This is a genomic window from Methylobacterium sp. P5_C11 (genome assembly GCF_054049775.1).
On the sequence record NZ_JBFULS010000028.1, the window covers coordinates 1 to 56696 of the forward strand.

At 69.2% G+C, this 56696-nt stretch carries 49 protein-coding genes and 1 riboswitch (1 of these 50 running past the window's edge); of the genes, 20 read left to right on the forward strand and 29 right to left on the reverse strand.

What is annotated here, in order from left to right; translation table 11 throughout:
* Both groEL and groES read right to left on the reverse strand, forming a co-directional pair.
* Positions 1 to 684 (reverse strand): chaperonin GroEL (gene groEL / locus ACXJKQ_RS15870; RefSeq protein ID WP_457106695.1); only part of this gene is annotated, 684 nt, incomplete at its 3' end.
* Positions 685 to 758: 74 nt separating this feature from the next.
* Positions 759 to 1049 carry a co-chaperone GroES gene (gene groES, locus ACXJKQ_RS15875; protein WP_457106696.1) on the reverse strand — a complete coding sequence of 97 codons (291 nt, stop codon included), beginning with the start codon at positions 1047 to 1049 and terminating at the stop codon, positions 759 to 761.
* 208 nt (positions 1050 to 1257) lie between these two features.
* Here groES and ACXJKQ_RS15880 point away from each other — a divergent pair, with 208 nt between their 5' ends.
* Both ACXJKQ_RS15880 and ACXJKQ_RS15885 read left to right on the forward strand, forming a co-directional pair.
* Entirely contained in the window at positions 1258 to 2244 is a 987-nt protein-coding gene (locus ACXJKQ_RS15880; RefSeq protein WP_457106697.1) for a CorA family divalent cation transporter, read from the forward strand.
* A 209-nt stretch (positions 2245 to 2453) separates the two neighbouring features.
* Positions 2454 to 3914, forward strand: coding sequence for a methyl-accepting chemotaxis protein (locus ACXJKQ_RS15885; protein ID WP_457106698.1), 1461 nt, complete (start codon positions 2454 to 2456; stop codon positions 3912 to 3914).
* 48 nt (positions 3915 to 3962) lie between these two features.
* On the opposite strand, the gene ACXJKQ_RS15890 is transcribed toward ACXJKQ_RS15885, so the two are convergent.
* The 4 genes from ACXJKQ_RS15890 to ACXJKQ_RS15905 all read right to left on the reverse strand — a co-directional run bounded on the left by ACXJKQ_RS15890 (position 3963) and on the right by ACXJKQ_RS15905 (position 8273).
* A complete protein-coding gene (locus ACXJKQ_RS15890; protein ID WP_457106699.1) occupies positions 3963 to 4229 on the reverse strand; it encodes a hypothetical protein in 267 nt (88 codons plus the stop codon).
* Complete coding sequence (locus tag ACXJKQ_RS15895; RefSeq protein ID WP_457106700.1) at positions 4226 to 6523, reverse strand: FdhF/YdeP family oxidoreductase; 2298 nt, start codon at positions 6521 to 6523, stop codon at positions 4226 to 4228. The genes ACXJKQ_RS15890 and ACXJKQ_RS15895 overlap by 4 nt, the downstream gene beginning before the upstream one ends.
* Positions 6524 to 6849: 326 nt before the next feature.
* A complete protein-coding gene (locus ACXJKQ_RS15900) occupies positions 6850 to 7926 on the reverse strand; it encodes a quinone-dependent dihydroorotate dehydrogenase (RefSeq protein WP_457106701.1) in 1077 nt (358 codons plus the stop codon).
* Positions 7923 to 8273 carry a DUF952 domain-containing protein gene (locus ACXJKQ_RS15905; RefSeq protein WP_457106702.1) on the reverse strand — a complete coding sequence of 117 codons (351 nt, stop codon included), beginning with the start codon at positions 8271 to 8273 and terminating at the stop codon, positions 7923 to 7925. The genes ACXJKQ_RS15900 and ACXJKQ_RS15905 overlap by 4 nt, the downstream gene beginning before the upstream one ends.
* A gap of 315 nt (positions 8274 to 8588) precedes the next feature.
* On the opposite strand from ACXJKQ_RS15905, the gene ACXJKQ_RS15910 reads away from it, so the two are divergent.
* The 3 genes from ACXJKQ_RS15910 (at position 8589) to ACXJKQ_RS15920 (ending at position 11518) form a co-directional block, all read left to right on the forward strand.
* Entirely contained in the window at positions 8589 to 9221 is a 633-nt protein-coding gene (locus tag ACXJKQ_RS15910; RefSeq protein ID WP_457106703.1) for a S24 family peptidase, read from the forward strand.
* Between the two features lie 112 nt (positions 9222 to 9333).
* On the forward strand, positions 9334 to 10431 hold the full coding sequence (locus ACXJKQ_RS15915; RefSeq protein ID WP_457106704.1) for a two-component system sensor histidine kinase NtrB: 1098 nt from the start codon (positions 9334 to 9336) through the stop codon (positions 10429 to 10431).
* 115 nt (positions 10432 to 10546) lie between these two features.
* The gene (locus ACXJKQ_RS15920; RefSeq protein WP_457106705.1) at positions 10547 to 11518 is read left to right on the forward strand and encodes a TIM44-like domain-containing protein; all 972 of its coding nucleotides are present in this window, start codon (positions 10547 to 10549) and stop codon (positions 11516 to 11518) included.
* A gap of 46 nt (positions 11519 to 11564) precedes the next feature.
* Here ACXJKQ_RS15920 and rsmA read toward each other — a convergent pair whose 3' ends face one another.
* The 5 genes from rsmA to lptF all read right to left on the reverse strand — a co-directional run bounded on the left by rsmA (position 11565) and on the right by lptF (position 18599).
* Positions 11565 to 12443, reverse strand: a complete 879-nt coding sequence (rsmA, locus tag ACXJKQ_RS15925; protein ID WP_457106706.1) for a 16S rRNA (adenine(1518)-N(6)/adenine(1519)-N(6))-dimethyltransferase RsmA — start codon at positions 12441 to 12443, stop codon at positions 11565 to 11567.
* Positions 12444 to 12453: 10 nt separating this feature from the next.
* Positions 12454 to 13569, reverse strand: a complete 1116-nt coding sequence (gene pdxA, locus ACXJKQ_RS15930; protein WP_457106707.1) for a 4-hydroxythreonine-4-phosphate dehydrogenase PdxA — start codon at positions 13567 to 13569, stop codon at positions 12454 to 12456.
* A 116-nt stretch (positions 13570 to 13685) separates the two neighbouring features.
* Positions 13686 to 16265 (reverse strand): LPS-assembly protein LptD, encoded by a 2580-nt coding sequence (locus ACXJKQ_RS15935; protein ID WP_457106708.1) that lies wholly within the window; start codon positions 16263 to 16265, stop codon positions 13686 to 13688.
* A gap of 77 nt (positions 16266 to 16342) precedes the next feature.
* Positions 16343 to 17431, reverse strand: coding sequence for an LPS export ABC transporter permease LptG (gene lptG / locus ACXJKQ_RS15940; RefSeq protein ID WP_457106744.1), 1089 nt, complete (start codon positions 17429 to 17431; stop codon positions 16343 to 16345).
* Positions 17432 to 17438: 7 nt separating this feature from the next.
* Positions 17439 to 18599, reverse strand: a complete 1161-nt coding sequence (lptF, locus tag ACXJKQ_RS15945) for an LPS export ABC transporter permease LptF (protein WP_457106709.1) — start codon at positions 18597 to 18599, stop codon at positions 17439 to 17441.
* 184 nt (positions 18600 to 18783) lie between these two features.
* On the opposite strand from lptF, the gene ACXJKQ_RS15950 reads away from it, so the two are divergent.
* The 4 genes from ACXJKQ_RS15950 to msrP all read left to right on the forward strand — a co-directional run bounded on the left by ACXJKQ_RS15950 (position 18784) and on the right by msrP (position 24040).
* Positions 18784 to 20295 carry a leucyl aminopeptidase gene (locus ACXJKQ_RS15950; protein ID WP_457106710.1) on the forward strand — a complete coding sequence of 504 codons (1512 nt, stop codon included), beginning with the start codon at positions 18784 to 18786 and terminating at the stop codon, positions 20293 to 20295.
* A 49-nt stretch (positions 20296 to 20344) separates the two neighbouring features.
* Positions 20345 to 21073, forward strand: a complete 729-nt coding sequence (locus ACXJKQ_RS15955) for a hypothetical protein (RefSeq protein ID WP_457106711.1) — start codon at positions 20345 to 20347, stop codon at positions 21071 to 21073.
* 102 nt (positions 21074 to 21175) lie between these two features.
* The gene (locus tag ACXJKQ_RS15960) at positions 21176 to 22924 is read left to right on the forward strand and encodes an AMP-binding protein (protein ID WP_457106712.1); all 1749 of its coding nucleotides are present in this window, start codon (positions 21176 to 21178) and stop codon (positions 22922 to 22924) included.
* Between the two features lie 162 nt (positions 22925 to 23086).
* Complete coding sequence (gene msrP, locus ACXJKQ_RS15965; protein WP_457106713.1) at positions 23087 to 24040, forward strand: protein-methionine-sulfoxide reductase catalytic subunit MsrP; 954 nt, start codon at positions 23087 to 23089, stop codon at positions 24038 to 24040.
* Between the two features lie 39 nt (positions 24041 to 24079).
* Here the strand turns inward: msrP and ACXJKQ_RS15970 are convergent, their stop codons facing one another.
* The 8 genes from ACXJKQ_RS15970 to carA all read right to left on the reverse strand — a co-directional run bounded on the left by ACXJKQ_RS15970 (position 24080) and on the right by carA (position 33971).
* The gene (locus tag ACXJKQ_RS15970) at positions 24080 to 24970 is read right to left on the reverse strand and encodes a LysR family transcriptional regulator (protein WP_091779385.1); all 891 of its coding nucleotides are present in this window, start codon (positions 24968 to 24970) and stop codon (positions 24080 to 24082) included.
* 259 nt (positions 24971 to 25229) lie between these two features.
* On the reverse strand, positions 25230 to 26210 hold the full coding sequence (trxB, locus tag ACXJKQ_RS15975; RefSeq protein WP_457106714.1) for a thioredoxin-disulfide reductase: 981 nt from the start codon (positions 26208 to 26210) through the stop codon (positions 25230 to 25232).
* Positions 26211 to 26224: 14 nt separating this feature from the next.
* Complete coding sequence (locus tag ACXJKQ_RS15980) at positions 26225 to 27274, reverse strand: mitochondrial fission ELM1 family protein (protein WP_457106715.1); 1050 nt, start codon at positions 27272 to 27274, stop codon at positions 26225 to 26227.
* 221 nt (positions 27275 to 27495) lie between these two features.
* Positions 27496 to 27996: a hypothetical protein gene (locus tag ACXJKQ_RS15985; protein ID WP_457106716.1), complete on the reverse strand. Its 501-nt coding sequence runs from the start codon at positions 27994 to 27996 to the stop codon at positions 27496 to 27498.
* A 5-nt stretch (positions 27997 to 28001) separates the two neighbouring features.
* Positions 28002 to 28478 carry a transcription elongation factor GreA gene (gene greA / locus ACXJKQ_RS15990; protein WP_457106745.1) on the reverse strand — a complete coding sequence of 159 codons (477 nt, stop codon included), beginning with the start codon at positions 28476 to 28478 and terminating at the stop codon, positions 28002 to 28004.
* Positions 28479 to 28568: 90 nt separating this feature from the next.
* A complete protein-coding gene (gene carB, locus ACXJKQ_RS15995) occupies positions 28569 to 32042 on the reverse strand; it encodes a carbamoyl-phosphate synthase large subunit (protein WP_457106717.1) in 3474 nt (1157 codons plus the stop codon).
* Between the two features lie 173 nt (positions 32043 to 32215).
* The gene (locus ACXJKQ_RS16000; protein ID WP_457106718.1) at positions 32216 to 32593 is read right to left on the reverse strand and encodes a hypothetical protein; all 378 of its coding nucleotides are present in this window, start codon (positions 32591 to 32593) and stop codon (positions 32216 to 32218) included.
* A gap of 145 nt (positions 32594 to 32738) precedes the next feature.
* On the reverse strand, positions 32739 to 33971 hold the full coding sequence (carA, locus tag ACXJKQ_RS16005; protein WP_457106719.1) for a glutamine-hydrolyzing carbamoyl-phosphate synthase small subunit: 1233 nt from the start codon (positions 33969 to 33971) through the stop codon (positions 32739 to 32741).
* A 192-nt stretch (positions 33972 to 34163) separates the two neighbouring features.
* Between carA and ACXJKQ_RS16010 the strand changes: the two genes are divergently transcribed.
* The 4 genes from ACXJKQ_RS16010 (at position 34164) to ACXJKQ_RS16025 (ending at position 40140) form a co-directional block, all read left to right on the forward strand.
* A complete protein-coding gene (locus ACXJKQ_RS16010; RefSeq protein ID WP_457106720.1) occupies positions 34164 to 34625 on the forward strand; it encodes a GatB/YqeY domain-containing protein in 462 nt (153 codons plus the stop codon).
* A gap of 99 nt (positions 34626 to 34724) precedes the next feature.
* On the forward strand, positions 34725 to 36620 hold the full coding sequence (gene dnaG / locus ACXJKQ_RS16015) for a DNA primase (protein WP_457106721.1): 1896 nt from the start codon (positions 34725 to 34727) through the stop codon (positions 36618 to 36620).
* A 198-nt stretch (positions 36621 to 36818) separates the two neighbouring features.
* The gene (gene rpoD, locus ACXJKQ_RS16020) at positions 36819 to 38801 is read left to right on the forward strand and encodes an RNA polymerase sigma factor RpoD (RefSeq protein WP_457106722.1); all 1983 of its coding nucleotides are present in this window, start codon (positions 36819 to 36821) and stop codon (positions 38799 to 38801) included.
* A gap of 79 nt (positions 38802 to 38880) precedes the next feature.
* Complete coding sequence (locus ACXJKQ_RS16025; protein WP_457106723.1) at positions 38881 to 40140, forward strand: adenylate/guanylate cyclase domain-containing protein; 1260 nt, start codon at positions 38881 to 38883, stop codon at positions 40138 to 40140.
* Positions 40141 to 40197: 57 nt separating this feature from the next.
* Here ACXJKQ_RS16025 and ACXJKQ_RS16030 read toward each other — a convergent pair whose 3' ends face one another.
* Both ACXJKQ_RS16030 and ACXJKQ_RS16035 read right to left on the reverse strand, forming a co-directional pair.
* Positions 40198 to 41406 (reverse strand): tetratricopeptide repeat-containing glycosyltransferase, encoded by a 1209-nt coding sequence (locus ACXJKQ_RS16030; RefSeq protein ID WP_457106724.1) that lies wholly within the window; start codon positions 41404 to 41406, stop codon positions 40198 to 40200.
* 371 nt (positions 41407 to 41777) lie between these two features.
* Positions 41778 to 42284: a retropepsin-like aspartic protease family protein gene (locus tag ACXJKQ_RS16035; RefSeq protein WP_457106725.1), complete on the reverse strand. Its 507-nt coding sequence runs from the start codon at positions 42282 to 42284 to the stop codon at positions 41778 to 41780.
* Between the two features lie 207 nt (positions 42285 to 42491).
* Positions 42492 to 42620: riboswitch (TPP riboswitch) on the forward strand.
* A gap of 65 nt (positions 42621 to 42685) precedes the next feature.
* Between ACXJKQ_RS16035 and thiO the strand changes: the two genes are divergently transcribed.
* From thiO to ACXJKQ_RS16055, 4 genes are read left to right on the forward strand one after another with little or no spacing between them, the layout of a single operon-like run.
* Positions 42686 to 43909, forward strand: a complete 1224-nt coding sequence (gene thiO / locus ACXJKQ_RS16040) for a glycine oxidase ThiO (RefSeq protein WP_457106726.1) — start codon at positions 42686 to 42688, stop codon at positions 43907 to 43909.
* A complete protein-coding gene (gene thiS / locus ACXJKQ_RS16045; RefSeq protein WP_457106727.1) occupies positions 43906 to 44118 on the forward strand; it encodes a sulfur carrier protein ThiS in 213 nt (70 codons plus the stop codon). The genes thiO and thiS overlap by 4 nt, the downstream gene beginning before the upstream one ends.
* Positions 44119 to 44120: 2 nt before the next feature.
* Positions 44121 to 44924: a thiazole synthase gene (gene thiG / locus ACXJKQ_RS16050; RefSeq protein ID WP_457106728.1), complete on the forward strand. Its 804-nt coding sequence runs from the start codon at positions 44121 to 44123 to the stop codon at positions 44922 to 44924.
* On the forward strand, positions 44921 to 45562 hold the full coding sequence (locus ACXJKQ_RS16055; protein WP_457106729.1) for a thiamine phosphate synthase: 642 nt from the start codon (positions 44921 to 44923) through the stop codon (positions 45560 to 45562). Before thiG ends, ACXJKQ_RS16055 begins: the two co-directional genes overlap by 4 nt.
* Positions 45563 to 45683: 121 nt before the next feature.
* On the opposite strand, the gene pdeM is transcribed toward ACXJKQ_RS16055, so the two are convergent.
* The 3 genes from pdeM to ACXJKQ_RS16070 are packed head-to-tail and all read right to left on the reverse strand — an operon-like array spanning position 45684 to position 49929.
* Entirely contained in the window at positions 45684 to 46397 is a 714-nt protein-coding gene (gene pdeM / locus ACXJKQ_RS16060; protein ID WP_457106730.1) for a ligase-associated DNA damage response endonuclease PdeM, read from the reverse strand.
* Between the two features lie 41 nt (positions 46398 to 46438).
* On the reverse strand, positions 46439 to 48976 hold the full coding sequence (locus tag ACXJKQ_RS16065; protein ID WP_457106746.1) for a ligase-associated DNA damage response DEXH box helicase: 2538 nt from the start codon (positions 48974 to 48976) through the stop codon (positions 46439 to 46441).
* Positions 48973 to 49929: an alpha/beta hydrolase gene (locus ACXJKQ_RS16070; protein ID WP_457106731.1), complete on the reverse strand. Its 957-nt coding sequence runs from the start codon at positions 49927 to 49929 to the stop codon at positions 48973 to 48975. Before ACXJKQ_RS16070 ends, ACXJKQ_RS16065 begins: the two co-directional genes overlap by 4 nt.
* A gap of 274 nt (positions 49930 to 50203) precedes the next feature.
* Between ACXJKQ_RS16070 and ACXJKQ_RS16075 the strand changes: the two genes are divergently transcribed.
* Both ACXJKQ_RS16075 and ACXJKQ_RS16080 read left to right on the forward strand, forming a co-directional pair.
* Positions 50204 to 50560, forward strand: a complete 357-nt coding sequence (locus ACXJKQ_RS16075) for a DUF6460 domain-containing protein (RefSeq protein WP_457106732.1) — start codon at positions 50204 to 50206, stop codon at positions 50558 to 50560.
* A 41-nt stretch (positions 50561 to 50601) separates the two neighbouring features.
* A complete protein-coding gene (locus ACXJKQ_RS16080) occupies positions 50602 to 51966 on the forward strand; it encodes an MATE family efflux transporter (protein ID WP_457106733.1) in 1365 nt (454 codons plus the stop codon).
* 8 nt (positions 51967 to 51974) lie between these two features.
* Here the strand turns inward: ACXJKQ_RS16080 and ACXJKQ_RS16085 are convergent, their stop codons facing one another.
* On the reverse strand, positions 51975 to 52313 hold the full coding sequence (locus ACXJKQ_RS16085) for a hypothetical protein (RefSeq protein ID WP_457106734.1): 339 nt from the start codon (positions 52311 to 52313) through the stop codon (positions 51975 to 51977).
* Positions 52314 to 52528: 215 nt separating this feature from the next.
* Between ACXJKQ_RS16085 and ACXJKQ_RS16090 the strand changes: the two genes are divergently transcribed.
* Positions 52529 to 53422: an HpcH/HpaI aldolase/citrate lyase family protein gene (locus ACXJKQ_RS16090; protein ID WP_457106735.1), complete on the forward strand. Its 894-nt coding sequence runs from the start codon at positions 52529 to 52531 to the stop codon at positions 53420 to 53422.
* Positions 53423 to 53654: 232 nt separating this feature from the next.
* Here ACXJKQ_RS16090 and ACXJKQ_RS16095 read toward each other — a convergent pair whose 3' ends face one another.
* The 4 genes from ACXJKQ_RS16095 to ACXJKQ_RS16110 all read right to left on the reverse strand — a co-directional run.
* A complete protein-coding gene (locus tag ACXJKQ_RS16095; RefSeq protein WP_457106736.1) occupies positions 53655 to 54404 on the reverse strand; it encodes a peptidase in 750 nt (249 codons plus the stop codon).
* 45 nt (positions 54405 to 54449) lie between these two features.
* Positions 54450 to 55277: a transglutaminase family protein gene (locus ACXJKQ_RS16100; protein ID WP_457106737.1), complete on the reverse strand. Its 828-nt coding sequence runs from the start codon at positions 55275 to 55277 to the stop codon at positions 54450 to 54452.
* Positions 55278 to 55299: 22 nt separating this feature from the next.
* Positions 55300 to 56247, reverse strand: a complete 948-nt coding sequence (locus ACXJKQ_RS16105) for an alpha-E domain-containing protein (protein WP_457106738.1) — start codon at positions 56245 to 56247, stop codon at positions 55300 to 55302.
* A gap of 67 nt (positions 56248 to 56314) precedes the next feature.
* A protein-coding gene (locus ACXJKQ_RS16110) for a circularly permuted type 2 ATP-grasp protein (protein WP_457106739.1) crosses the window boundary here: on the reverse strand, positions 56315 to 56696 show its end. The gene runs 1058 nt beyond the window's last position; the window shows 382 of its 1440 coding nt (coding positions 1059–1440); its start codon lies off the right edge, out of view; the stop codon is at positions 56315 to 56317.

Here is a 56696-nt window from a genome sequence, read left to right on the forward strand (position 1 = left end):
GGACAGCTTCTTCTCGTGGATGAGGATGTAGGGGTCCTCAAGCTCGGCGACCATCTTCTCCGCGTTCGTGATGAAGTACGGGGACAGGTAGCCGCGGTCGAACTGCATGCCCTCGACGACGTCGAGTTCGGTCTCGGCCGTCTTGGCCTCCTCGACCGTGATCACGCCCTCGTTGCCCACCTTCTGCATGGCGTGGGCGATCATCTCGCCGATCTCCTTGTCGCCATTGGCGGAGATCGTGCCGACCTGAGCGACCTCGTCGGAGGTCGAGACCTTCTTGGCACGGGCGATGATGTCCTTCACGGCGGCCTGGGTGGCGAGGTCGATGCCGCGCTTCAGGTCCATCGGGTTGATGCCGGCGGCGACGTACTTGGCGCCCTCGCGGACGATGGCCTGGGCCAGCACGGTCGCGGTGGTGGTGCCGTCACCCGCGATGTCGTTGGTCTTCGAGGCCACTTCGCGCACCATCTGGGCGCCCATGTTCTCGAACTTGTCGGCGAGCTCGATCTCCTTGGCGACGGTGACGCCGTCCTTGGTGATGCGCGGGGCGCCGAAGCTCTTCTCGATCACGACGTTGCGACCCTTCGGGCCGAGCGTCACCTTCACCGCATCCGCGAGGATGTCGACGCCGCGCAGCATCTTATCGCGGGCGTCGGCGGAGAAACGAACGTCTTTCGCTGCCATGGTTTGCCTCTTGTCTGGTTGGGTTCGACCCCAAGACCCCGCGGGGCCTCAAAGGGTGGAGACGGGCGATCCGATCAGAGGGCGACGACGCCCATGATGTCGGATTCCTTCATGATCAGGAGGTCCTGACCGTCGATCTTGACCTCGGTGCCGGACCACTTGCCGAACAGGACGCGGTCACCGGCCTTCACGTCGAGCGCGTTGACGCGGCCGGACTCGTCGCGGGCGCCGGGACCGACGGCGATGACCTCGCCCTCCTGCGGCTTTTCCTTGGCGGTGTCCGGGATGATGATGCCGCCCTTGGTCTTCTCTTCGCCTTCGATGCGACGGACGACCACGCGGTCGTGCAGCGGACGGAACTTCATGAGCTGCCCTCTTGCTTCAGGTCTGGAGTTGGCGTTGATGCGGCCGGCGGGACCGCTTGCGAACTCGACTGTTAGCACTCTGTCTCGGCGAGTGCCAAAGACGTCGGCGAGATAGGCTCGCCACGCTTGGGTGTCAAGGCTGTCGCACCCTCGCGCGACGGCTTGATGACCTGCCCTTACCCTTTTCCCCGGCGGATGACGTGACCCCATGCTGAGCCTGCACGGACCCGAGGGCTCGCTGGCGCCGGATCTCGGCGGGGCCATCCCGGCGGACGCCGTCTGGCTCGATCTCAAGGATCCGAGTTCCGAGGAGGCGGCCGCCGTCGAGGCAGCCACGGGCCTGCGCATTCCCTCCCGGGAGGCACTGGCAGAGGTTGAAACCTCCAGTCGCCTGCGCCGAGTGAAGGCCGGTTTCTCGGTGTCGACCCCGATGATCACCTTCGAGCGCAGCGACTCGCAGTTGAAGCCCCTGGGCTTCCTGCTGTCGAAGGACCGGCTGGTGACCGTGCGCTTTCACGATCTGCGCGCATTCGACTCGGCCGGGAAGCGGATCGCCGATGGCGACGGCAGCGTCACCCCGAGCGAGGTCTTCCTGGTGATCCTGGAAGAGCTCGTGGACAGCCTCGCCGATGCCCTGGAGGATATGGGATCGGACCTCGACAGCCTGTCGACGCGGATCTTCGACTTCGATGTTCGCGGCGCCGAGCGGCGGCGCCTGGAGAGCCCGCCGCCCCGGCGCCGGGACCTCGCCCTGCGTCGGATCCTGCGGGGGATCAGCAACCGCGGAAAGGTCCTGGGAAAGATCCGCGCCAGCCTGCTGGGACTCGAGCGGATCATCCCGTTCGTGGCGGCGGCATGCGACGGCATCGGCCTGCCGGACGATACCCGGTTCGAGACCATCAAGCGGGACATCGAATCGCTCGACGAGTTCGAGACGCGCCTCGCGGAGAACGTTCAATTCCTCCTCGACGCGGCCCTGGGGCTCATCACCATCGAGCAGAACAACGTCTTCCGCGTGCTCACCGTCGTCTCGGTCGTCGGCGTTCCGCCGACGTTGATCGCCTCGATCTACGGCATGAATTTCAAGCACATGCCGGAGCTGGACTGGACCCTCGGATACCCCTACGCCCTCGGCCTGATCCTCTTCAGCGCCGTAGCGCCGATGATCTATTTTCGTATTCGCGGATGGTTCTGACCTTTTCGCATTTAATATAGTCTTCTAGTCCAATCATTGCGCATTCCGATCGTATCGCCGCCCGAGAAATCGATGTCTTTTATCCGTCCGGCGAGAAAGGCAAGGTCTCGCGCACTACCTAGCCGGGCACGACTGATCTGTCACTCCAACGAAATCGTTCATTAAGGATGTCCGCGCTATCAGGGCCGCCGAGAAACGCGAGCCTAGCCATGTTCAACCGCAGCACCTTCAACGAAGCCCAGGCCAAGATCGATGCCCTCGATCGCTCGCTCGCGATCATCGAATTCTCCATGGACGGAAACGTCCTGCACGCGAACCAGAATTTTCTGGCGCTGATGAAATACAGTCTCGCCGACATCAAGGATCGGCACCATCGCGTCTTCGTCGACAAGCACTTTGCCGAGACGGCGGATTATGCGGCGTTCTGGGACACGCTGAAGAAGGGTGAATACGTTACCGGCGAGTTCCTGCGTCTCGACAAGGACGGCGCCTCGGTGTGGCTGGAGGCAACCTACAACCCCGTCCTCGACGCCCGCGGTCGGCCCGTGAAGGTCGTCAAGTTCGCGTCGGACATTTCCGCGAAGAAGAAGGAGGTCAACCGGCTCCTGACGATGATCGACAACGTCCCGGTCGCGGTGATGACCGCGGACCTGACGAACGATTTCAAGATCGACTACATGAACGCCACGTCGCGCCGGACCCTCGGGACGATCGAGCAGCACCTGCCCGTGACGGTCGACGAGATGATGGGCTGCTCCTTCGACGTCTTCCACAAGAACCCGCATCATCAGCGGACCATGCTGGCGGATGCGAGCCGGCTGCCCCATACCACCAAGATCAAGGTCGGGCCGGAGACCCTTAATCTCCGGGTCACGGCCGTGAACGACGAGACGGGCCGGTACATCGGCCCGATGCTGACCTGGGCGGTGGTCACCGCACAGGTGAACATGGAGACCGACGTCAAGCGGGTCGTCGAGGCCGTGGGTTCCGCGATCCAGGAGATGCAGAACTCGGCCCAGGGGCTGATGCAATCGGCCGAAGCCGCGCGGGACAAGGCCTCCTCGGTCGCGGCCAGCTCCGAGCAGATGAACGGTGCGATCCAGGAGATCTCCGGTCAGGTCGGACGGGTCTCGGAGCGCGCGCAGCAGATCGCCGTCCAGGCCGGAACCACCGACGCGACGATGCGCCAGCTCGCCGAGAACGCCCGCAAGGTCGACGCGGTGGTCGGCATGATCAAGTCGATCGCCGACCAGACCAACCTCCTGGCCCTGAACGCCACCATCGAGGCGGCCCGGGCCGGCGCCGCCGGTCGCGGCTTCGCGGTGGTGGCGAGCGAGGTGAAGGCGCTCGCCGAACAGACCGCCAAGGCGACCGGCGAGATCACCCAGCAGGTGTCGGCGATCCAGAGCGCCACGGGCGAGGCGGTCGGCGCCATCGAGATGATCACCGCGGCGGTGGGGGAACTCTCCAAGCTGACCCTGTCCATGGCGGGCGCCGTCGAGGAGCAGGCGGTCTCGACCCATGAGATGGCGGGCAATATCGGCGGCGTGTCCGAGGCCGCCAGTGCCACCGGTCAGTTCGCCCAGGCGGTCCAGGGCATCGCCGAGAGCCTCGCCGGCCATTCGGCCGGGCTTTCGGAGAGCGTGACCCGGTTCATGAAGACGGCCTGATCGGGCATGGGCCGCCCGCGATCCGCGGCACCGCACTGACAGAGCCGTTCAGGCGGGCGCCGCGTACCGCGTCCGCTGTGTGCGCGGATCGCGCGCGGTCACGGCGAGGCGACCGGCCTCCTCCAGGCCGGAGACGGCCCGCAGCACCAGGGCGTGTTCCACACCGAAGGTGCGGGCGAAGGCGCGGCTGTCGCCGGGCAGGCCCAGCTCAAGGGCCGCCAGGAGGCCGGCCGCCAACGGGTCGAGGGCGGGATCGGCAGCCGTGATCCGGTCGAGGGCGGCGACGAACGCCGCCTCGTCGGGCGCCCCACTCACGCCGCCGCGCGCGCCTGCAGCGTCACTAGCACCGACTTGGAGGTCGGCGTGTCGCTCTTCTCACCGAAGGTCGAGAGCGGCACCAGGACGTTGAGTTCCGGGTAGTAGCCCGCGAGCGAACCCCGCGGCATGTCGAAGGGTACCAAGCGGAAGTCCTCGGCCCGCCGAGGGGTGCCGTCCGCGTGGAGGCCGACGATGTCGACGCGCTCCCCGAGCCGGTCGCGGATCTCCGCGAGGTCGTCCGGATGGGCGAAGACCACCCGGCGCTCGCCGTACACACCCCGGTAGCGGTCATCCAGGCCGTAGATCGTCGTGTTGTACTGATCGTGGCTCCGGAAGGTCTGGAGCACGAACGTGTCCGGCGCCTTCTGCGCGGCCTGGTGTTCGGTCTCGGCCGGCAGCGCCTCCGCCGAGAAATTGGCGCGGCCCGTTCCGGTCTCGAACACACGCTCGGCGGCGAGGTTGCGCAGCATGAAGCCACGCGGCTTGCGCACCCGGGTGTTGTAGCCGGTGAAGCCCGGGATCGTGGCGGCGATCGCCTCGCGGATCCGGTCGTAATCGGCGGCGAAGCCGGCCCAGTCGATGGCGGCCGAGCCGACCGTCGCCTGCGCCATCCCGGCGATGATGGCGATCTCGGAGCGCAGCTCTGCCGAGGCCGGCTTGTTGATGCCGCCCGACCCGTGGACCATGCTCATCGAGTCCTCGACGGTCACGATCTGGACCTTGCCCTCGGCGTTCCGGTCGATCTCGGTGCGGCCCAGGCAGGGCAGCAGGTAGCCGACCGCGCCGGGCACCAGGTGGGCGTGGTTGAGCTTCGTGGCGATGTGCACGGTGAGCCGGCACGAGGCCAGCGCCCGCGCGACGACCGGCGTGTCGGGCGTCGCGCGCAGGAAGTTGCCTCCGAGCCCGATGAAGGCCTTGGACGTGCCGTCGCGCATGGCGCGGATCGCCGCGAGCACGTTGTGGCCGTGCCGGCGCGGCATGGCGAGGCCGAAATGCTGCTCCAGGGCATCCAGGAAGGCGGCGGCGGGGCGCTCGTTGATGCCGACCGTGCGATCGCCCTGCACGTTGGAATGGCCGCGGACCGGGCAAAGGCCCGCGCCGGGCCGACCGATATGGCCCCGCAGGAACAGGAGGTTGGCGATCTCCCGGATCGTCGCCACGGAGTGGCGGTGCTGGGTTACGCCCATGGCCCAGGTGGCGATGACGCGCTGCGCCCCGAGATAGACGTCCGCCATGGCGGCGATTTCGTCCATCGTGAGGCCGGACTGGTCGAGGATCGCCTCCCAGGAGGTCGCCTCGACGGCCGTCCGGTAGGCCTCGAGCCCGTCGGTATGGTGCTCCAGGAAGGCGCGGTCGAGGAGCGAGGGGCGGCCGGCCGCCAACGCCTCGGCGTCGCGAGCGAACACGATCTTGGCGATGCCGCGGAAGGCCGCCATGTCGCCGCCGGAGCGCGGCTGGAGGTAATGACTCGCGATGGGGCGGCTCGCCCCGCGCAGCATCTCGACGGTGTTCTGCGGGTCGGCGAACCGCTCCAGGCCGCGCTCGCGCACAGGGTTCAGCACGACGACCTGCGTCCCGCGCTCGGCCGCCCGACGCAGGTCGCCGAGCATGCGCGGATGGTTGGTCCCGGGATTCTGGCCGACGCAGAAGATCGCGTCCGCCTTCTCGAAATCCTCCAGCAGGACCGTGCCCTTGCCGATGCCGATCGCGTCGATCAGCGCGACGCCGCTGGCCTCGTGGCACATGTTCGAGCAGTCGGGGAAATTGTTGGTCCCGTAGGCCCGCGCGAAGAGCTGGTAGATATAGGCCGCCTCGTTCGAGGCGCGGCCCGAGGTGTAGAACTCCGCCTGATCCGGATGGTCGAGGCCGCGGAGCGTCGCGCCGATCTCCGCGAAGGCCACGTCCCAGCTCACCGGCAGGTAGCGGTCGCTCGCTGCGTCGTAGCGCATCGGATGCGTGAGGCGGCCCTGCCCCTCGAGGGCGTAGTCGCTCCAGCCCCGCAGCTCGGTCAGCGTGTGCTTGGCGAAGAAGGACGGCTTCGTGCGCTTGTCGGTGGCCTCCCAGGAGACTGCCTTCACGCCGTTTTCGCAGAACTCGAAGGACGAGCCGTGCTCCGGGTCGCCCCAGGCGCAGCCGGGGCAGTCGAACCCGTCGGGCTGGTTGGCCTTCAGCAGCGCGCGGGCGCCGGTGAGGGGCGCGCGGCTGCCGAGCAGGTGCTTGCCGCAGCTCTTCAGAGCGCCCCAGCCGCCGGCGGCGGATGAGCGCTTGGAAGACCCTTCAGACTGGGCCATGAACCGTCCTGGAATTGGTGGCGCGAAGGCTCTCGCAACCGCGAGATAAGCGTCTCCGCAGCACCCTCACAATGGCGTGTCCGCGCAGGCCCCTCATGCACGGGACACAGGCTAACCTCCCGCTCCGTAAAGCCTTTCCAAACCGTCAAGGCGCGGATCGGCGGCCTGGGCGCCGGCTTCGCCGACGGAGYGCCGCGCTCGCGGCGTTCGCGTGCGGCGAAGCGACCTCAGGCGCCGCCGGAGGGAGGGACGCGGCGCGGCGCGGCTCGATGGCTCCGCCTCGCTCGCATTCACCAAGGCGCCGAGGCGGTCGTCCTGATGTCGGGTCAGTCCCCGCGGGCGAGATCGGCGGCGCCACGTCCGACGGCCTGCCGGAGCGACGCGATCCCATCCCGCTTCATGCGCTCCAGGAGTCCCGCCTTGATGCGCCCGACCAGCCCCGGGCCTTCGTAGACGAGGGCCGAGTAGAGTTGCACCAAGCTCGCCCCGGCTAGGATCTTGGTCCAGGCGGCCTCCGCCGAATCGACGCCGCCCACGCCGATTAGCGGCAGGTCGTCCCCGACGCGCAGGCGGGTCTGGGCCAGCATCCGGGTCGCCGGACCGAAGAGGGGGCGACCGGAGAGGCCGCCTGTTTCCCTGGCGAGCCCACGTTCGCGGAGGCTCGCCGGCCGTGCCACCGTGGTGTTGGACACGACCAGGGCCTGGACACCGCGCCGCCGGGCGGTGTCGCAGACCGCGTCGAGGGCATCGAGCGCCATGTCGGGGGCGATCTTCAGGAGGATCGCCGCCTTGGCGCCGGCCGCGTCGCGGGCCTCGATCGTCCGGGCGAGCAGCTCGTCGAGGAAGGCCTCGCCCTGGAGGTCGCGCAGGCCCGGCGTGTTGGGCGAGGATACGTTGACGGTGACGAAGTCCACCAGGGGCGCGAGCGCGGCCGTGCAGGCGGCGTAGTCGGCGAGGCGGTCGGTCGAGTCCTTGTTGGCGCCGATATTGACGCCGACGAGGCCCGGACGCCCCCTCCGGGCGCGCAGCCGGTCGGCCACCACCTCCAGCCCCTCGCTGTTGAGCCCGAAGCGGTTGATCACCGCCCGGTCGGCGGCGAGGCGGAACACCCGGGGCCGGGGATTGCCGGGCTGCGGCCGCGGAACGACCCCGCCGACCTCGACGAAGCCGAAGCCGAGACCGAGCAGCGCGTCCGGCACCCGCGCGCCCTTGTCGAAGCCGGCCGCGAGACCGACCGGGTTCGGGAAGCGGCGGCCGAGGAGGTCGACGGCGAGCCGCGGATCATCTGCCGGGGGAGCTGCCGGAGGCAGGAGGGCGAGGGCGTGCAGCGTCAGGTCGTGCGCGCGCTCCGCGTCCAGGCGGTGCAGCAGGGGCCGTACCAGGGGGAAGGCGGCTTCGATCATGCGGGCAGGATCCCGACCGGGAAGGCATGCTGTCCATCCGCCCCAAGCGGCATTTCGTCCACCGAGACCACCGCGGCGAGGGGGAGCGGTCCGTAGAGATGCGGGAACAGCGCGCCGCCCCGGGAGGGCTCGTAGCGCAGACTTTCCCCGAGGGCATCGGCCGCGACGGCGACGAGGAGCAGGTCGCCCTGTCCCGCGAAATGACGGGCCGCCGTCTCGGCAACCTGGGCAGCCGTGGAGAAGTGGATGAAGCCGTCCTGCCGGTCGATCGGCGCGCCGCTGAATGCGCCGGCGGTCTCGGCCTCGCGCCACAGGGCGCGCGGGCAGATCTTGTAGATGAGCGGCATCGAAGCTCCTCGGAACCGACGCGTCGATAGAGGGGCCGCGTGCCCGCGGCAACACCGATACGCCCCGAGGATTCGAGGAGCGATTGCATTCTGCCGCCCGTAGTTCTACTTTCCTACGAGTAGGCTGACCGTCATAGAGCCGTGTCCGGAGCGGGAGACCGTGTCCGGACTGCGCATCGTCAAGTATCGCCGCGCGTACCCGGCGGGTGTCGACCGCACCCGGCGGCAAGACCGTCTGCATGCCTCCGAGGCAGCCGGATTCCGGCTGGTGAGACGGGGGCGCCTCCCCGCTCTGGGTGAGCTTCCGAGCCCGCTATGCTGTCGCACGAGCAGATCTGGAACGCCATCGACCGGCTCGCCGAACGGCACGGCTACTCGGCCTCCGGACTCGCCCGCAGGGCCGGCCTGGATGCGACCAGCTTCAACCGCTCGAAGCGCGTCGGCGCCGACGGTCGCAAGCGCTGGCCCTCTACGGAATCGGTGTCGAAGGTCCTGGCCGCGACCGGATCGAGCCTCGACGAGTTCCTGCGCCTGATCGAGGCCCGGGAGATCCCGGCCCGGACCATGGTCCCGCTGATCGGTCTCACCCAGGCCGGGGCCGGCCGCCTGTTCACCGACGAGGGTATGCCCACCGGCGGCGCCGGCTGGGAGGAAATCGAGTTCCCCGACCTCGGCGAGGAGCGGGCCTTCGCGCTGGAGATCCAGGGCGATTCCATGCTGCCGTTGTTCCGGGACGGGGACGTCCTGATCGTGTCGCCGACGGCGAGCGTGCGCAAGGGCGACCGTGTCGTGGTTCGCCTGCACGGCGGCGAGGTCCTGGCCAAGGAATTGAAGCGGCGTACGGCCCGGACCGTCGAGCTGGCCTCGCTGAACCCGGAGCACGAAGACCGGATCCTGAATCTCGGTGAGGTCGCCTGGATGGCCCGGGTCATGTGGGTGCGCCAGTAAGCCCGCGGACGAACTGGCCGGCTCGCTTGGCCCCCTCGCTTGGCCGTGACGCGGTTCGTCGCTATCGCTCATCCGTCGCGGACCTTCCGCATCCGCTGAGTGCGAAAGCAGCATGGAGCAGCCCGGGACGGATCACAGCGCGGCCGAGGGCGGATCGCTCTCAGACGAGGCCCGCACGCTCCTCGACGCGCTGCCGACGCCGAGCCTCGTGCTCGACGCGCAGGGCCGCATCCTCCACGCCAATCCCGCCCTGGCACATCTCACCGGCTTCCCGGCGGAGGCACTCGTCGCGCGGGGCTTCGACCTGATCGTGGCGCCGCGCGCGACACCGCTCGATCCAACCCGGTCCGAAGGCCAAGATTTCCTGGCGGCGCGCGCCGACGGAACCAGCTTCTGGGGTGAACTGACGACGGCCCCCTTGCCCAACACCCAGTGCCGGATCGGCCAGATCCTGGATGTCACGCCGCGCCGCGAGGCCGAAGGCGCCCTGGCCCTGTCCCGCCAGCGCGAAGCGCTGGGGCTCCTGACCAACAGCGTGGCGCACGAGTTCAACAATTTCCTGCAGATCCTGATCGGCTACATCGACGGCCTGAAACGCCGCCTCGGCGACCGCCAGGAACCGTTCATCCAGCGGGCGATCGCGCGCTCGGCCGACGCCACCGAGCGGGCGGCGATCCTGACCCGGCACCTGTTGGCCTATTCCCGTCGCATCGCCCCCGACGTCCGGGCGGTCGACCTCGACGCGATCGTGGCGGATGTCGCCGCCCGCCTCGCCCCCGATCTGCCGGCGGGGATCCGGCTCACCGTCGCGGCCACGCCGGGCCTGCCCCGGGCGATCAGCAACCCGACCCAGATCGAATTCGCCCTGCGGCATCTCGTCGCCAATGCCTGCGAGGCCATGCCCTCGGGGGGGACCCTGACGCTGGCGACCTTCCGGATCGATCCCGGCGACCGCTCCCTGCAGCAGCCGAGCCAGGGCAGCGTCGGGATCGCCATCGGGGATACCGGGCAGGGCATGTCGCCGGAGATGCTCGCCCGGGCACTGGCGCCGTTCCAGACCAGCCACGAGGCCGGGCGCGGCGCAGGCCTCGCCATCGTGCATGGGCTGATGAAGCGCCAGAACGGCACCATCACCATCGACAGCCAGATCGGAACGGGGACCCAGGTGCGCCTCTCGTTCCCGGCGGCGCCGGAGCGCACGCTGCACTGAGCGGTAGAAAACGAGATTCCACGGTTGGTGGGCAGGACTAAAACCCGAGCCCGGCCGTTCCCATATCGTCACTGGCGCAATGCGCCCTCCGGTTCTCGTCCTCAGAGGCGTGTACATGTTTACTGAGTTTTCGCGTCGCCGGCGCGTGGCTGCCCTCCTGGCGCTGGCCGCGGCGCTGACCGTCGCGGCACCCGTCGCCGAAGCCCGTCCGGGCGGTGGTGGATCCTTCGGATCCCGCGGATCGCGCACCTACACGGCGCCGTCCGCGACGCCGACGGCCCCGGGCGGCGGCATGTCGATGCAGCGCTCGCAGACCGCGCCATCCCCCGGCATGGGCAGCCCCGGCATGCAGGCTCCGGCCGCGCCGGGCCGGCGCTTCGGCGGCGGCTTCTTTGCGGGCCTCCTGGGGGCAGGCCTGATCGGCGCGCTCCTCGGCGGCGGGTTCTTCGGGGGCCTCGGCGGTCTCGCGTCGATGATCGGCCTGCTGTTCCAGGTCGGGCTGGTCGTCCTCGTGGTGATGCTCGCGCTGCGGTTCTTCCGCCGCCGGAACGAGCCGGCTGGTGCCGGCGCCCCCTACGCCCGCTCGAACCTCGACGGGCCGCAGGGTCCGGGCGGCCCGATGGGCGGGGCTCCCGCCGGTCCTGCGGGCGGGACGTTCCGCGGCGGCCAGCGGCCCCCGCAGGCACGCCCGGTGCAGATCGGCCCGGCCGACTATCAGGCCTTCGAGCGTCTGCTCGGGGACATCCAGGACGCCTATTCCCACGAGGATCGGGTGACGCTGGGCAACCTGTCGACGCCCGAGATGGTCGCGTATTTCGACGAGGAGCTGCGCAACAACGCGGCCCGCGGGGTGGTGAACAAGATCTCCGACGTGAAGCTGCTTCAGGGCGACCTCGCGGAATCCTGGGGTGAGGATCGCACCGACTACGCCACCGTGGCGATGCGCTATGCCCTCAAGGACGTGATGGTCGAACGGGCCGGCGGCCGCGTCGTCTCCACGGATTCGTCCGAGGCGACCGAGCTCTGGACCTTCCTGCGGCAGCCCGGCCGCGGCTGGGTGCTGTCGGCGATCCAGCAGACGCGCTGACCGCCACCGCGTCCCGGCCTCCGCGCCGGGGCTTCCGAGACATCCTTCAGGCCGGCGCCGTCACAGCGGCGCCGGCTTTTCTGTGTGCGTCCCACAGGTTGGCGAGGGCGACGAAGCCCGCCACCGAGATCTCCTCCGCCCGCGCCGTCTCGGTCAGGCCCGCTTCGGCCAAGAGCGCCCCTGCATCCTGCGTCAGCACCTTGAGGCTCTGGCGCAGCATCTTGCGCCGCTGGCCGAACGCCGCCCGGGTGACGGCCTCCAGGGCACCAGCGCGGCAGGGCAGGGGCTTTGCCCGCGGCACCAGCCGGACCACGCTGGACGTCACCTTCGGCGGCGGGACGAAGGCCGAGGGGCTGACATCGAACAGAATCTCGGCCTCGCTGCGCCAGCCGCAGAGCACGCCGAGCCGGCCGTAATCGGCCCGCGTCTCCGGCCCGGCGACGATGCGATCGGCGACCTCGCGCTGGAACATCAGCACGGCCTGATCCCACCAGGGCGGCCAGGCCTCGCCGCCGAGCCAGCCGGTGAGCAGCGCCGTGCCGACATTGTAGGGCAGGTTGGCGACGATCCGCGCCTGCCCGGCGCCCACGAGTGGCCGCGGGTCGAAGGCGAGGGCATCGGCGTCGATGACCTCGAGGCGACCGGGATAGTGGGCGGCGATCTCGGCAAGGGCCGGCAGGGCGCGCGGGTCGCGCTCGATCGCCACGACGCGCGCCGCCCCCTCGGCCAGCAGCGCGCGGGTCAGGCCGCCCGGCCCGGGGCCGACCTCCACCACGGTCACGCCCGCCAGCGGTCCCGCCGCGCGGGCGATCCGGCCGGTGAGGTTGAGGTCGTACAGGAAGTTCTGGCCGAGGGCCTTCCTGGGCTCGAGGCCATGCCGGGCGACCACATCGCGCAGCGGCGGGAGCCCGTCGCCGGCACTCATGATGCGTGCGTCACAATTCGTCCTCGGGATCGAAATGTTGTGCGCCCACGGGCCGGGGCCGTCCGGCATACACGCTGAACGGAATGATCGCGGCCCCGTCCGCCGCGCCGGTCCGCGCCGCCTCGTGGGCGGCCAGCCGGTCGGCGAGGCGCAGGGCCGCCATGAGGCTGTCGGGCCGCGCGATGCCCTTGCCGGCGATGTCGAAGGCGGTGCCGTGGTCCGGCGAGGTCCGCACGAACGGCAAACCCAGGGTGACGTTGACGCCGTCGTCGAACGCGATGGTCTTGATCGGAATCAGGGCCTGATCGTGCGTGGGCGCCAAGGCGACGTCGTAGGTGGCGCGCGCGCGAGCATGGAACAGGGTATCGGCCGGCAGCGGCCCGCGAATATCGATGCCCTGCGCCCTGAGCCGCGCCACCGCGGGCGCGAGGACGTCCCGGTCCTCGTGGCCGATAGTCCCCGCCTCGCCCGCATGCGGGTTCAGGCCGGCCAGCACGAGGCGCGGCTCGGGGAGGCCGAACCGGTCCCGCAGGTCCCGGGCGACGATGAGAGCGGTCTCCTCGACGAGGTCCTGCGTCAGGAGACCGGGCACGTCCTTGAGCGGAACGTGGATCGTCACCGGCACCACCGAGAGGCCGGCGCTCCAGATCATCATGACGGGCCGGGGCGGCGTCCGGCCGGGCGGCGCCGAGAGGGCGGCCAGGAACTCGGTGTGGCCGGGATGCGCGAAACCCGCCCGGGTCAGCACGAACTTGGCGATCGGGTTGGTGACCACCGCCCGCGCGCGCCCGGCCTTCACGAACGCCACCGCCGCCGTGATCGACTCGATGATCGCGCCGGCATTGACGGAATCCGGGACACCGGGCTCGGCCGCGACGCGGGCGCCGCTGGGCAGCGGCACCACCGGGAGGGCGCGCGGGAAAACCTCGGCGGCGGTCTCGGGATCGACCTCCGCCACCGGGACGGCGCGGCCGAGGCGATGGGCGAGGCGCTCGATGAAGTCGGGATCCGCCACCAGGAAGAACGGCGGCAGCGGATCGGCGCCGCCCCGCCCGAGCCAGGCGCTGAGCGCCAGCTCCGGACCGATCCCGGCAGGGTCTCCGAGGGTGAGGGCGAGGGGCGGCATGGGGGGTCTATAGCGCCCGCGCGGGTCAGGCGCATCCCCGGTGGGGGGCGTTCGGAACGGCGATCGTGGAGTCCGCCGCCCGCTCGCCGGATCGACGGCGCCGCGCCGGAAGGCCGTCAGCGCACCGAGGCGATGCCGTCCGCCGTGATCGCGGTGCCGACGTTCTGGCGCAGGTCCGCCTCGCCCAGGGTCTTCAACTCGACGCGGAGCAGCACGGTCTGGTTGCGCTCGCGCACGCCGGTGGCGGTGGCGATCGGCGAGTTGATGTAGTTCAGCGAGACCGTCGTGCACTCGTCCTGGTAGCCGCCACCGAAGCTCGCACCCGACAGGTAGAAGCGTCCTGGGTTCTGGTAGACCGGTACCGTCCCGATCGGGTTGGCCAGGTACGAGGTTAGCGCGTCCTGATAGGTGTTGCGGACGTCGAGGTAGTGCGTGAGGTCGACGAGCAGCGAGCCCGAGATGAACCAGTTCGGCGTGATGTTGTAGGTCGCTGTGGCGGTGATGCCCTCGCGGTAGTGGCTGTAGCCGAGCAGCGGCTGCGCCTCATAGTAGGAGTAGAACGCCGACACGCTCAGGGGCAGGAACGGCGCGAACCGCGCCGTCGCTCCGGTCTCGAACCGCGACACGTGGAAGTCGGACTGGTTGAACCGGGCTCGGCTGATGAACGTGATATTCTGGTTCGGCGAGACCTGGAACCGTCCCACGAAGTCCGACCGCTGCGTCTCGAGCCCGGAATCGAGGCCGACATTGGCGATGTCGCCGCGGCGGAACGAGTTGACGCCGGCGAGTTGGATGGACTCGCCGAACAGCACGTTGGCGTACCAGCCCGACGGGGTCACGACCGAGTACTGGCCGCCGAGATTGGTGCGCACGCCACCCTCGACCCGGTCGTAGCCGGAGAATTTGTCCCACTCGAACAGGGAGGTGTCGTCGAACACGAGGCTCTGCGCGTCCTCGTTGGGCAGGCGGCCGATCCGCGTCTCCGAGGGGCGGGCGATGATCTGGCCGATCGGTTCCAGGGTGTGGACGCCGAGCGCGCCGAAGTTGGCGACGAACGGGTACCGATAGTCGAGGCCGATCGCCGGCATCACCCGGCCGGCGAAGCCCTGGTCGACATGGGCGACCTGGGGGACGAGGTCGTTCTGGTAGCCTGAGAAGCTCGTGCTGTTGAAGAACGCGTCGGTGCGCAGATACGCGAAGGGGGTGAACTTCTGGCCCATGTCGTCGATGAAGCTGCGCCGCCAGGACAGCTCCGCGGAGGCGCGGGTGTTGTTTCCGGCGAGCCCCTGGATCGCGCAGGTGCCGCGCTGGAACACCGTGCAGGTCTGGTAGAGCGGGAAGCTGACGCCGTTGACGCTCGGCGAGAACAGGTAGCTTGCGGTGCGCGGCAGCCCCTGGAACTGCGTGGTCTCCCGGTTCAGGCTGGTGATATTGGCCTGGAAGCGTACCTCGCCGCCGATCTCGGACGGACCGTTGACGCGCTTGTCGTAGTCGATGACCGGCGCGACGATCGGCTGCTGCTTCTGCCAGTCGAAGCTCGACAGTCCCTTGAAGTAGTAGCCCCGCGCCTCGAACCACGACCGGTCGCCCTGGCCGATCAGGTAGGCGGTCGAGGTCGCCTCCCGGAAATAGTCCGTGGTGATGTTCTGATTGCGGATCCGGTAATTGTCGAGGAACCACTTGTCGGTGACGCCGACGAGGTCCCAGCCCGTCCGCCAGCGGGGGTTGATGTAGAACCGGCCCTGGGACTCCACCGAGCCGCGGAAGTCGCGCTCGCCGGCACCCAGCGGGCTCGGCAGGAAGGCCGAGGGCGTCGTCTGCGAGATGCCCGACAGGCGGATGTTGTAGAAGCCGTTGTCGATCCGCTGCCGGAACTCGCCCTGCGCCAGCAGCCCCTGACGGCTGAGCAGGGTCGGCGTCAGTGTCAGGTCGTAATTCGGCGCGAGATTGATGAAGTACGGAAGCGACACGCCGTTGCCGAGTGCGGTCGTCGTGACGAAGCGCGGCGTCAGGAAGCCGGTCTTGCGCTTCACCGTCGGGTCCGGCGCCTCGAAATACGGCAGGTAGGCCACCGGGATGCCGGCGATCTCCAGCGTCGACGCGTCGAAATAGACCGTGTGGGTCTCGTTGTCGTGGATGATCTTCTTCGCCTTGATCTGCCAGAGCGGCGGCGTCTCGGGGTTGTCCTTGCACGGCTCGCAGGCGGTGTAGCTGCCGGATTCGAAGCTCGTCTGCTCGCCGTTCAGCCGCTCCGCGCGGGGGGCCGAGAAGCGGGTGCGGACGGTCTCAAACTTGCGCTGCACCGTCTGCTGGCCGCGGAAGGCGTCGACGAAGCCGGTCTTGAAGTCGTCGGTGAGCTCCATCCGCGCGCCGGTCACGACGCCGCCATCGGCCTCGGTCAGGCGGACATTGCCCTCGGCGAAGACCCGGCCGCTGTTCCGGTCGTAGCGGACGCGGTCGGCCTGCAGGGTCCGCGGACCGTAATGCAGCTCGGCATTGCCCCGTGCGGTCACGGTGCCGTGATCGTTGTCGTAGATCAGCTCGTCGGCCTCGACGAGGAGCTTGTCGCCGGGCTTGCCGGCCGTCACGGCGGGCAGCCCCTGCGCGTGCGCGGACAGGCCCCCCGCCAGCGGCGCGGCGAGCGCCAGCACGGCCAGGAAACCTACCTTCCGCAGGATGTCGGCGACCTTACGCAACGCGCGTCCCAACCCCTGTGACGTCTGCCGTCACCAACCTCAACACCCGTCCCCCGTCCCGCGCAGGATCGCGGAAGTCAGCCGTCTTCCTGGTACAGAAGCGTGAGCGTACCGAGAAGACTGCCTACCACGGCCGGGAACCAGGCCGCCACCGGTGCGGCGACGAGTCCGGACGCGCCGAGCCCCTCCATGACCTGTCGGATCACGTAGAGGGCGAAGCCGGCCGCGACGCCTCCGAGGACGAGTTTGCCGACCCCACCAAAGCGGAAGAACCGTAAGGAAACGGTTGCCGCCACGATCACCATGGCGACGAACAGGACCGGCCTCGCCCACAGGACATCGTACTGGAGACGGTACCGGGTGGCGTCCAAACCGGCCCGCTCGGTCCGCGCGATGGTTGTGGGAAGTTGCCAGAAAGGCACAGATTCCGGGGGGGTGAAGCGCTGCCGCACCTGCCCGGGATCGAGGTTCGAGGCGATCAGGTAGGTGTCGAACGACTCAGGCGGGGCGTCCGGTGTGAGAACGCGCACATCGGAGAGTTCCCAATAGCCGTCGTGGAGCGCGGCGCGGGCGGCGACCAGCTGCTCGGCGAACTTGCCGGCCGCGTCGAAGGTGAAGACCGAGACGCCCGCAAGGGTGGTGGTGCCCTCGATGGCGGTCTCGGCGCGCAGGATCGCCTCGCCGTCGAGGCCCTTCTGGCGGATCCAAAGGTCCTTGCCCGAGCCGGCCTTGGTGGATTTGGCGAAGATCTTCGCCTCGATCTCGGTGGAGCGCTGCTTCAGGAGGGCCGAGACCGGGTTGTAGACGCCGACCGCCAGCGCCCCGAGGGCCAGCGCCACGAAGAAGCCGGGCTGGAGGAACTGCCAGGCCGAGATTCCCGCCGCGCGGGCGACCACCAGTTCCAGCTTGCGCGACAGCTGCAGCAGGGCCGCCATGGAGCCGAACAGGACCGCGAACGGCAGGACGCCCTCGGCCACCGCCGGGGTGCGGTAGAGGGAGAGCTGCGCCATCAGCCCCGTGGAGGCGCCCTGGGCCTCCCCGGCGCGGCGCAGCAGCTCGACGAAGTCGAGGGTGTAGACCAGGGCGAACACGGTGACGAACACGCCGAGCACCGTGCGCAGGAACCGGGCGGCGAAGTACCGCCCGAGGGTGGGGCCGATCAGCATCATCGGGTCAGGCCGCCGGTGCGAGGCGCGGGCCGCGGACCAGAGCCCGCAGCCGGCGGGCGAGGGCGGCGTTGAACGCACGAACGCCCGGCCCGAAGAAGATCAGCAGGCTCGACAGCACGATCGCCAGCAGCGGCACGCCGTAGACCGCCGCGACCGCCGCCGGGCTGCGCGCGGCGGCGCTCACCGCCGCGAATCCGCCGATGCGCAGGGCCACGACGGCGACGATCGCGCCGGCGACCGCGAGCCCACGTCCCTGGCGCGTGGTGCGCGGGTCGCCGAGCGCCGCGAAGGCGATGAAGACCAGCGCCAGCGGGTACAGGCAGGTGGAGAGCCGGTCGTGCAGCTCGGCCCTGAAGCGGCCCTTCTGGAGCTTGTAGTAGCCCTCGGTCTGGTCCGGGAACAGGAGCTGCGCCGTGGAGCGCTCGCGGGGCTTGTAGATCGTGTCCGAATCCGGGGGCGCGAAGGCCGCGAGGTCGATCGTGTAGCGCTCGAAGGTCAGGATCGAGGAATCGCGCGAGTCCTTCTGCTGCTGGTGGACGCTGCCGTTCTCCAGGATCAGGTAGCTCTGCCCGTCGACCTCGACCGCGTTGCCGCGCTCGGCGAGGTAGACCTTGGTCTTGCCGGCCTCCCGGCGGTCCTGGATGAACAGGCCCTTCAGGGTGCCCCCCGGCCCGCGCTCGCGGAAGTGGAAGGTGATCCCGTTGTCGAGCTGGGTGAACTGCCCCTCCTTGACGACGTTCGCGATGAAGTCGCCGCGGACCCGGGTGATGACGTCGCGCAACTCCTGGAAGCTCGCGGGCATCACGACAACGACGAGGAACCCGGTCAGGAAGCTGACGATCAGCGCCAGCGTCAGGAAGGGGCGCAGCAGCGAGCGCGGCGGCATCCCGGCCGCCGACATGACGATCAGCTCGGAATCGCCGTTCAGCTTGTTGAGGGCGTAGATCGTGCCGATGAACAGCGCGACAGGGGCGATCACCACCACGAGCGTCGGCAGCGACAGGCCGGTGACGAACAGGAAGACCAGCAGCGTCTGGCCCTTGGCGGTCACGAGATCGAGCTCCCGCAGGGCCTGCGTCAACCAGATCGTGCCGGTCAGCCCGATCAGGCAGGCAAGGGTCGCGCCCAGGGCGATCCGAAAGATGTAGCGTTCGATCTGCCTCATCGGCCCGGCAGTCCCGCTCGTCCTCGCGCGCCCTCGGGGCGGCAGGGACCCGACAAAAGGGGCGATTCCAGGGCTTTCGCGCCGCGTTGCGTTCTCCGCATCAGCGGCTACACAGGGCGGATGGCCGGCACGGCGACGTGCGGGTGCGTAGTACGGCTCCGGGATAACGGGCAGGGCGACGGGTATGGCGGACGGTATCGAGATCGGTTTCGGTCCCCTGGAGCAGGGCGGCCAGGGTCCTGGCGGATCCGGCGATCTCGTGGTCTTTGTCGGCGACGACCTCGCCCTCGGATCGGCGGCCCGGGATGCCCTGGGCGCCGCGGGCGCGGATCTCGTGGCCCGCGCTGCGGCCTCGGAGAAGTTCAAGGGCCGCTCCCTCAGCGCCCTGACCCTCCCGGCTCCCGCGGGGGTCAGTGCCGATCGCTTGGTTGTGGTGGGCCTCGGCTCCGACAAGGACCGCGCCAAGACCGACTGGCCGGCGCTCGGCGGGTTCACTGCCGGCAAGGTGGCGGGGCGGACCGCCCGGGTCCTGCTCGACTGGCCCGGCGCGACCGTCACGGCGGCGCAGGCCGGCGAATTCGCCCTCGGGGCGCGCCTGCGCACCTACACGTTCGACCGCTACAAGACCAAGAAGAAGCCCGACGCCGACGACAAGTCCGGCACCGCCCTGACCCTGCTGCTCGCCGATCACGGCGCGGCGACCCGCGCGGGCGAGGGTGCCCGGAGCCTGTCCGAGGGCGTGATCCTGGCCCGCGACCTCGTGAACGAGCCGCCGAACGTGCTCTTCCCGGCGGAATTCGCCCGCCGCGCCTCGGAACTCGCCAAGCTCGGCGTCGAGATCGAGGTGCTGGAGCCGGCCCGGATGCGGGACCTCGGCATGGGCGCGCTGCTCGCGGTGGCGCAGGGCTCGGCCCGCGAGCCGCGGATCGTGATCATGCGCTGGAACGGCGGCCCCGCGGCCGAGGCGCCCGTGGCCTTCATCGGCAAGGGCGTCGTGTTCGATTCCGGCGGCGTCTCGATCAAGCCCGGCGGCGGCATGGAGGACATGAAGGGCGACATGGGCGGCGCCGCCGCCGTGGTCGGCGCGCTCCACGCCCTGGCGTCCCGCAAGGCCCGCTGCAACGTCGTCGGCGCCATCGGCATCGTGGAGAACATGCCGGACGGCAACGCCTACCGTCCTTCGGACATCCTGACCTCGATGTCCGGTCAGACGATCGAGGTGATCAACACCGACGCGGAGGGCCGGCTGGTCCTGGCGGACGTGATCACCCACGTCATCCGCAGCACGAAGCCCAAGGCGCTGGTCGATCTGGCGACGCTTACGGGCGCGATCATCGTCGCGCTCGGCCAGGACATCGCCGGGATGTTCTCGAACGACGACGCGCTGGCGGCCAACATCCACGCCGCCGGCGAGGCGACGGGGGAGAAGGTCTGGCGGATGCCGCTGATCCCGGCCTACGACAAGGCGATCGATTCGAAGTTCGCCGACATGAAGAATACCGGCGGCCGCCACGGCGGCGCGGCCACCGCGGCCTCCTTCATCAAGCGCTACGTCGAGGACGTTCCGTGGGCGCATCTCGACATCGCCGGCGTGGCGATGTCGTCGAATGCCAGCGAGATCAACCGCAGCTGGGGCGCCGGATGGGGCGTGCGCCTCCTCGACCGGCTGATCCACGACCATTACGAGGCCCGCTAGGATCGCGCCGACGGTCCGCCACGCGATGCCCGTCCCGGGGGACCGAAGCATGGCGGCCTACGCCGATTCTTCGCGCGATCCGGCGCGTCCCGGCGCTGCGGCACGGGGATCCGCCGGCGGCCTGCTGGCGGCGTCGAGCCCGATCCTCGCCATGCTGGCCGCCCTGGCGATCGTCGCGCTGACCGGAATGAGCCAGCGCGACGCCGTGCCGGAGGCCCTCGAGCCCTGGATCTTCGGCTACTTCATCGGCCGCTACCCGCTCTTCGCCTTCGCACTCGTCTACGGGCTCGGGCATCTCGCACGGGTGGCGGCGGGTTCTGGGCCTGCCTCCGTCCCGCGACGGGTGCTGTTCGGCCTCGCCGGGGCGGTGGCGCTCGCCGCGGCCGGGCTCTATCCGACCTTCGGCGGCCTCATCCTGCGCGGCGCCTTCGCCACCGGCGGCATGGCGTTCCTCACGCACCAGCCCCTGTGGCTCGCCTACGGCCTCGGGGCCGGCATCGCCGCCGCGCTGTTCGGCGGCATCCTCGGCCTGTTCGCGATCGCGGCGAACCGACCGCTGCGGCCGCGCCTGCGCCGGGTCGGGTTCGCGGCGCTGGCCTTCCTGGCGCTGTGGTTCGGCGCCGCCCTGATCGGCCTCGCAGGGGACCTGGGATTCGGCCCCTGGCCCCGCCGGGCTCTGCGCGCGGACGAGGCCGGGCTCGCAGCGCTCCTCCTGGTGGCCGCGGCCCTGCCGCACACGGCGCTGGCGACAGTGCGCCGGCATCGTCCGAAGCCCTGAAGCCCTCGCCTTGCGGGCCGGCGTCGCTTCCCGCAGAGTCTCCGGAGAGTCGGGCGTTGCGGGACTCGGCCCTAGAGAGCCGTGCCCGCGGGAGGCATCGCGATGCATGAGGCGAACGTGATCGCACACGGCGCTCGAGCCGCCACGGCCGGACCGGGGGTGGTGGGCGACGGAAGTTCGAACCGGCCGTGGCTGGCCTCGTACCCCGCCGGGGTTCCGGCGGAGATCGAGGTCGCCAGCCTGGGGACCCTGGTGGACCTGTTCGAGACCAGCATGGCCGCCTTCGGGGACCGGCCGGCCATGCTGTGCTTCGGTTCGACCCTGACCTACGCGACCCTCGGCCAGCAGGCGCGCGACCTCGCGGCTTGGCTGCAGGGACAGGGCCTGAAAAAGGGCGACCGCGTCGCGATCATGCTGCCGAACGTGCCGGCCTATGCGGTGGCGATCTTCGGCGTTCTGCTGGCGGGGGGAACGGTGGTCAACACCAACCCGCTCTACACGCCCCGGGAATGCGCGCAGCAGATCAACGATTCCGGCGCGCGGATCCTGATCGTCCTGGAGAACTTCGGCGCGACCGTCGCGGCGGCGCTGCCGGACGTCACCCTCGACCGGGTCGTCCTCGTCGGTCCCGGCGACGGGCTCGGCGTCAAGGGTCAGGTGATCAACCTCGCCAGCAAGCACGTCCGCAAGGCCGTCCCGCCGTTCCGGTTGCCGGACGGTCTGGCAACGCCCTTCGCCACGGTCCTGCGGCGGGGACGATCCATGAAACGGACCGCGATCCCGGTCGAACCGGAGGATCTCGCCTTCCTGCAATACACCGGCGGCACCACGGGCATCGCCAAGGCCGCGATGCTCAGCCACCGCAACATCATGGCGAATGTCGAGCAGTCGCAGGTCTGGTTCAACTCGAAGGATCCGAGCGTCCCGCGCTGCGTGGTCACGGCACTGCCGCTTTACCATATCTTCGCGCTCACCGCCTGCTTCTTCCAGTTCATGCGCAGCGGCGGATCATGCCTTCTGATCCCCAATCCGCGCGACTGCGACGGCATGGTGAAGACGCTGAGCCGCACCCGCTTCACCCACCTGATGGGCGTGAACACGCTGTTCAACGTACTCATCAACCATCCGAAGATCGGCACGGTGGACTTCGCGAACCTCGACTTCGTGGTCGGCGGCGGCACGGCCGTCCAGCGGGCGGTGGCCGAGCGCTGGCGGGCGCTCACCGGCAACACGATCATCGAAGGCTACGGCCTGTCCGAGACGTCCCCGGTGGTGTGCGTCAACCCGCTGGGGATGCGGGATTTCTCGGGGACCATCGGGTTTCCGCTGCCCTCGACCGAAGTCTCGATCCGCGACGTGTCCGGGCAGCCCGTCCCCGCGGGGCAGGCCGGCGAGATCTGCGTGCGTGGTCCGCAGGTCATGCGGGGCTACTGGAACCGGCCGGAGGAGACGGACCGCGCCATGACCCCGGACGGCTTCTTCCGTACGGGCGACGTCGCGGTGATGCAGGCGGACGGGCAGTTCAAGATCGTCGACCGGATGAAGGACATGATCCTCGTCTCCGGCTTCAACGTCTATCCGAACGAGGTCGAGGATGTCCTGGCCGCCCATCCCGGCGTGCTCGAATGCGCGGTGGTCGGCGCGCCCAGCGAAGAGACCGGCGAGATGGTGGTGGCCCATGTCGTCCTGAAGGATCCGACGGTCACGGCCGACGCCCTGCGGTCGCATGCGCGCACCCAGCTCACCGGCTACAAGGTGCCCCGCCGCGTGGTGGTCCACGACACGCTGCCCAAGACCAATGTCGGCAAGGTTCTGCGGCGGATGCTGCGCGACGACGTTCCCCCGCCCTGATCGTCGGGCGGCGGAACACGCTCCGTGCCTGCGTCGCGCCGCCGCTCTCCCGCCACGTAACCCTGGGCGCCGGTCGTCGAAAGGGGAGACTGCGGCGTTTGCGCCCCTGTCGCCCCCGAGCGATCTGTGGGTTGTCCGCGCAGGATATCCGAGGAGACGGCGATGTTGATCAAGCGCAGACGCGGTTGGGAAATTCCGGAGCATCTGGCGACGCCGGAGACCGTCTTCCTCAACCGCCGGTCCCTGATCGGCGGCGCGGCCGGGCTCGCGGCCGGCTCGCTCCTTGGCGGCCGTCAGGCCCTGGCGGCCGCGGGCGACCCGACGCTGTACCCGGCGCCGCAGAATCCCGCCTACACCCTCGACAGGCCCCTGACGCCGGAGCGCTTCAGCGCCGACTACAACAATTTCTACGAGTTCGGGACGTCGAAGACGGTCCTGCCGGCGGCGAACGCCCTCAAGACGCAGCCCTGGACGCTGAAGATCGACGGCCTCGTGGAAAAGCCGTTCGAGATCGGCGTCGACGACCTAATCCGGAAGGTCGGGCTGGAGGAGCGTCTGTACCGCCACCGCTGCGTCGAGGCGTGGTCGATGGCGGTGCCATGGACCGGCTTCCCGCTGGCGAAGCTCGTGGCGCTCGCCAAGCCCGCCTCCGGCGCGAAGTACATCCGCTTCGAGACCTTCATGGACAAGGCGATGGCGCCGGGCCAGCGGGCCTTCTTCTACCCCTGGCCCTATACCGAGGGCCTGACGCTCGCCGAGGCCGGCAACGACCTCGCCTTCGTGGTGACTGGGATCTACGGTAAGCCGCTGCCCAACCAGTTCGGCGCACCGATCCGCGTCGCGGTCCCGTGGAAGTACGGGTTCAAGTCGGCGAAGTCGCTGGTGAAGGTCTCGTTCACCGCCGAGCGGCCGAAGACCTTCTGGGAGGGGCTCCAGGCCTCCGAGTACGGCTTCTGGGCGAACGTGAACCCGGCCGTGCCGCATCCGCGCTGGAGCCAAGCGACGGAGCGCGTCCTCGGAACGGACCAGCGGGTGCCGACGCTGATCTACAACGGCTACGGCGAGCAGGTCGCGGGCCTGTACAAGGGCCTGGAGGGCGAGCGCCTCTTCGTCTGATCCCGCCACGCGCGATGCTGAGCGCCGGCGAAGCCGGCCTCAGTAAGTCCAGCGCTGAGCCTTCGAGACCAGGAAATCCCGGAACGCCTGGACCCGCGCGACCGAGCGCATCTCCTCGGCATAGACGAGATAGCTCTCCAGGCTCGGCATCTCGGTCTCGCGCAGCACCTGCACGAGCTGCTGGCCGCCATCCACGGCGTAGTCGGGCAGGATCCCGATCCCGGCCCCCGCCTCCATGGCGCGCTGCAGGGCGCCGATATTGTTCACCGTGAGGTGGACCTGGCGCCGGTCCCGGCCCTCGCGGCCGGCATCGGCCAGCCAATGGGCGGCAAGCAGGTAGGAGGGCTCGTTCCCGCCGAACGAGACGAGGCGATGGTCGTCGAGTTCCTCGATCGTCTTGGGCTCGCCGAAGCGCTTGACGTAATCCGGGCTCGCGAAGGCGTGGTAGTGCACGGTGAACAGCCGCCGCTGGATCAGGTCCGGCTGGGCCGGCCGCCGCATGCGGATCGCCACGTCGGCCTCACGCATGGCCAGATCGAGTTCCTCGTTGGTGAGGATCAGCTCGATGCGCACATCCGGATAGAGATCGAGGAATTCGCCCACCCGCTGTGACAGCCAGGACGTGCCGAGGCCCACCGTGGTGGTCACCTTCAGGTCGCCGGTCGGGCGCTCGGAGGTTTCGACGAGACGTGCCCGGGTGTTCTCCAGGCGCAGCTTCATGTCCCGAGCGGCGCGGAACAGCAGGTCACCCTGCTCGGTCAGGAGGAGGCCGCGGGCATGGCGGTGGAACAGCGGCGCCTTCAGCTCCCGCTCCAGGGCGCTGATCTGACGGCTCACTGCCGATTGGCTGAGCCCGATATCGTCCCCCGCCTTGGTGAAGCTCCCCGCCTCGGCGACGTTGAGGAAGATCCGGATCTTATCCCAGTCCAAGGCAAGAACCCCTACCAGCGCGGCCCCGCTCTCCGCGCCCGGGAGAAACCGGCACGTGATGCGGCGGGCAGATCACCGGGCAAGCTGCGCGGTCCCGGGGGCGGATGGCCGCCCGCAGCACCGCGCGGGCATGCAATCAGTGCATCCCGGCGCAGTCAGCACCCCTATGCACACGGCGCATGGTCCAGCGCAAGCAGAAGCAGCGGGAAGTTGTTGAAAGGGTCGCTCCGGTCTCCGTCCGCGGAGACCGGAACCGTGGTCATTCCGCTGCGGCGGCCTGAACCGGGCTCTCACCGATATCGAGGTTGGCGAGAAACTTCTCGGCCTCCAGCGCCGCCATGCATCCCATGCCGGCCGCGGTGATCGCCTGACGGTAGACGTCGTCCGTCACGTCGCCCGCTGCGAACACGCCCGGGATCTCCGTCTCGGTGGTGCCGGGCTTCACCGTCAGGTATCCGCCGTGGCGCATGGGCAGCTGCCCCTCGAAGATCGCGGTCGCCGGCTGGTGGCCGATCGCCACGAACACGCCGTCGGCCTTCACCTCGCTGATCTCGCCCGAGCGCGGATCCTTGAGCCGGACATGGGTGACGGCCGGCGCAGGCTTCTGCACGCCGCAGATCTCGGCGACCTCCCGGTGCCACAGCACCTCGACGTTCGGATGCTTGAACAGGCGCTCCTGCAGGATCCGCTCCGCCCGGAACGTGTCGCGACGATGGACCACCGTAACCTTGCTGGCGATGTTGGCGAGGTAGAGCGCCTCCTCGACCGCGGTGTTGCCGCCGCCGACCACGACCACCTCCTTGCCGCGGAAGAAGAACCCGTCGCAGGTGGCACAGGCCGAGACGCCACCGCCCTGGAAGGCCGCCTCGGAGGGCAGCCCCAGCCACTTGGCCTGGGCGCCCGTGGCGATGATCAGCGCGTCGCAGGAATAGGTCTCGCCGGAATCCGCCTCGAGGCGGAACGGCCGCTGCTTGAGATCGACCTTCGTGATGTATTCCGACACGATCCGGGTGCCGACATGCTGGGCCTGGAGGCGCATCTGCTCCATCAGCCAGGGACCCTGGATCGCCTCGGCGAAGCCCGGATAGTTCTCGACATCCGTGGTGATCATGAGCTGGCCGCCGGGCTGGAAGCCGGAGATCAGCAGCGGCTCGACCATGGCGCGGGCCGCGTAGATCGCCGCCGTGTAGCCGGCGGGTCCCGAGCCGACGATCACGAGCTTGGCGTGGGTGTGGGCCATCTGTCTCGGTCTCCTCAGGCCGGGCCGGCCGCGCGGCGCGCATCATAGGCGTCGGCGAGCGCCTGCGCGATCACCGGCGTTGCGTCGATCGGCTTGTACGTCAGATTCGCCAACTGACCGGTGAACGGTCGGAGCGCCCCTGCGATCGCCAGGCCGGCGAACATCCGCCGATGCCGGATATAGGTGCGGGGCAGGTCGAACAGCAGGACCGGCGCGCCGGTGGCCACGGCCTCGCTGACCATGTTGGCCGAATCGGAGGTCACCACGATCGCTTCGGCGAGTGCCAGCATGGCGACGTAGGGATTGTCGCCGCTGCCGTCCCAGAGGAAGCCGCCGGTCTCGGCGGCCAGCGCCTTCACGGCGTCCCGGAGCGGGTTCGGCGTCCGGCGCGAAATCGTCACCATCAGGCGGCAGCCTTGACCGGCCAGCCCGCGCAGATCCTCGACGAGGCGGATCATGTCGGTCTTGCGGTAGCTCAGGTGCCGGCTGTCGCCGCCGACGAGGACCGCGACCCGCGGGCCGTCGAGGCGCGCGAGGCGCGGGTCCGGTCGGGCGCGAGCCGCGGCCAGCCGCGCGGCGGTGACGAGGTGGGGCGCCGTCAGCGTGGTGAAGACGTTGGGGCCGCGCAGGTCGTCGTAATCGGGGACCCAGATGAAGTCGGCGCTGTCCGCGCCGGTGCGCGGGTCCTTCAGGAACGCCGTGAAGGTGCGTCCGCCGGTGGCGCGGCGGACGGCCCGGAGATAGGGCACGGACCGTCGTCCCGAGGCGATCAGGACATCCGGATAAGGACCCGACAGAGCGCCGGCACGACGGCGGGGTCCCTCGCGGGGGTCGATCGGTCCCCAGGGCGCCATCCAGCCGAACGGACCGGAGGCCGGTACCTGCCGTGTCTCGAAGGCGAGGCCCAGCGTCTCGGCGATCCCGACGCATTGGTTCTCGTCGCCGGCCTTGCCGTCTGTGACGATCCAGGCGCGGGCGCGGGAGAGTTCGGGCAGATGCTCGGACCGCACCTCCAAGGGGCCGAGCGGGGCGGGTCTCGCCTCCGGCGCGTCGATGCTTGCCATGCTCCTCGCTCAGGAAACCCGCTTCAATTCGCCCGCCCCGGTCTTCGGGTCGACCGACGCCGCGCGCCCGATCCCCCGTGTCCGCCGCCCGTCACGACGGCCGCGATACGGCCCATGTCCCTGCGGGAGACGATTGCCACGCGCATCCTCGGGGGGCAGTCGACAGCGGTACACCTTGAACAGACCGCTCGCTACGGCCTCGGCCGTCCTCGCGCTCCGCTTTACTCCCGCGGCAGGTCCCGGGCGAGCCACTGGGCATAGATGTCGGCGATGGCGGCGAGCCGCCGACCCTCGAATTGCGGATCGTACCAGGCGCCGCCGGAGCTCGACGGCGTCGCGGTCATCTGCGGGTGCCGTCCGAGCACCTGCCCCTTCGGTCCGACGAGCAGCGCCTCGCCCTCCAGATAGTCGGTCTGGAAGTTTCCGCCCAAGCCGGGCCGCGCGCCGCTTCCGACATAGGACCGCAGCGACAGGCCGCTCACCACCACGACGAGACGCGGCCCGGGACCGCCGATCCGATCGGCGAAGGTCTTCCGGAGGGCCTCGGTCAGGTCGGCCGCGAGCGCCTCCGCCTGGAGACCGCCGCCTTTGTCGAGCAGCGGCCGGACATCGACGCGGATGTCGGAGAACCGGGCGGTGGGCGGAAAACCGTCCGCCGCCGCGGCGGTGGCGACCATGCCGAGTGCGACGCCGGCGAGCCGGCTCCAGGAACGCGGGCGCATAGCGCTCAGCCGCCGAACTGGACGGCGACGACCTCGTAGGACTTGCCGCCGCCCGGCGTCGTGACCTCGACGGTATCGCCGACGCCCTTGCCGATCAGCGCGCGGGCGATCGGCGAGGTGATCGAGACGCGACCGGAGCGCACGTCGGCCTCCGGCTCGCCCACGATCTGGTAGGTCTTCTCCTCCTCCGTGTCCTCGTCGACGAGCTTCACGGTGGCGCCGAACTTGATCTTGTTGCCCGAGAGCTTGGTGACGTCGATGATCTCGGCGCGCGCGATCATGCTCTCCAGTTCCATGACGCGGCCCTCATTGTGGGACTGCGCCTCCTTGGCGGCGTGGTATTCGGCGTTCTCCGACAGGTCGCCGAGCGCGCGGGCTTCCGCGATCGCCTGGATGATCCGCTGGCGCTCCACCTGCTGGCGATGCTTCAGCTCCTCTTCGAGGGCTGCGAAGCCGCGCACCGTGATCGGAACCTTGTCTATCGCCATCGTCTCGCGCCACAATGAAGAGGCCCGGCCGAGAGTGTAGCACTCCCTCCGGGCCACGAAATGAAGTCAGCGGAACCCTGAGGCTCAGGCCGCGAAGTATTCCTGCAACGCGCGGACCTTGAGATCGCCTTCTAGATAGGCCTTGATCCCCTCGGCCGCGGCCATCGCGCCCGCTAGAGTGGTGTAATACGGCACCTTATGCAAGAGGGCCGCACGCCGGAGGGAGCGCGAGTCCGACAGGGCGCCGGCCCCCTCGGTGGTGTTGAGGACGAGGTGGATGCCGCCGTTCTTGATCGCGTCGACGACGTGGGGCCGTCCTTCGAGGACCTTGTTGATCCGCTCGGCCGGGACGCCGTTCTCGACGAGATAGCGCTGCGTGCCGCCGGTCGCCAGGATCGAGAAGCCGAGATCGGACAGGAGCTTCATGGTCGGCAGGATGCGCGCCTTGTYGGCATCGCGCACCGAGACGAACACGCTTCCTGCCTTCGGCACCTGCGTGCCGGAACCGAGCTGGCTCTTGGCGAAGGCCACGCCGAAGCTGGCATCGAGCCCGATCACTTCGCCCGTGGAGCGCATCTCCGGGCCGAGCAGCACGTCGACACCGGGGAAGCGGGCGAACGGGAAGACCGCTTCCTTCACGGCGATGTGCGCCAGGGTCTTGGGCCTCAGGCCGAAGGTCGCGAGGGCCTCGCCCGCCATGATGCGGGCCGCGATCTTGGCGATCGGCTCGCCGATGACCTTGGCGACGAACGGCACGGTCCGTGACGCGCGCGGGTTCACCTCCAGCACGTAGATCGTGCCGTCCTTGATGGCGTACTGGACGTTCATCAGGCCGACGACGTTGAGCGCCAGCGCCATCGACTTGGTCTGACGCTCCAGCTCGTCCATGATCTCAGGCGATAGGGAGCGCGGCGGCAGGGAGCAGGCCGAATCGCCGGAATGGATCCCGGCCTCCTCGATGTGCTCCATGATGCCGGCGATGAACACGTCCTTGCCGTCGCAGACCGCGTCGACATCGATCTCGACCGCGTCCGACAGGTAGCGGTCGAACAGGAGCGGGTTCTTGCCCAGCACCGTGTTGATCTGGCCGGTCTTGTCGTTCGGGTAGCGGGCCTTGACGTCCGACGGGATCAGGCTCGGCAGGGTGTCGAGGAGGTAGTCGGCGAACTGCGTCTCGTCGCGGATGATCGCCATGGCGCGGCCGCCCAGCACGTAGCTCGGGCGCACCACGAAGGGCAGGCCGAGATCGGCAGCCACCAGCCGGCTCTGCTCGACCGAATAGGCGATGCCGTTCTTCGGCTGCTTCAGGCCATGGCGGTCGAGGAGGCGCTTGAACTGATCGCGGTCCTCGGCGAGGTCGATGGCGTCGGGCGAGGTGCCGAGGATCGGCACGCCGGCGGCCTCGAGGGCGCGGGCGAGCTTCAGCGGGGTCTGGCCACCGAACTGCACGATCACCCCGTGCAAGGTGCCGGCCTGCCGTTCGGTCTCGATGATCTCCAGCACGTCCTCGGCGGTGAGCGGCTCGAAGTAGAGCCGATCGGAGGTGTCGTAGTCGGTCGACACCGTCTCCGGGTTGCAGTTGACCATGATGGTCTCGTAGCCGGCATCCGACAGTGCGTAGCAGGCGTGGCAGCAGCAATAGTCGAACTCGATGCCCTGACCGATCCGGTTCGGGCCGCCGCCGAGGATGATGACCTTCTTGCGGTCGCTCGGGAACGCCTCGTCGGCGACCGTGCCGGCGAAGGGCGCCACGTAGGTGGAGTACATGTAGGCGGTCGGCGACTTGAACTCGGCCGCGCAGGTGTCGATCCGCTTGTAGACCGGGCGCACGGCCAGGGCGCGCCGGGCCGCGCTGACGGCGGCCTCGTCGGCCTTGGCCAGCACCGCGAGGCGGGCATCCGAGAAGCCGGCGGCCTTGAGCTGACGGAAGGCGCCGGCCGTCTTCGGCAGGCCGTGGGTCCTCACGCGGTTCTCCAGGTCGATGATCGCCTGAAGCTGCTCCAGGAACCACGGATCGATCTTGCAGGAGGCGTAGACCTGCTCATGGCTGACGCCCAGGCGCAGGGCCTGCGCGACCTTGAGCAGCCGGTCCGGGGTTGGCGTGCCGATGGCCGCCTTGATGGCGTTGTGGTCGTCGCCCTTGCCGAGCCCCTCGATCTCGATGTCGTCGAGGCCGGTCAGGCCGGTCTCGAGCGAGCGGAGGGCCTTCTGGAGCGATTCAGCGAAGCAGCGGCCGATCGCCATGGCCTCGCCCACCGACTTCATCGCGGTGGTCAGCGTCGGCTCGGCGCCCGGGAATTTCTCGAAGGCGAAGCGCGGGATCTTGGTGACGACATAGTCGATCGTCGGCTCGAACGAGGCCGGAGTCGCGCCGCCGGTGATGTCGTTGGCGATCTCGTCCAGGGTGTAGCCGACCGCGAGCTTGGCTGCGACCTTGGCGATCGGGAAGCCCGTCGCCTTCGAGGCGAGTGCCGAGGAGCGCGACACGCGCGGGTTCATCTCGATCACGATCATGCGCCCGTTCTCCGGGTTGATCGCGAACTGCACGTTGGAGCCGCCGGTCTCGACGCCGATCTCGCGGAGCACCGCCAGCGATGCGTCGCGCATCACTTGGTACTCCTTGTCGGTGAGCGTCAGCGCCGGTGCGACGGTAATCGAATCACCGGTGTGCACACCCATCGGGTCGATGTTCTCGATGGAGCAGACGATGATGCAGTTGTCGTTCCGGTCACGGACGACCTCCATCTCGTACTCTTTCCAGCCGAGCACGCTTTCCTCGATGAGCACCTCGTTGGTCGGCGACGCGTCGATGCCGCGTTCGACGATGTCGAGGAACTCCTCGCGGTTGTACGCGATGCCGCCACCGGTGCCGCCCATGGTGAAGGACGGCCGGATGATCGCCGGCAAGCCGACTTCGGCGAGGGCAATCAGCGCCTGCCCGATCGCGTGCTCGCCGTAGCGCTTGCGCCGCTCGGTCTCGCCCGCCGCCCAGCTCTTCTCGTAGGCCGCCAGGGCCGCCTGGCGCGCCGCCGGATCGGTGTTGCCCGCCTCGATCCGGGCGATCTCGGCCAGATAGGCCTGGCGGTCGGCCTTCTTCGCCGCGGAGGCGTTGGCGAGCGCCGATTTCGGGGTGTCGAGGCCGATCTTGGTCATGGCGTCGCGGAACAGGCTCCGGTCCTCCGCCTTGTCGATGGCCTCCGCGGTGGCGCCAATCATCTGCACGCCGTACTTGGCGAGCACGCCCATCTTCTGCAGCGACAGGGCGCAGTTGAGCGCCGTCTGGCCGCCCATGGTCGGCAGGATCGCGTCGGGGCGCTCCTTCTCGATGATCTTGGCGACGATCTCGGGCGTGATCGGCTCGACGTAGGTCGCGTCCGCCATGTCCGGGTCGGTCATGATGGTCGCGGGGTTCGAGTTCACCAGGACGATCCGGTAGCCCTCCTCGCGGAGCGCCTTGCAGGCCTGGGTGCCGGAATAATCGAACTCGCAGGCCTGTCCGATGATGATCGGACCCGCACCGATGATCAGGATCGAGGAGATGTCGGTGCGCTTGGGCATCTGCGGCCTTCTCAGGCCAAGCGCGCCCGATCGGGCAGGGCTGAATTCAGCCCTGCTCCCGGACGCGCGTGGCGGGATTGTCGTTGAGCCCTGCGTTTACACGGGCGACGGGCGCATTGGAAGGCCGTGAGGCATACGCAGCCTCGGCTTTGCACCCGTTGCGTGTGGGAGACTCAGAAGCCGGCGTAGAGTGCGGCCAGCGCGCGGTCGATCGACAGGTAGAACACCCCGAAGGCCACCACGGCGGCGGCGGCGAATTCCAGGGCCACGTTGGGGAGCGTCTGCGCGCGGCGCAGAGCCTCGCGGCCGAAATACAGCGAGACCCAGGCGAGGGCGAGGACGGCCGGCAGGGCGAACAGGTAGGAGACCGTGCTCTCCACCCGGTCGAAGCCGCCGGTCGGATCGATCAGAGCCCGGATGTTGCGCACCCACGGGGCATAGAACGCAGCGTAGAGGGCGGTCAGCCACGACAGGCTCACCGCGATGCCGAGATGGAACGTGAAGGTGCGGTGCAGGCGGGAGAAATCGTCGCGCGCCTCGTCGATGGTCATCCGGCTATCCCCTGCGACGGCGCCTGTGCCGGCGGACGCGGATGCGTCGCCGCGCACGGCCTGTCTTGGGGTTCCTTAAGCCGGCGGATTCGGCGGATTTTATGGCCCCGGCAGGGCTCGAATGGGATCGCGCCAGGGCGTGGCCTCAATCCCGCGTCGCTGTCTCCGGCGCGCCGGAGCGCATCAGAGTCACGAAGCGCTCAAACAGGTAATGGCTGTCCCGCGGCCCCGGCGAGGCCTCGGGATGGTGCTGCACCGAGAAGGCCGGGCGGTCCGTGAGGGTCAGGCCACAATTGGAGCCGTCGAACAGCGACACGTGGGTCTCCACGGCCGTTTCCGGAAGGCTCCCCGGATCCACCGCGAAGCCGTGGTTCATCGACACGATCTCGACCTTGCCGGTGGTCTTGTCCTTCACCGGATGATTGGCGCCGTGGTGGCCCTGGCCCATCTTCACGGTCCGGCCGCCGAGGGCGAGGCCCATCAGCTGGTGCCCCAGGCAGATGCCGAAGGTCGGGACCTTCTCGTCGAGAAGCCTGCGGATCACGGGGACCGCGTAGGCGCCGGTGGCGGCGGGGTCGCCGGGGCCGTTCGACAGGAAGATGCCGTCCGGCTTCATCGCCAGGATCTCGTCGGCGGTGGTGGTGGCCGGGACCACGGTGACGTCGCAGCCGGCCTGGGCGAGGAGCCGCAGGATGTTGCGCTTCACGCCGTAATCGATGGCGACGACCTTCAGGCCCTCGCCCTTGGCGCGCTGGCCGTAGCCGTTGCCCAGCGCCCACACGGTCTCAGACCATTCTGAAGGCGCGCGGCTCGTGACCGGCGGCACGAGGTCGAGCCCCTCCATGGGCGCCAGCGCGGCCGCGCGGGCCTTGAGAGCCTCGCGGTCGAACCTGCCCTCCGGATCGTTGGCGATCACGGCGTTCGGCATCCCCTGGTCGCGGATGCGGGCGGTGAGCGCCCGCGTGTCGACGCCGGTGATGCCGACGATCCCGCGAGCCTTGAGCCAGCCGTCGAGATGCGAGGACGAGCGCCAGTTCGACGGCTTCGTAACCGCCGAAGCGATCACGGTGCCGCGCACACCCGAGGCCGGCGCCGCTTCCAGGCTCTCGAGATCCTCGTCGTTGGTCCCGACATTGCCGATATGCGGGAAGGTGAAGGTGACGATCTGCCCGGCGTAGGACGGGTCCGTCAGGATCTCCTGATAGCCGGTCATCGCGGTGTTGAAGCAGACCTCGCCGTCGGCGACGCCTGTCTGGCCGATGCCGAAGCCCTCCAGGATGGTCCCGTCGGCGAGCACCAGCAGCGCCGTCGCGACGGGCTCTGCCCACGGCTCCGGAGCGGCGGGCTCGGGGGCATTCGCGGCGGCGTCTTGCAGCATGGGCTGAGTCTCGCTTATGTCCGGCCGAAGGCGAGCGCCGTCTTGCGGCGCTCCCGGCTTGCGGCATGATCGTGTGCGGCGCTCTTAGCGAGCGGCCCGCGATGGGGTCAATGTGGCTCCACGGCCGACAGGGCTCAAGACCCGCAAACCGCAGGCCAGCCCCCCGTTTCCACCGTTGGAAGGCTCAAGACGATGCTGCGCGCGCGCTTCACCACCGAGATGAAGGAGGCCATGAAGGCCGGCGACAAGGAGAGGCTCGCCACGGTGCGGATGATCCAGGCCGCCCTGAAGGACAAGGACATCGAGGCGCGGGGCCTCGGCAAGGAGCCGGCCTCCGACGAGGAGATCCTCGCCCTGCTCCAGAAGATGATCAAGCAGCGCACCGAATCGGCCGCCGTCTACGAGCAGGGCGGCCGCCCCGAGCTCGCCGCCAACGAGCGCGCCGAGATCGCCATCGTCGAGAGCTTCCTGCCGAAGCAGATGGACGAGGCCGAGATCAAGGCGGCCGTCGAGGCGGCGATCGAGGAGACCGGCGCCGCAGGCCCGAAGGACATGGGCCGGGTGATCGGCGCCCTGAAGGGCACCTTCACGGGCCGGATGGATTTCGGCAAGGCGAGCGCTCTGGTGAAGGCGGCGCTGGCGGCCAAGGGGTGAGTCTGTCCCCGCAATCCACGCCGGTTTTCGGACGGGGAAGGGACTCCGACCCGCCCGACGCGCTATAGAAGCGGGTTCCGACACCACATCCCAGGCCCCGTGCGCTATCCGCCCCACATCCTGGAAGAGATCCGCGCCCGGCTGCCGGCCTCCTCGGTGGTCGGCCGTCGCGTGCAGTTGAAGAAGGCCGGCCGCGAGTGGCGCGGCCTCTCGCCGTTCAACGCCGAGAAGACGCCGTCCTTCTACGTCAACGACCAGAAGCAGTTCTATCACTGCTTCTCGTCGTCCAAGCACGGCGACATCTTCACCTTCCTGATGGAAACGGAGGGGCTGAGCTTCCCGGAGGCGGTGGAGCGTCTGGCGGGGGAGGCCGGGGTCAGCCTGCCCGCGCAAACCGAGGACCATCGGGAGTCGGAGACCAGGCGCGCCGGGGCCATCGAGGTGATGGAGATGGCGGCCCGCTGGTTCGAGGAGCGCCTGCAATCCGGGCAGGGCAGCGAGGCGCGCGCCTACCTCGAACGCCGGGCGCTGGGGCGCGAGATCCAGCAGCGGTTCCGCCTCGGCTACGCGCCGAACGAGCGCTACGCCCTGCGTGACCATCTCGCCGGCAAGGGCGTCGACAAGGCGCTGATGGTCGAACTCGGCTTGCTCGCGGCCGGGGAGGGCGTCTCGGTCCCGTACGACTATTTCCGTGACCGGGTGATGTTCCCGATCACCGACACCCGCGGCCGGGTCGTGGCCTTCGGCGGGCGGGCGCTCGCCAAGGAGGTGCGCGCCAAGTACCTGAATTCCCCCGAAACGCCGCTCTTCCACAAGGGCCGGACACTCTACAACCTCCACGGCGCCCGGAAGGCCGCGCACGAGCGCGGCTCGATCATCGCGGTCGAGGGCTATGTCGACGTCATCGCCATGACGCTCGCCGGCCATCCCGAGACGGTGGCGCCCCTCGGCACCGCGTTGACCGAGGACCAGCTCGGCCTGCTCTGGCGCCACGCCGACGAGCCGATCCTGTGCTTCGACGGCGACAAGGCCGGCCAGCGGGCGGCGTTCCGCGCCCTCGACATCGCGCTGCCGCTCCTAGAACCCGGCCGCTCGCTCCGGATCGCGCTGCTGCCCGGCGGTCAGGATCCCGACGATCTGCTGCGCTCCGGAGGCTCCGGGGCCATCGACCAGGTGCTGGCGGCGGCGTTGCCCCTCTCGGAGCTTCTGTGGCGGCGCGCCGTCGAGGCCGGCCCGGTCGACACGCCCGAGCGGCGCGCCGGCCTGACCCAGACCCTGCGCACCACCGTCGCGACCATCCGCGACGAGACCGTGCGCCGCTACTACCGCGACGACATCGAGGATCGCCTCCGCGGCCTGTCCCCGCGCGGCGCCCGCGCCGCCGGCCAGCAGGCCACGCGCGGGGGCCGCCAACGCTACCTTCGGCCCGGCGAGCCCGTCTCCCCGCGCATCACCGGAGGCCCGAGCCCCTCGATGACCGCTTCGGCGGGTTTCACGGGCGCCGCTTCGGTCCGTGAGGCCGTGATCGTCGGCACCCTGCTGGCCCACCCCGAGATGGTCGCGGAGTTCGGTGAGGAGATCGCCGAACTCGACTTCGAGGATCCCGATGCCCGGGCGCTGCTGTCCGTCCTGCTAGCCTGCGCGGCCGAGGATGAGCATCTGGCACCGGAGGTGTTGCAGAACCGCATCAATCGGGCGGCACTCGCACCGGCAGCTGACCGGATCCTGGCGCTGGCCCGCTCGCGGGACCGCACGACCCTGGCGCCGCATGCGGATCCTGCACACCGTGCGGATGCGCTCCGACAGGCAATGATCTTGCACCGGCAGGCAGGAGCGCTACATACCGAACTTCGCGAGGCACGGCAGGCGTTTGAGAATGATCCGACCGATGCCGGGTGGGCATGGCTCTGCGAAGTGAAGGCGAGGCTGGAAACCGTCATCGCCGCTGAGGCGGAGGCCGATGCACCGGTGTCGAGCGACTCGACGGCCGCGTGATCCCTGTGTCATGGCGGTGGCGGGGGGCAGCGTCCCGCCATAGTTAACAATCGGTCAAGCCTCAGGCTTGCATACGGAAACCGACGATTCAAGGCGACGGAGCGATCCGGGGCCGATCTCATACGGCGGCGCCGACGGCGTGGACCGGCCTTTATCGGGGCCTCCGCAACGCGCCGCGTGCGAAACAATAGGCTGATCATGGCGACGAAGGCAACGGAACGGGACGAGACGGACGCTGCCACCGAGCAGCAGACCGACGGGCCGCTCCTCGACCTGACGGATGCTTCGGTCAAGCGTATGGTCAAGCTCGCCAAGAAGCGCGGCTACGTGACCTATGAGGAGGTCAACGAGGTTCTGCCCGAGGGTCAGTCCGATCCGGACCAGCTTGAGGACGTGCTCTCGCAGCTCTCCGAGATGGGCATCAACGTCGTCGAGGCCGAGGAGACCGACGAGGCGGCGGGCGAGAAAGCCGCCGAGGGCGAGGAGGAGGAGGCCGAGGGCGGCGAGGTGGCTGAGGTCGCCCCCGCCCGTGCCGTCGCGGTCGCCACGACCACCACCAAGGAGCCGACCGACCGGACCGACGATCCGGTGCGGATGTACCTGCGCGAGATGGGCTCGGTCGAGCTGCTCTCCCGCGAGGGCGAGATTGCCATCGCCAAGCGCATCGAGGCCGGCCGCGAGGCGATGATCGCAGGTCTCTGCGAGAGCCCGCTGACCTTCCAGGCGATCATCATCTGGCGCGACGAGCTGGTGGAGGGCAAGGTCCTCCTGCGCGACATCATCGATCTCGAGGCGACCTACGCGGGGCCGGACGGCAAGAACGCGCCGCAGATCGCCGAGGGCGAGGAATCCGAGGACGGCGAGCCGCCGGCGCCTCCGGAGGGTGGCGACGACGAGGACGACCTCGAGAACAACGTCTCGCTCGCCGCGATGGAAGCGGAGATCAAGCCGCGAGTCCTGGAGACCTTCGACGCGATCGCCGCCAACTACCGCAAGCTGCGCAAGTCCCAGAGCGAGGGCACCGAGCGCAAGGCGGCGGGCGAGAAGAACACGCCCGCCCAGGACCAGAAGCAGGTCGAGCTGAAGGACATCGTCGTCGCCGACGTGAAGTCCCTGTCGCTCAACAACAACCGCATCGAGGCTCTGGTCGGCCAGCTCTACTCGATCAACAAGCAGCTCATCGGCCACGAGGGCCGGCTGATGCGCTACGCCGAGAGCCACGGCGTGGCCCGCGACGAGTTCCTGCGCCACTACCAGGGCTACGAACTCGATCCGAACTGGATGCAGCGGGTCGGAACGCTCGGCGGCAAGGGCTGGAAGAACCTGGTCGAGCGCGGCTCCAAGCAGGTCTCCGAGCTGCGCGCGCAGATCCTCGACCTCGCCTCCGAGACGGGCCTGGAGATCGGCGAGTACCGCCGCATCGTCAACATGGTCCAGAAGGGCGAGCGGGAAGCCCGGCAGGCCAAGAAGGAGATGATCGAGGCCAACCTGCGCCTCGTGATCTCGATCGCCAAGAAGTACACGAACCGCGGCCTGCAGTTCCTGGACCTGATCCAGGAGGGCAACATCGGCCTGATGAAGGCGGTGGACAAGTTCGAGTACCGCCGCGGCTACAAGTTCTCGACCTATGCGACGTGGTGGATCCGGCAGGCGATCACCCGCTCGATCGCCGACCAGGCGCGCACGATCCGCATCCCGGTGCACATGATCGAGACGATCAACAAGATCGTTCGGACATCGCGCCAGATGCTGCACGAGATTGGTCGCGAGCCGACCCCGGAGGAGCTGGCCGAAAAGCTGGCCATGCCGCTGGAGAAGGTCCGGAAGGTCCTCAAGATCGCCAAGGAGCCGATCTCCCTCGAGACGCCCATCGGCGACGAGGAGGACAGCCACCTCGGCGACTTCATCGAAGACAAGAACGTCGTCCTGCCGATCGACGCGGCGATCCAGTCGAACCTGCGCGAGACCACGACTCGGGTGCTCGCCTCGCTCACGCCGCGCGAGGAACGCGTGCTGCGCATGCGTTTCGGCATCGGCATGAATACCGACCACACCCTCGAGGAGGTCGGCCAGCAGTTCTCCGTGACCCGCGAGCGCATCCGGCAGATCGAGGCGAAGGCGCTGCGGAAGCTGAAGCACCCCTCGCGCAGCCGGAAGCTCAGGAGCTTCCTGGACAACTGAGCCCCCGCCGCGGCCAAGGCCGCGGCGCCTCCCCGTCGACCGCGTTGCCACGGCGCTGCGCGGCATCCACTCTGGCGCCATGCTCGAACGCCGCCCGCCAACGCCCGGTTTGCCGACGGCCTTCGCGGACGGTTCGGAAGCCGACGACGTGCCTTTCGGCGCGTTGCAGCCCTCCGTCGGCATCCGCGACTGGCTGCTCGGCGAGGGCGCCCGGATGCCCAACGCCGAGGAGCTGCTCGCCGGGCTCGCCGAGCGCCTGATCGCCATCGGCGTCCCCGTCGACCGCGCCTCGACGGCGATCGACACCCTGCACTCGGAATATGCCGGCGTCGGCCGGATCTGGACCCGGGACGGCGGCACCACCGTGCGGCTGTTCCCGCACGGTGCCCGCTCGACGGACGCCTACCTCAACAGCCCGTTCCATACCGTCCACGAGACCGGGGAGTGGCTGATCCTCGACCTCGCGGAGACGCCGGACGACGCCTTCGCGATCGTGCCGGACCTGAAGACCAGCGGCTACACCCACTACGTGGTGGCGCCACTGTTCTTCACCAACGGCACGAAGAACGGCATCACCTTCGCCACCCGGGCGCCGGAGGGTTTCCGAGACGACGATATTGCGATCCTGCGATTCGTCATGCCGGCGCTGGCGGCGGTCATGGAGATGCGTGTCCTCAACAAGCAACTCGACCACGTCCTGCGGCTCTACGTCGGCGACGAGCCGCACCGGGCAATCCTGGCGGGCGACATCCGCCGAGGGAAGGTCACGCGGATCCGCTCGGCGATCCTGTTCGCCGACATGCGCGACTATACCCGCACCTCCGCCGACATGACCCCCGAGGAGGTGGTAGGCCTGCTCAACGTCTTCTTCGACTGCCTCGTACCGCCGATCGAGCGCGAAGGCGGCGAGGTGTTGAAGTATCTCGGCGACGGCCTGCTGGCGATTTTTCGCGAATCCGGAGACGATCTCGGCGGCGCCGCCAAGGGCGCGCTCACGGCGGCGCAGCATGCGCTGGCGGCTCTCGACGAAGCCAACGCCCTGCACCAGTTCCCCGTGCCGGTGGCCGCCGGCATCGCCCTCCATCACGGCGAGGCCGCCTATGGCAATGTCGGCTCGGGCTCCCGTCTCGACTTCACGGTGATCGGCCGGGACGTGAACCTCGCGAGCCGCATCGCACAGCTCAACCGCACCCTCGGCGAGCCGCTGCTGATGTCGAAGCCGTTCGTGGATTTTCTCTGGGGGGATCCGGTCTCGCTGGGCGAACACCGGCTCAACGGCTTCGACGAGCCCATGGCGGTGTTCCGCCCGAAATTCCTGCGTCCGCGCAAGCCGAACTGACACAGCTTCCGACCGCAGGCGGATCGTATCTTTCCGCTGCGTGCAGAGGTGCCGTGGTCATCGCCTCACGATGGCCTGGATCCGCGCCGCACCCTTCGTACGGTCCAGAAACGGCCAATCCGGGACGAACTCCGTGCTGTAGGCGGATTGCTGACAGCCCCAAACGGGGTCGATCATCCTGGCGAGCGCTTTCTTGGCCAGATCGCCGATCAAAGCGCGAACATCGTCGGGCACGCCTGTTTGATCTAGTATTTCCAAGCAATTAAACAGGCAACACCGGTACTGATTTGTATAGTATGCGTGTATGGATAATTCCTGCCGCAATCCGTAGGCGTATATCCAAGGCTCCAAGTCTATTCCTTCGGAGGGCATCTTCAGAAAAATTCCGGCCTCGGCGAAGTAATACCCAGTGACAAAATCTTTCTTGTGTCGGCAATAACGGCTCGCCCCATATCGGGCCTCGGCCCGCTCCGGCGCCAACTGAATCGCCCGATTGTAGATTTTTAAGACACTGTCTTTTGGCCTGTCAAATTGCTCCATGATAACGGCTGCGACGATCAAGCTTTTGTATATCTCTTCGTCTCCGTGGCCGAGCTCGGTTCGCTTCAGAAACAATTCCAGCGCCTCTTTGCTCTTGCCAGATTTATGATAGTAATCTGCCAAGTAGAATGTGTATCTTGCACGAAGGAATGGATTTTCTTCGGAATAAAGGGCTTTTTCCAGGACGGCGATGTCGCGCGAAACGGTATCCTTATCCCGCCGACGCGCACCGTCGTGGCCGCGCCGAATCGAGAGAGGCAGAAGCGTTCGAGTCGGCTGTCCTGGAGCGTGCAGAAACTCATGGATCACACCGACATATTCCCATTCCCACGAGTTGTTGATGAGATGCCTTCGGGTATACACGTTTTCCGTATCGATAATTGTAAAACTATATGATGCGTCGCATAGCTTCGGCAGCTCGAAATCATCGGTTATGATCAGCTCGTCGTCGGCATCGATGATGAGGGAATACGGCGCATGCGAGCGCGCCAATCTCAACGACTCCGATCGATTGTATGCGAAATCGACCCAGGGCCGCTCGAACAGCGTACCCGGCAGATCCGCCATTGCCGCGCGGATGACGTCCTGAGTGCCATCCGTCGAGCCCGTATCGACGATCACCCAATGATCGATCATAGGGCGAACAGAATCCAAGCATCGCCGAATAACGTGCGCCTCATTCTTCACAATCATCGACAAACAGATTGTCTGACCAAACTTATTCATACTCGCAAATCCCGAAGCGCACCGAATGACAAGCGCGCGTTTTTACACATCTACGGATGCAGACTTGAACGCAATATGACGCTACAGCATGTAATGCATCAATTCGAGTCTCGAAGCGACATCGATTCGCGGCGTGTCTGATCGTTAATCGAAAGCTTTAATTCCAAATATGGGTAGACAATTCTGCTGCCATCAGAATTTGATTAAACGTATTGGCTGAAATTCTGGAGAATTATTTAGCGATCGACATCGCTCCAAAGCATCTTGGCGCGATGGATGCTGCGGACGCAAAGGTGGCGACCGGCGAGTCCGTCTCAGCACGCCAATCCGGCCAGATCCGGATCGTGCCTCTCGACAGTCCCCATGGGTGCTCAGCCCCGAAGCGTCATCGTCGCGCCGCTGACACTGAAATCGCGCAGGCGCTTCAGGAACGACATCCCGAGCAGGCTCGTGGTGAGGCGCCCGCGGGGGATGATCACGGCGTCGACGTCGCGCACGGTGATCGATCCGACCTGCATCACCGCGATCCGGATCGGCGCCACGTTGACGGTCCCGTTCGCCGTGTTCCAGACCCGGTTGAAGTCTTTCGGGGCGACCCTGATCCCGATCCTGTCGGCATCCTCTTCCGAGAAAGCGCAGGAACTCGCACCGGTATCCACCATCATCGGCAGAGCCCGGCCGTCCATCAGGGCGTTCACGAAGAAATGGCCGTTGCGGCCGGCCTGCAGCGCGACGCCGACCACGCCGCTATCCCCGGCGGGCAAGGGGAGCGGAACAGCAATCGCCGGAGCCGAATCCGCACGGGTGCGCTCGCGGAGCTTCTGGAACGCCGTGGCGGACAGGAAGCCGATCGTGCAGACGACAACGAATGTGCGCACGCGTCCCGTCCCGGCCCGAGCCATCGGAGCCGGTTTGGCCGAGGATCCGTGAAGGGCTGGTACCCGACGCGCGACCTGCCGGCGTCGGCGGCCGGATTTCGTCCGGCTTGGTATCCGAGCGGTGACTGAGACCGGGGAATGTCCATCCGGCGCGGATGCCTCACCGGCGGCGGGGTTGACCAGGGCCGCGCGGACGACCAAGTCTCTTCCCGTTCCAGGGAGATCCCCGGCAAGGGGCTGAGAAACCGCTGGCTCGTCCGTCAGGACCTGCGGCGCGGAAATCCTTCGAACCTGATCCGGCTCATACCGGCGTAGGGATTGGACCGCGGCCGCCCGGACGGGCAGGTCACAGCTTCTCACCGAAGCACCCGGCCCGATCCTCGCGACGGCACTTCGCGGAGATGCCTGTGCCCCTCGACCGCCCCGCCTCACCGATCGGTCGCCGCCGCAGCCCCGACGGCTTCGCCGCACCCGCGAGCCTGCCGGGCCGGACCGACGTCGCCGTCATCGGCGGCGGGCTGATCGGGCTCTCGATCGCGTGGCGGCTCGCCCGGGCAGGCCGAGCCGTGACGGTACTGGAGCGTGCGACGATCGGGTCCGGCGCGAGCCTCGCCGCCACCGGCATGCTGGCCCCCGCGGCGGAGCACGAGCCCGGCTCCGACCCGCTTCTGCCCCTCGCCCTGGAATCGCTCCGGCTCTGGCCGGGGTTCCGCGACGCCCTCGAAGCCGAATCCGGCCGCGCGATCGATTACCGGCCCGACGGGACCCTGGTGCTTGCGGTCGGCCGCGACGAGGTGGAGCGCCTGCGTTTCCGCTTCGATCTGCAGCGCCGGTCGGGCCTCGACGTCACTTGGCTGCCGGGCAGCGAGGTCCGGCGCCTGGAACCGGGCCTGCGCCCCTCGGTCACCGCCGGGATCCACTGCCCGCTGGACCACCAGGTCGACCCGCGACTGGTCATGGACGCCCTCGCCGAGGCCTGCCGCCGGGCCGGCGTCATCCTGGCGGAGCGGACACCCGTCAGCGCCCTCGACTGGTCGGGGGATCGCGTGACCGGCGTCCGGGTCGGCGAGGACGGCGTCGCGGCGGACACCGTGGTCATCGCCTCCGGTGCCTGGAGCGGGGAGGGCGGATTGCTGCCTGAGGATCTCGCCCTGCCGGTCCGCCCGCTGAAGGGCCAGTCCCTGGCCGTGCGCACCACCGCCCGTACGGGCACCCTCGGCCGGATGATCTGGACCGAGCAGGTCCACATGGCACCGAAGGGCGACGGCCAGCTCATCGTCGGCGCCACCGTGGAGGATTGCGGCTTCCGGCCCGGCGTCAACGCGGGCGGGCTCTACGCCCTGCTGGAGGGCGCGCGCCGGGTGCTGCCCGGAATCGAGGAGATGGAAGTCGAGGCGGTCTGGAGCGGCTACCGTCCCACATCGGACGACGATGCGCCGATCCTCGATGTACTCGCCCCCGGCCTCGTTGCCGCCACCGGACACCACCGCAACGGTTACCTGCTCGCCCCCGTCACCGCCGACGCCGTCGCGGACCTCGTCCTGCGCGGCGCGCTGCCCGAGGTGGCCCGGCCCTTCACGCGGGCGCGCTTCGGACGCCCCGAGCGCCTGAGGGCCTCGGCATGAAGCTCTTCGTCAACGGGGAGCCGCGCGACTCCTCGGCCGAGACCGTGGAGTCCCTGTTCCGCCAGGAGGCGGAGGAGGGCGGCATCGAGAGCCCGCAGGGCGTCGCCATCGCGCTGAACGGCCGTGTGCTGCGTCGCCGGGATTGGGAGCAGACCCCGATCGCGGACGGCGACCGCGTCGAGATCGTCCGCGCCATGCAGGGAGGTTGAGCATGAACCCCACCGTCACGCCGCTGCACTCCGGGAGCGGGGAGGGCAGCCTGACGATCGCCGGAGTGACCCTGTCGTCCCGGTTGTTCATCGGCACCGCTGGCTATCCGACGCAGGCGATCATGCGCGACGCCGTCCAGGCGAGCGGCGCCGACGTCGTGACCGCCTCGATCCGCCGCGTCTCGCTCCAGGGTCACGGCTCCGACACGGTGACGATCCTCAAGGGCAAGCGCTTCCTGCCGAACACCGCCGGCTGCGAGACCGCCCGCGACGCGATCATGACCGCGGAGCTGGCCCGGGAGGCCCTCGACACTAACTGGATCAAGGTCGAGGTGATCGGTGACCGGGAGACGCTCTACCCGGATGTCGCCGAGCTGATCGAGGCCTGCCGCCACCTCGTGGACGACGGCTTCGTGGTCCTGCCCTACTGCAACGACGACCCGATCGTCTGCCAGCGCCTGGAAGATCTCGGCTGCGCCGCCGTGATGCCGATGGGTTCGCTGATCGGCTCCGGGATGGGGATCGCGAACCCGGCCAACCTCGAGCTGATCTGCCGCCGCGCCACGGTGCCGGTGGTGGTCGATGCCGGGATCGGCACGGCCTCGGACGCGGTGATCGCCATGGAGCTGGGCGCCTCCGCCTGCCTGATCAACACCGCCGTCGCCAAGGCCGACGATCCGGTGCGGATGGCCAGCGCCATGCGGCGCGCGGTGGAGGCCGGGCGCGACGCCTATCTGGCGGGGCGGATCCCGCGCCGCGGCCGGGCTGAACCGTCGAGCCCGCAGCTCGGCCTCGTCGGCTCGTGAGGGGACTGCCGTCACCGCTCCTGGCGGTGACGGACCGCCACGGGCATCCGCGCCCCCTCGCCGAGACCGTGCAGGCGATCCTGGCGGGTGGCGGCCGCTGGATCTGGCTCCGGGACCGCGATCTGGAGCCGGAGGCGCGCCGGCGCCTCGGGGAGGCCGTCGCCGAACGCGTGCGGGCGGCGGGCGGCGTGCTCACGGTGGGCGGGGACGTGGAACTGGCGCGCACCCTCGGCGCGGACGGCGTGCATCTCGGCGGCGGGTCGGCTCCGGCCGCGATCGCGGCGGCGCGGGCGGCCCTGGGGGCGGAGGCGCTGATCGGCGTGTCGGCCCACGCACCACACGAGGTCGCGGCTGCGGCAAAGGCCGGGGCCGACTATGTCACGCTCAGCCCGATCTTTCCGACGGCGAGCAAGCCGGGATACGGGCCGGCGCTCGGCCTAAAAGGCCTCGCTGCCCAAGCCGGCGGGCTTCCGGTGGTGGCACTGGGCGGCATCGGCCCCGACGAGGCCCCGCATTGCCGCAGGGCCGGTGCGGCGGCTTTCGCCGTCATGGGGGGCATGATGGGGGCCGCCGATCCTGCAAGCGCCACGCGGACCTTGCTGAAGGCCTGGAACGCAGCCGGTCCCGTGCCTGCGTGAGCGCCTCGCACCGTCTTCGGTCGACGGCTTCGAACGGCCGTCCGCGAGCCCGGCCCGACGCGATCCAAACGGTCGCACGGCGCCCGATCAGGTCGCGCCGCGCCGGGAGACCGGGATGCGCTCAGTCCCGGGCCAGCTGAGCCCGGCCGATGGCGAAGACACGCCCGTCGCCGAGGAGATGGGCGGTGAATCCCTTCGGGAACAGGCTTTCGATAGCCTTCTCGCGGACATTGAGACCGCCCGCATAGGCGCCGAAAGCCGGCATCACCAGGCGCGTGCCGTCGGTTACGAAGCAGCGGCGGCGCACCGCTCGGCCGCGCATCGCGACCTTGCCGCAGGGATGCAGATGGCCGGCGATCTCCCCCGGCGTCGGTTCGGGGCTCGGTTCGTGTCGCAGGACGAGGCCGCCGATCGTCAGCGCCCCGGCGTAGCGGCCGCCGACACCTTCGCTGACGGCCGCGTCATGATTCCCGGCGATCCAGATCCAGTCGCGTCCTTCCTGAAGCGCGGCCACCATGGCGCGGTCGCCCGGCTCCATGCGCTCGGGTCCGCGGGCGTCGTGGAAGGAATCGCCCAGGGCGACCACGCGGGCGGGGTCGTGGCGCACCACCGCCTCGTGCAGGCAGGCCAGGGTCTCACGGGTGTCGTAGGGCGGAAGGAACTGGCCGGTGCGCGCCGCGTAGGAGGAGCCCTTCTCCAAGTGGAGGTCGGACACGATCAGCGTGCGGTGCTCCGGCAGCCAGAGGCCGCCGCACAGGTCCAGCACCAGGGTCTCGCCCGCAAGTTGCAGGGTCGGGTGCTTGTGAGTCTTCTCGAGTCTCAGGCCGGCCGCCAAGATCGCATCCTCGGTGTCGTCGGGGGAGGGCGGATCGACGGTCAGGACAGAGCCTCTTGGAGAAGCTCCGCCTCGGCCTCCGCCAGGATCTCGTCGGCGCCCTCGCCGTAGACCCGCTCGCGCCCGATCTCGAGCATCACGGACACGGAGAGCGGCGAGACCCGGTCGAGAGACCTGTGGATGATTCGCCCCTGGATGCGCTCTAGCATCATGCCGAGGCGCCTCACGTCGAGGAGTCCGGTTGCCGCATCCTGCCGCGCGGCCCGCAGCAGCAGGTGATCGGGCTGGTGCTTGCGCAGCACGTCGTAGATCAGGTCGGTCGAGATCGTGACCTGCCGGCCGGACTTCTTCTGCCCCGGATGGTGGCGCTCGATCAGCCCGGCGATCACCGCGCATTGCCGGAAGGTACGCTTCATCATCGCCGACTCGTCGAGCCAGGCCTCCAGGTCGTCGCCCAGCATGTCGACGGCGAAGAGGTCGCCGATGAAGTCGGTATCGCGCGCAGCGCGCTCGGACAGGTCGCGGGTCGTCCAGATGGCGATGCCGTAATCGTTGGCCGCGAAGCCCAGGGGCCGCAACCCGTCGCGCTCCAGCCGGCGGGTGAGGAGCATCCCGAGGGTCTGGTGGGCGAGGCGCCCCTCGAACGGGAAGGCGGTCAGGTAATAGCGTTTGCCCCGGGGGAACGTCTCGACCAGCAGGTCGCGTTCGCCCGGCAGGACCGAGCGCCGGCGCTGCTGGTGCAGGTACTCGCCGATCTGCTTCGGCAGCCGGTCCCAGGCGAACGGGTCGGCGATGAGCGCCCGGACACGGGCCGCCAAGAAGGTCGAGAGCGGGAATTTCGCCCCGGCGTAGGACGGGATCGCCGGGTCGGTACCGGGCGGTGCGCGGGTTACGAGGCACTCGTCCTCGGCAAGACCCTCGAAGCGCAGGGTCTCGCCGGCGAACAGGAACGTGTCGCCCACCGTCAGCGTCTCGGCGAAATCGTCCTCGATCTCACCCAGCACCCGGCCGGATTTCGGCAGGACCGTCCCGGGCTTACCCCGCAGCGTCCGGCTGAGGCGCACCCGAACCCGCGCCGCCTCCACGATCGTGCCGACATTCATCCGGTAGGCCTGGGCGGTGCGGGCGTCGCGCACGCGCCAGAGGCCATCCGGCCCGCGCAGGATCTTGGCGAAGCGCTCGTAGGCGCGCAGGGCGTAGCCGCCGGTGGCGACGTAGTCGACCACCTGCTCGAAGGATTCCCAGGTGAGCCCGGCATAGGGCGCCGCCGAGACGATCTCGTCGTAGAAGTCGACCGGGTCGAAGGCGTCTGCGCAGGCCATGCCGAGCACGTGCTGGGCGAGCACGTCGAGGGCGCCCTGGCGGGCGTCGGGCGTGTCCTGCGCGGCCTGCTCGACGGCGTCGAGGGCCGCTTGGCATTCGAGCATCTCGAAGCGGTTTCCGGGGACGAGGTAGGCCTTCGACGGCTCGTCCATCCGGTGGTTGGCCCGGCCGATCCGCTGCATGATCCGGCTGGCGCCCTTCGGCGCGCCGACATTCACGACGAGGTCGACGTCACCCCAGTCGATGCCGAGGTCGAGGGTTGCGGTGCAGACGATCGCCCGCAACTGGCCGGCCGCCATGGCCGCCTCGACCCGGCGGCGCTGCTGCGCGTCGAGGGAGCCGTGATGGATGGCGATCGGCAGGGCGTCCTCGTTGAGGCGCCACAGCTCCTGGAAGGTGTACTCGGCCTGGAGGCGGGTGTTCACGAAGACCAAGGTCGTCCGGTGGTCCTTGATCAGGTCGTAGATGGCCGGCATCGAGTGCCAGGCGGTGTGGCCGGAGATCGGCAGCGCCCGGCCGAGGTCGAGCATGCGCAGGTCCGCCTTCGCGCCGCCCGCCACGGTGACGAGGTCGGCCATGGGGGAGTTGTTTTTCCCTTCCCTTGCAGAGGGGGGAGCGAGGTCCTGGTTCTGCGGCACCAGATACTTCCGCAGCTCATCCGGCTCGCGCACGGTCGCGGAGAGCCCGATCACCGCGAGCCCCGGGCTCAGCCGGTGCAGCCGCGCCAGCGCCAATGACAGAAGATCGCCGCGCTTCGAGGTGACCAGTGCGTGCAGCTCGTCGAGCACCACGCAGCGCAGCCCCGCGAAGAAATCCGCCGCCTCGCGATGGGCGATCAGCAGGGCCAGCTGCTCCGGCGTCGTGAGCAGGATGTCCGGCGGCCGGCTGATCTGGCGGGTACGCTTGTGCGCGGGGGTGTCGCCGGTGCGGGTCTCGACGCGCACCGGTAGATCCATCTCGGCGATGGGCGCGTCGAGGTTGCGGGCGATGTCGACGGCAAGCGCCTTGAGCGGCGAGACGTAGAGCGTGTGCAGACCCGTGGGCTTCAACGGCTGCGGCCCGCGCTCCGCGAGGGCGACGAGGCTCGGAAGAAATCCCGCGAGCGTCTTGCCCGCGCCGGTCGGCGCGACCAGCAGGGCCGAGCGACCGGCCCCGGCGATGCGCAGGAGATCGAGCTGGTGGGACCGGGGCGCCCAGCCGCGTGCCGCGAACCAGGCCCGGAACCGCTCCGGCAGGATCTCGGACGGATCGCTCAGGCGAGCGCCATCAGGAAGCGGTCGATCAGCTCCAGCGCCCGCTCGCTCATCGGGCTGGGGTAACGGGCGAAGACGTGGCAGCCGCCCGGGTAGATCGCCGTATGGCCGCCATTGCCCGCCGCGGCCCAGCGCGCTGACATGTACAGCGTGTCGTCGAGGAGCGGATCGGCGGTGCCGATGGTGAACAGGGCCGGGGGCAGGCCCTTGAGCTCCGCGTAGATCGGCGAAACGTCCGGCCGGCGCCGGTCGATGCCCTCGCGGACATAGCCGTCGGCGAACGCGGTGAGGTCGCGGGTGTTCACGACGAGCCGCTCCTCGCCCCAGTTCCGCACGGACGGAGTCAGGCCCAGGTCGAAGAAGCCCGCATTGAGGTTGGCGCCCCGAAACGCCCGCGGCAGGTTGTGCTTGTCGCGCAGCCGCAGCAGCACCATCACGGCGAGGTGGGCGCCGACCGATTCCCCGCCGATGGTCAGCGCGTGGACGCCGAATTCGGCCTTGCCGGGACCGGCCAGCCACACGGCGGCGGCCTCACAGTCGAGCAGTGCCGCCGGGTAGGGATGCTCCGGGGCGAGGCGGTACTCCACCGACAGGGCGACGAAGCCGCAGGTATCGGCGATGCGCTCCAGCCAGGGATCCTGCTCGTCGGCCGAGCCCCAGACCCACCCGCCGCGATGGATGTGCAGATAAGCGCCGCGGAGCTTCGTGCCGGGCTTGGGCCGCACGACGCGGAGCTTGAGCGGACCGCCGGGGCCGTCGATCGTCAGCCACTCCGCCCGGGCGCTGTGCGGCATGGCGGGGGCCGCCTTCGTGCCGAGGCGGCGGCGCTCGCGGACCTCGTCAATCGGCAGCGACCAGGGGTCGGGCAGGGCGGCATGCGCCGCGACGATCTCGGCATTGAGCCGGAGCGTCTCGGGATCGATGGTCGCCGGGTCGAACAAGGCGTGGTCGATCATCGCGCGTATGGTCCCGTCGGCACTCAGAGCCTCTCACACCTCTCCCGATCCCCGGGAGTCGTCCCTTTGGCCGAGGCGACGCCGCAACCATCCCGCGTTGCGTTCCGCCCCGTCCCCATCTTGGCGTGCGCGACGCCGCTTGCCATCTGCACGGCACGGGAGAAACCCGCCAACGCCCGATCCGCGCTCGGGTTTCGACGCGGTGTGGTGCGCCGGCCACGGTTCCGCCCCCTTCGTCGCCGATCCGAAGGCCCTGAAGCTTCACGAGGACGCAATGCTCGTCGATCACGACCGGCGCCGGCAAGGCTTTCAACAGGGCGCCCCACCGCCGAACGCCGCGTATGGGGCGGAGGATTACCGGTCGCGCCCCTCCGCGCTGCGCCGCTTCCTCGGCGGCTCGCCGGCCGGCGTCTTCCTGCGCCTCCTGTTCCTGTCTGTCCTGGTCGGCGCCTTCCTGTCGATGCTCGGCCTGACGCCGGGCCGCCTGTTCTGGCACCTGTACGATTCGGCCCGGGCGCTGATCGATGTCGGCCTCGCCTCGCTGCACGATTTCGGCGGCTGGATCGTCGCCGGCGCGATCGTGGTCGTGCCGCTCTGGCTGATCGCGCGCCTCTTCGCCGTCTCGCGCTGACGGGTCTGCCCGGCGCCGCACAACCGCGTCCAGGTCGAGGGATGATGCACGCCGTCGCCAGCTCGGGGCGCCCGACCCATCGCCGCGTCCTAGCGCTGGCGCTGCCCATGACGCTCGCCAACGTCACCACGCCGATGCTCGGCTTCGTGGGCGCGGCCGTGATCGGCCGGCTCGGGGACGCGGCGCTGCTCGGCGCGGTGGCCTTGGGCGCGGTGATCTTCGACGCGATCTTCTGGTCGTTCGGTGCCCTGCGGATGGCCACCGCCGGCCTCACCGCGCAGGCGGTCGGCGGAGGGGACGGGGCCGAAATCGACCGCATCCTCGCCCGCGCCCTTGCGGCGGGCGTGCTGATCGGCCTCGTCCTGGTCGTCCTCCAAGTGCCGCTCGCCCGGCTGGCCTTCGCCATCAGCGGGGCGAGCGAGGCCGTGACGGCCGGTCTGGCGACCTACTTCCACATCCGCATCCTGTCCGCCCCGTTCGTGCTGGCGAGCTACGGCGTCCTCGGCTCGGTCCTGGGACGGGGGCGCACCGATCTCGGCCTGCTGCTCCAAGTCGCGATCAACCTGACCAATGTCGGGCTGACGCTCACCCTGGTCCTGGGCTTCGGCTTCGGGCTTGCCGGCGCGGCGCTGGCGACGCTCGGCGCGGAGGCCTTCGGCCTCTGCCTCGGTCTGATCGCCCTGGCGCGTCTCGGCTCGCGGCCGTTCCGGGTTCCGCTGCGCGACCTCCGCGACGCCGCGGCGCTCCGCAAGACGCTCCGCGTCAACCTCGACGTGATCCTGCGCACCCTCGCGCTGATCACCGGCCTCGTCCTGTTCTCGGCTTTGGGCGCCCGGCAGGGCGACGTGGTCCTGGCTGCCAACGCGGTCCTGTGGAATCTCTTCCTGATCGGCGGCTTCTTCCTCGACGGCTTCGCCACCGCGGCCGAGACCCTGTGCGGGCAGGCGGTGGGCGCCCGCGACGCGGATGCGTTCGAGGCGGCCGCTTCCTTGAGCCTGCGCTGGTGCCTGGGCTTCGGGCTTGCGGTCAGCCTGCTCGCGCTGGCGGGCGGTCCCGCCTTCATCGATGCCGTGACGACGAACGGAGCGGTGCGCGAGGTCGCGCGGTCGTACCTGCTCCTCGCGGCCCTCGCGCCCTTCGCAGCCGCCGCACCCTTCGCGTATGACGGGATCTATATCGGCGCGACCTGGACCCGGGCGATGCGCAACCTGATGGGGTGCGCCCTCGCTGCATACGGCGCGATCCTCGTCCTCGTGCACACCCTCGGCCTCGGCAATGCCGGGTTGTGGCTGGCCTTCGTGGCCTTCCTCGGCGCCCGGGGCCTGGGCCAGGCGATCGCCTACCCGGCGCTGGCCCGCCGGACCTTCCTGACGATGCCGTCGCCCGCGCTCAGACCGGCTGCGTGAGCACGGATCTAGTGCGGGTCCTTCCAGGTCGTAGTGGTGGCGGCCGGCCTGGGGCGGGCGACGGTACCCGTGGAGCGCGGCAGGACCGCCTCGGCCCGGCGCGGATACGCCCGGCGGCTCGCATAGCCGTAGCGGCGGCCCCGGCGCACATGACGGCGGCCGCGCTCGGACGAGTTGCCGACGAAGCCGCCGACCACGGCGCCGGCGACGGCCCCGATCGGGCCGCCCACCAGCGCCCCGGCGACGGCGCCGGAGCCGACGCCGAGGGTCGTCCGGCTCTGCGCCCGGGCCACTTCGGGAGCCGACAACGTCCCGAGCAAGGCGAGAACGACCAAGACTTTGCGCATCGTAGAGCTTCCGGCCTTCGTGGACTGGTTTCAGGCAGCCTTTAACCGGCGGAACGTGACCAAACCGCGGCCTGGAACTGCGAAGACCGGCGCCGGTGTCAAACCGCGCAGGGACTCACGCCGCTCACCCTTTGGGGTGTGGCGCGGCCGGCTTCGTGCTTTAGGGTGCAGTGCAACGACGGGAGGCCGCGCGACGGCCCAGGAGGGAGAAGCCGATGGCCACGACGACCGATCTGCGCCTGCGCCGGAGCGTGCTCTACATGCCCGGCTCGAACCAGCGGGCGCTCGACAAGGCCAAGACCCTGCCGGTGGACAGCATCATCCTCGACCTGGAAGACGCCGTCGGCCCGGAGGAGAAGGAGATCGCCCGCCAGCAGGTCTGCGCCGCCGTGAAGAGCGGCGACTATGGCAGCCGCGAGCTGGTGATCCGCGTTAATGCCCCTCAGACGCCCTGGGGCGAGGCGGATCTCCACGCCGCCATCGAGGCCAAGCCCGATGCGATCCTGATGCCGAAGGTGTCGTCGCCGGCGGTTCTCGAAAGCATCGCGGACCGCCTCGAATCCCTCGATGCGCCGGACGGCATCGCGATCTGGGCGATGATCGAGACCCCGGCCTCGATCCTCAACATCCAGGAGATCGCCCGGGCCAAGCGCGACCCGCGCAACCGTCTGACCTGCCTCGTGCTCGGCACCAACGACCTCGCAAAGGACACCTGGGCCAAGATCGTGCCCGGGCGCGTGCCGATGCTGCCCTGGATGATGATGGCGCTGGCCGCCGCCCGTGCCGAGGGTCTGGCGATCCTCGATGGCGTCTACAACGACATCGCCGACACCGAGGGCTGCCGCGACGAGTGCCGGCAGGCCCGCGACCTCGGGTTCGACGGCAAGACGTTGATCCACCCCACGCAGCTGGAACCGGCCAACACCTCCTTCGCCCCCACCGAGGAGGAGGTGCGCCGGGCCAAGCTGGTGATCGAGGCGTTCGAGCGGCCGGAATATGCGAAGCGCGGCGCGATCAAACTGGAGGGCCGCCTCTACGAGCGGCAGCATCTCGGCGTGAACCGCAGGGCGGTGACCTGGGCCGAGGCGATCAAGGCGAAGGGGTTCTGAGCGCCTCTCCGACCCCCTCGCCGGCCCCTCAGCCGGGCGGGCGTCTCGGCGAGCGGAGCGGAGGCGGGAAGGCCGCGCGCGGATCATCACCGCCGGCCCGCGCCCCCCCGGGGTCGCGGTGCTGCCCGCCTGAGGACCTGCGCATCGAACCAGCGACCCAACGCGGGAGCATCGGGAACGCAGCGTCGGCGACCGCAAAGTCCTCCGGGAATCGCGCCCGTCCCCGCCCGACCTACGAGGTGGCGGGTCCGTAAGGCGGCCGCGGGATCGCCCGGTGCGCGGCCCGCAAGGCTGCCGACCAGCGCTCGCGCAGGTCGTGGAAATAACCCTCGCCGGCCTCGATCCGGTGATTCACTTCGAGGCTGAGGGCATTCCGGCGGGCGACCGCGATGTCGATCGGCAGGCCGACGCCCAGGTTCGACCGCATGGTCGAATCCATCGAGACCAGGCTGACCTTCAGGGCGTCGTACAGGTCGGTGGTGTACCTCACCGCCCGGTCGAGGATCGGCTTGCCGTATTTGTGCTCGCCGATCTGGAGGAACGGCGCGTCGGTGCTGCACTCGATGAAGTTGCCCGCCGAGTAGATCAGGTACAGCCGCATCTCGCCGTTGCCGATCTGGCCGCCGAACAGGAGGGAGATCGAGAACCGGATATTGGCCGCCTCGAACCCGTTCTGCTCGATCGCGCGCACGTGCCGGATGGCGCGGCCGATGAGCTGCGCCGCCTGGAACATGGTCGGGGCCTCGACGAGCTTCTGCGGCGGCTCGTCCTCCTCGCCGGGCACGCCCTCCTGAAGCAGGCTCAGGACCGACTGGGTGATCGACAGGTTGCCGGCGGAGGCCAGCATCATCACCCGCTCGCCCGGCACGTTGAAATGGTGCAGCTTGCGGTAGGTCGAAATGTCGTCCAGCCCCGCATTGGTGCGGGTGTCGGCGACCATCACGAGTCCCTCCTCGACAAGGACACCGACGCAGTAGGTCATCGTCTTCGCGCTCTCGTGCGGTCCGGCGGACCGGAGTCGGGACAGTCAGGATTGAGTGGCGGCCCTGCCTTGCTCGACGCGAAGCTTCACGTCCAGTGTTTCGGTGCCACCGCCGGTGCGGCTGCCGCGGATCGGCGCCGCCCCGAGGTAATCGAGGCCGGTGGCGACGCGGATGACATTGTCGGTCGGGCTCGCGTCGAAGCACGGGTCGAACGCCACCCAGCCGAGGTCCGGCACCAGCGCCTCGACCCAGCCGTGGGGCGCCTCGACGTCCGCCTGTCCGTCGTCGCGGGCGCGGTAACCGGCGACGTAGCGGGCCGGGATGCCGATATGCCGGGCGGCGGCGATGAAGACGTGGGCGAGATCCTGACAGACACCGCTCCCGGTCGCGAAGGCCTTGGCGGCCGGAACGGCGATGGAGGCCGGACCGGCCTCGTAGGCGACCGCGCCGTTCACGGCGCCGAGCAGGCGGTGGAGCAGGGGGAGCGTCGCGCTGTCGCCCGCCGTCGCCACGCGCTCGGCGAAGGCATGAAGCTCCGGACTCGCGGCGCACAGATCCGTCTCGCGCAGGTAGAATTCGTCCGGCAGGCGTTCGATCGTGCCGCGCACGACGCCCTGCGTGTCGTCGGTGTCCACCTCGCCGGTGACCCGGATGGTGAGGGCGTCGGACGGCTCGTCCGGCGTGAACCAGTGGACGATGTTGCCGAACCCGTCCTCGCGGGCGGTGAGCCGTCCGTCCACGGTGGTGTCGATCCGCCAGGTCCGGACGTATTGCCCGTCATGGTCCCGGGGCGTCAGCCGCAGGACCTGCACGAGCCCGCGGGCCGGCTGCTCGTAGGTGTAGATGGTCTCGTGGACCACGCGGATGCGCATGCGCCGTCCTGTCCGTCTTTCGTCAGCCGACGAGATACTGCTTGGCGATCGCCTCGCCGACGTTGTTGTTCTCGGCGATGAACGCTTCGACGAACTCGTGCAACCCCGAAGCGAAGACGCGGTCGATATCCTCACCCTCCAGCTTCGCCAGCATGTTCCCGGCGAGCCGCTGGCTGGGACCGCGGCGCCCGTAGGCATCGGCGATGAGGTCGAGATACTCGACGATCACGCCATAGCAGTTCGCGAAGGAGCGCGGCATCTGTTTGTTGAGCATCAGCAGATCCGCCACCAGCAGCGGCTTGACGCTCTCGCGGTACACCCAGTGATAGGCGTTGAACGCCGAGACTTCGCGCAGGATCGTGGTCCACTGGAAATAGTCGAGGCTGCCGCCCACCGTCTCGTCGTGCGGCAGCAGGATCTGGTACTTCACGTCGAGGATGCGGGCGGTGTTGTCGGCCCGCTCGATCGCGGTGCCGAGTCGCGTGAACCAGAAGGCGTCGTTGCGCAGCATCGTCCGGAAGGCCGAGCCGTCGAAGGTCAGCGAGACGGTCTTCACCCAATCGAGGAAGCGGCCGAACTCGTCGCGGTTCAGATCCTTGCCGGCGTAGTTGCGCAGCTCCAGCCACGCGCCGTTGATCGCGTCCCACATCTCGGTTGTGAGCGCCGTGCGCACCGAGCGGGCGTTCTCCCGGGCGGCTTCGATACAGGAGCGGATCGAGGACGGGTTGTGCGGGCTGAAGGCCAGGAAGTCGCAGACCGTGTCGGCGTTCACCGCGCTGTAGTGATTCTTGAACGCGTCCGGGTCGCCGGCCGAGGCGAGGGCCGAGTCCCACTCGTTGCTCTCGCCGCCGCCGTAGCTCGACGGCAGCGACGCGAAGCGATGCGCCGCATCGAGGATGCGGGCGACGAAGTCGGCACGCTCGACGTAGCGCGAGAGCCAGAAGAGATTGTCGGCAGTCCTGGAGAGCATCTGTCTTCAGCCAAGTCGTGCGGATCTCACAATCCGCGCCGCGGATCGCCCGGAAATCGCGTGGATCTCAGGCGTCGAGCACCCAGGTGTCCTTCGTACCACCGCCCTGGCTGGAATTGACCACCAGGGAGCCTTCCTTCAGCGCAACCCGGGTCAGCCCGCCCGGCACGATGCGGATCTGATCGGCACCGCAGAGCACGAACGGCCGCAGGTCGACATGGCGCGGGGCGACGCCGGAGGCCACGAAGGTCGGGCAGGTGGAGAGCGACAGGGTCGGCTGCGCGATGAAGCCGTCCGGGGCGTGCTTGAGCTTCCGGGCGAAGTCGTCGAGTTCGCGCTTGCTGGCATGCGGCCCGACCAGCATGCCGTAGCCACCCGAGCCGTTGACCTCCTTCACCACCAGGTCCGACAGATTATCCATCACGTAGGCGAAGGCATCCTTCTCGCGG

Bases quoted from the DNA above. Each gene is read 5' to 3' on its own strand.
- ACXJKQ_RS16085 (WP_457106734.1), bottom strand. From the start codon at position 52,313: ATGCGCAAAGTCTTGGTCGTTCTCGCCTTGCTCGGGACGTTGTCGGCT.
- thiO (WP_457106726.1), top strand. From the start codon at position 42,686: ATGCCTGTGCCCCTCGACCGCCCCGCCTCACCGATCGGTCGCCGCCGC.
- ACXJKQ_RS15880 (WP_457106697.1), top strand. From the start codon at position 1,258: ATGCTGAGCCTGCACGGACCCGAGGGCTCGCTGGCGCCGGATCTCGGC.
- ACXJKQ_RS16105 (WP_457106738.1), bottom strand. From the start codon at position 56,247: ATGCTCTCCAGGACTGCCGACAATCTCTTCTGGCTCTCGCGCTACGTC.
- msrP (WP_457106713.1), top strand. From the start codon at position 23,087: ATGTTGATCAAGCGCAGACGCGGTTGGGAAATTCCGGAGCATCTGGCG.
- pdxA (WP_457106707.1), bottom strand. From the start codon at position 13,569: ATGCCGCCCCTCGCCCTCACCCTCGGAGACCCTGCCGGGATCGGTCCG.
- carA (WP_457106719.1), bottom strand. From the start codon at position 33,971: ATGCTGCAAGACGCCGCCGCGAATGCCCCCGAGCCCGCCGCTCCGGAG.
- rsmA (WP_457106706.1), bottom strand. From the start codon at position 12,443: ATGAGTGCCGGCGACGGGCTCCCGCCGCTGCGCGATGTGGTCGCCCGG.
- ACXJKQ_RS15910 (WP_457106703.1), top strand. From the start codon at position 8,589: ATGCTGTCGCACGAGCAGATCTGGAACGCCATCGACCGGCTCGCCGAA.
- ACXJKQ_RS15980 (WP_457106715.1), bottom strand. From the start codon at position 27,274: ATGGCAAGCATCGACGCGCCGGAGGCGAGACCCGCCCCGCTCGGCCCC.
- ACXJKQ_RS16075 (WP_457106732.1), top strand. From the start codon at position 50,204: ATGCTCGTCGATCACGACCGGCGCCGGCAAGGCTTTCAACAGGGCGCC.
- rpoD (WP_457106722.1), top strand. From the start codon at position 36,819: ATGGCGACGAAGGCAACGGAACGGGACGAGACGGACGCTGCCACCGAG.
- ACXJKQ_RS15920 (WP_457106705.1), top strand. From the start codon at position 10,547: ATGTTTACTGAGTTTTCGCGTCGCCGGCGCGTGGCTGCCCTCCTGGCG.
- thiS (WP_457106727.1), top strand. From the start codon at position 43,906: ATGAAGCTCTTCGTCAACGGGGAGCCGCGCGACTCCTCGGCCGAGACC.
- ACXJKQ_RS15960 (WP_457106712.1), top strand. From the start codon at position 21,176: ATGCATGAGGCGAACGTGATCGCACACGGCGCTCGAGCCGCCACGGCC.
- lptG (WP_457106744.1), bottom strand. From the start codon at position 17,431: ATGCTGATCGGCCCCACCCTCGGGCGGTACTTCGCCGCCCGGTTCCTG.
- ACXJKQ_RS16000 (WP_457106718.1), bottom strand. From the start codon at position 32,593: ATGACCATCGACGAGGCGCGCGACGATTTCTCCCGCCTGCACCGCACC.
- ACXJKQ_RS15985 (WP_457106716.1), bottom strand. From the start codon at position 27,996: ATGCGCCCGCGTTCCTGGAGCCGGCTCGCCGGCGTCGCACTCGGCATG.
- ACXJKQ_RS16100 (WP_457106737.1), bottom strand. From the start codon at position 55,277: ATGCGCATCCGCGTGGTCCACGAGACCATCTACACCTACGAGCAGCCG.
- ACXJKQ_RS16095 (WP_457106736.1), bottom strand. From the start codon at position 54,404: ATGACCTACTGCGTCGGTGTCCTTGTCGAGGAGGGACTCGTGATGGTC.
- ACXJKQ_RS16010 (WP_457106720.1), top strand. From the start codon at position 34,164: ATGCTGCGCGCGCGCTTCACCACCGAGATGAAGGAGGCCATGAAGGCC.
- ACXJKQ_RS15915 (WP_457106704.1), top strand. From the start codon at position 9,334: ATGGAGCAGCCCGGGACGGATCACAGCGCGGCCGAGGGCGGATCGCTC.
- groES (WP_457106696.1), bottom strand. From the start codon at position 1,049: ATGAAGTTCCGTCCGCTGCACGACCGCGTGGTCGTCCGTCGCATCGAA.
- ACXJKQ_RS15905 (WP_457106702.1), bottom strand. From the start codon at position 8,273: ATGCCGCTCATCTACAAGATCTGCCCGCGCGCCCTGTGGCGCGAGGCC.
- lptF (WP_457106709.1), bottom strand. From the start codon at position 18,599: ATGAGGCAGATCGAACGCTACATCTTTCGGATCGCCCTGGGCGCGACC.
- ACXJKQ_RS16025 (WP_457106723.1), top strand. From the start codon at position 38,881: ATGCTCGAACGCCGCCCGCCAACGCCCGGTTTGCCGACGGCCTTCGCG.
- ACXJKQ_RS15955 (WP_457106711.1), top strand. From the start codon at position 20,345: ATGGCGGCCTACGCCGATTCTTCGCGCGATCCGGCGCGTCCCGGCGCT.
- ACXJKQ_RS15950 (WP_457106710.1), top strand. From the start codon at position 18,784: ATGGCGGACGGTATCGAGATCGGTTTCGGTCCCCTGGAGCAGGGCGGC.
- ACXJKQ_RS15895 (WP_457106700.1), bottom strand. From the start codon at position 6,523: ATGGCCCAGTCTGAAGGGTCTTCCAAGCGCTCATCCGCCGCCGGCGGC.
- trxB (WP_457106714.1), bottom strand. From the start codon at position 26,210: ATGGCCCACACCCACGCCAAGCTCGTGATCGTCGGCTCGGGACCCGCC.
- thiG (WP_457106728.1), top strand. From the start codon at position 44,121: ATGAACCCCACCGTCACGCCGCTGCACTCCGGGAGCGGGGAGGGCAGC.
- ACXJKQ_RS16090 (WP_457106735.1), top strand. From the start codon at position 52,529: ATGGCCACGACGACCGATCTGCGCCTGCGCCGGAGCGTGCTCTACATG.
- ACXJKQ_RS15885 (WP_457106698.1), top strand. From the start codon at position 2,454: ATGTTCAACCGCAGCACCTTCAACGAAGCCCAGGCCAAGATCGATGCC.
- ACXJKQ_RS16030 (WP_457106724.1), bottom strand. From the start codon at position 41,406: ATGAATAAGTTTGGTCAGACAATCTGTTTGTCGATGATTGTGAAGAAT.
- ACXJKQ_RS15900 (WP_457106701.1), bottom strand. From the start codon at position 7,926: ATGATCGAAGCCGCCTTCCCCCTGGTACGGCCCCTGCTGCACCGCCTG.
- ACXJKQ_RS16080 (WP_457106733.1), top strand. From the start codon at position 50,602: ATGATGCACGCCGTCGCCAGCTCGGGGCGCCCGACCCATCGCCGCGTC.
- ACXJKQ_RS16070 (WP_457106731.1), bottom strand. From the start codon at position 49,929: ATGATCGACCACGCCTTGTTCGACCCGGCGACCATCGATCCCGAGACG.